This is a genomic window from Micromonospora citrea (assembly GCF_049629545.1).
Classification (GTDB): domain Bacteria; phylum Actinomycetota; class Actinomycetes; order Mycobacteriales; family Micromonosporaceae; genus Micromonospora; species Micromonospora citrea_A.
In genome coordinates, this window is the sequence record NZ_JBNADX010000006.1 from 1 (window position 1) to 57,671 (window position 57,671).

Genomic DNA, 57,671 nt, shown 5'->3' on the forward strand with positions numbered 1-57,671 from the left:
AGGAAGGTGCGCAGCTTGTTGGCGTTGCCGGAGTCGTCGCCGGTGATCAGGTAGTACATCATTCCGGCGTCGGAGACGTCGCCCTTCTTGTTCATGATGTTGTTGACGACGTCGTGCGCGTAGCGCAGCCGCTGGTCGGAGTTGTCGGCCATCCAGGCCCACTTCTCCTCACCGCCACCGGTGCCCAGACCGGCGTTCTGATCCGGGATCCTCTTGTACTTGACCTGCGGGAAGTCGCGGCGGATGTCGGCGAGGTTCCACCGGTTGTCATCGTCGTCGTGATTGTTGTTCCAGTCCGAGTGCGAGATCAGCGTGACGTGCTGACGCGCCGCGCTGTTCGAGCCCTGCAACGCCCGGTACACCACCCCCATCGGGCCGGCGCCGACCAGGCACAGCCGGTTGGTAGCGGTGGACGCGTCGACCGCCGAACGCAGGTGGGTCACCGCGGCGTCCAGATTCGTCTGGCTGTTGCGGAAGATGCCGGCCACGTCGTAGCCGAACCGCCCGCCGACGCCCTCGGTGGCGGTGACCATGTCCCGCTCCCAGCTCGCCGTCGAGCTGCCCAGGTGCGAGTTGTAGTCCCAGTGCACCAGCCGCGACTGCTGCCCCCGCTCGGCGAGCAACGCCAACGCCATCGCCGACGCGCCGATGTCATCGCGGTCGTGGTAGTTGCCGTCCGAACTCCAGGCGATCCGCTCACAACCGAAGTCGAGAGCCGGCGACACGGCCTGCGCAGGCTGCCCGGTCAACGCGACGACAGCGCCGAGCCCGAGAGCGCAGGCCGCAGCCGCGAGACCGGGACGGGAGATCCGTGACATCAGAGGTCCTTCCGGTACGAGGGAGTGGTCACCGCCCGGCCGGGGCCGGGTGCTGTCAGTCCCGGCCGGGCGGCTCACAGACAGACACCCCGGTACGGGGGTGGAGGTTTCAACCGAAATCGGCGGCCCAGCTCGGGCCGGCCGGCCGGCCACGGCGAAGCCGAGCCGCCGATCCGGTCGCGTACCGCTCGAACGTGTCCGGGCGCGCTTCCCAGGCCAGGTAGCTGAACCGGTGGGCCTGCCGGGGTGGTCTCAGGCCGGCCGGCACAGGCAGCGGCCACACGCGGCGTGCTCGCCCGTGCCCGCTCGGCGAGGCACGGTGGTGGCGATCTTCACCCCGGGGCGCTGCTGTTGTGGCACCCCGCTGGCTGCGCGGATGCGCCCCGCGGTCGCCCGGCCGGCAGAGGCGACGACGGCGTCGAGGACCGGCCCCCGGGTCCGAGTTGCGATCGGCGTTCACGTGATGCCGCCCGCAACTGCTCGTCGGTGACGGGGTGTCGGTGAAGGCGTTGGTGCCCTGACCTGGACCTGCGCCCGGCACGAATCAGGAGGATTTGGCTCCCGGCGTGTATACGGCGCCGGTGCGGATGTTCGGGACAGCGGCGCGGATGTGCGCGCGGGCCATCTCCTCCGCCCGGTCGGCGTCGCCGGTCGCCAGCGCCTCGATGATCGCCAGGTGCTCCGGGTGTGTCTCGTGCGGGTCGCGGTAGAGCCCGGGCGCCAGGCTGGTGGTGAGTATGTGGTGCACCTCGGCGGTCCGGGTGAGCAGCGGTTCGCCGGCGAACTCCAGCAGCGCCCGGTGGAAGGCGACGTCGGCCTGGTAGTACGCCTCGGCGGAGCCGGTCGCGGTGAGTTGCTCGTACGCGTCCTGGAACAACACCCGCAGGCGGGCCAGCTCGGCCCGGCTGACCCGATGCGCGGCGAGGCGGCAGGCCAGCCCCTCCAACACGGCGCGGATCTCGAACACCGCGGTCATCCGATCCGCGTCGAAGCCCACCGCGTGCCAGCCGCGCGGGCCCGCGGCGACCAGCCCCTCACCCTCCAAGCGGGCCAGGGCACGGCGGACCGGTGTGCGACTCACCCCGAGCGCGACGGCCACCTCGCTCTGGTTGACCGGTTGCCCCGCGGGAATCTCGCCGTTGAGCAGCATCTCGCGCACCCGCTGGTAGGTGCTCTCCTCCACCGGCAGGTAGCTCGTCTCAGCGCTCACGGCAGCCTCTCGCCCGCAGGTTCCGGCACGCCCGCCGCACGGTCGGCACGGATCCGCACCGCCCGTCCTAGTGCGGCTGACTGGTAACAGGCCTCCACCACCTGCATCGTACGGACATAGTCCGTGGCGGGAGTCTCCGCCTCCGCACCGCCGCGCAGGGCATCGACGAAGTTCTGCTGCGCGGCGATCGCACAGCCGCCCTTCCAGCCTTCCGGCATCCGGTAAGCATGCCGCAGCACCTGACCGTCGCGTCGCAGCACCGTCATCGTGCCGTCGTCGGCCACCTCCAGCGTGGCTTCCGTGCCCTCCACCGACATCGTTCCGTACGCCAGGCTGCGTACCGTCCGCGCGACCGCGGAGCGGTCGGCGTCGTACACGACGATGCCGCCCCGGCTGGTGTGCAGCACGGCGACGACGAGATCCTCGCCGGCCACGGCCGGGTTGACGGTCGCGGTCGTGCACTGCACCTTGTCGATCTCACCGAACAGGAAGCGTGTGGTGTCGATGTAGTGCACGCCGGTCTCGAACAGCACCAGCCGCGGCATGTCGGCGAAGTAGGGCTGGTCCGGGTAGGGGTGTTCCCCCCAGCCGTCCCCCGGCCGCATCCGCATGGTGGTGTGGAACGGCTGTCCGATCACCCCGGCGTCGATGAGCTTCTTCGTCTCCCGGTACCACGGCTGCCAGCGCCAGTTCTCGTTGACCACGAGCGGTATCCCGTGCCGGTGTGCCAGCTCCGCCAGCTCGGCGGCCTCCGCCACCGTCGCGGCCAGCGGTTTCTGGCACAGGACCGGCAGGCCGCGGGTCACCGCGTACCGGATCAGGTCTCCGTGGGTGGCCGGCGGCGTGCAGATGTCCAGGAAGTCGGGCCGCACGGCGTCGATCGCCGCGGCCAGGTCGATCCCGGCCCAGCCCACGCCGGCGTCGCGTGCCACCGCGCTGACGCGCGCCCGGTCGCGGTGGCCGACCAGGCCACGGATCTCCGCCCCCGAGACCCCCCGCCAGGCGGCGAGCTGGATGGGCGCGAAGTAGCCGACACCGACCATCAGGCCCCGCAGCGGTCGTTGCATCGCAGTCACTCCCCCGTTCACTTACCGCCGCCGGATCGCGGCGGCGATGATCGCCTCACCGACCTGGGCGGTTCCGGCGGTGCCACCCAGGTCGGGAGTCAGGACCCGCCCGTCGGCGAGCACGTCGCCGACGGCGTCGTCGATCAGCCGGGCCACCTCGGCCGCGGCCCGGTCGGCATGTCGGTCCGCCAGCCAGTCGAGCATCATCGCGGCCGAGAGCACGGTGGCGATCGGATTGGCGACGCCCTTGCCGGCGATGGTGGGTGCGGAGCCGTGCGCGGGCTGGAACAGCCCGTGCCGGTCACCGATGTCACCGGAGGCGGCCAGGCCGAGCCCGCCCACCGTGGCCGCGGCCAGGTCGGAGATGATGTCGCCGAACATGTTCTCGGCGACCACCACGTCGAACATGTCGGGCTGCTGCACCTGGTACGCGGTCATCGCGTCGACGTAGACGTGGTCGGTGCCGATGTCGGGATGCTCGGCGGCCACCTGGTCGAAGACCTGCCGGAAGAAGGCGTAGGAGCTGAGCACGTTCGCCTTGTCCACGCACGTCACCAGACGTCTGCCGTCGCGGGGCCGGCCGCCTCGCTTGCCGGCCAGCCGGAACGCCTGCTCGCTCACCTTCCGGGTGCCCGTCGCGGTGATCACGATGGTGTCGGTCGCGACCTCGTCGCGCACGTTGCAGCCGCCCGTGCGGGAGGCGTAGAGACCCTCGACGTTCTCCCGGACCACCACGTAGTCGACGGGCGGTGCGGCCGACAGTGGGCTGGTCAGTCCCGGCCACGAGCGGACGGGGCGGATGCCGGCGTACAGGTCCAGGTCGAAGCGGAGCCGGAAGATGACGTCGCCGTTGACCTCCCGCCCGTCGGGGTGGCGGGCCTCGGGCAGGCCGATCGCGCCCATCAGGATCGCGTCGGACCGCACGCAGGCGTCGTACGCCTCGTCGGTGAACGCCACCCCTTCGCGCAGCCACCGGCCGGCGCCGGCGTCCTGGTGTCGCAGGTCGAGTGAGATCCCACCGTGCGCGGCGGTGAGCTGCTGCAGCACGGCGGTGGCGACGGCGGTGATCTCGGGACCGATGCCGTCTCCGGGCAGTACGGCGATGCGGTACTCGGTCATGCGGCAGCCTCCGGTCGGGTCGGGGCGAGGGTGGACGGGGGCAGGGCGAAGACGCTGGTCGCCGTCTCGGCGCAGACCAGGCGACGTTCGGCGGGGGTGAGACCGACGGCATCGAGCTTCGCCAGTTCCACGGGGATGTTCTCGATGTGGTCGCTGCCGAACATGACGCGGTGGGCGCCGAGGCGGCGCACCATCTGCCGGACGCTGAAGGCGGGGCACCACGACGGCTCCAGGTGGACGTTCGCGGTGCTGACCGCCACCTCGATGGCCTCGGCGCAGAAGGCGCCGAACCCGGCGTGACAGAGCACCACCGGCCGTGGACCGTACCGGCGGGCGGGTTCCACCACCCGGTGCGGCAGGGTGTGCGGACCGCCCAGACCGGTGTGGACCATCACCGGCACGTCGTGATCTGCCGCGGCGCGAAACACCTTGTCGCACACCGGGTCGTCGGGAGCCACCGCGAATCCGGCGGTGTGGATCTTCACCGCGACGAAGCCGGCCTGGGCGAGCAGGTGATCAGCGGCACGCCGGTACTCCGCCTCGGGCAGCCGGGGGTCCAGGTTGACGATCCCGTACAGCCGGCCGGGATGACAGTCCACCGCCTCGGTGATCTCGGCGTGCACCCGGTCTGCGGTCGCCCGGTCGCCGGTGGGCTGCGGCATGACGAGGGTGGTGGCGATGCCGTGCCGGTCCATCGCCTGCAGCAGATCGGCGGCGCCGGACGAGTAGCCGGTGGCGGCAGAGCGACCGAAGTGCCCGTGCACGTCGACCAGCGGGCCCCCGCGCACCGCCCCTCCCGAGCTGCATACATCGTATTCATTCGGCGGTGCAGTCATCCGCCCTCTCCTGTCCCCCGGATCCATCGAGCATCTTCACCACAGCGAGCAGGTCGTCCGGGCCACCGACGTTGCCGGGAAAGACCACGTAGGTCAGGCCCGGAAACCGGCTGTCCGCCCCGGCCCGCCAGACCGGCACCCCTGGCAGCACCTGACCCAGCACGTCGGCTCGGCTGATCCCCAGCCCGTCGGCGGCGACGTCGCTGGAGGTGATACCGCCCTTGGCCACCACGAAAGCGGGACGCACCGGTATCCGGCCGACGATCTGGACCAGCCCGGCCGAGACCCGCACGCTGCGGGCGAGGGCCAAGGCAGCGCTCGGGGCGGTCAGGACGGTGCGACTGGTGTGCACCACGGCAGTGCACCCTGCGGCCACCGCGTCACCGGCCAACTCGGCCACCCGGTCGACCTCGGCACCGGCCTGCCGCTCCGACCCCGCCAGCCGCGCGGCGTCGACGTGGATCCCGATCACGCTGAGATCGGCGAGCAACCGGTCGAGTTGGGCGGTGGTGGCGGGTACGTGAGAGCCCACCACCACCAGTCCGCCCGCGTCCGCCGGCCGCCGGAGCCCCAGCTCGGCGACGGTGAGCAGACCCCGCGGCGGCAGTCCGGCGCGGACCCGGACGAACGACGCGGCGGTGCGGTAGAGCAACCGTGCACCCGCGGCCTCGGCGGCGAGCACTCCGGCCACCAGCACCTCGAGGTCGGCCGGGTGTGCCACGTCGCAGGCACAGACGGCGCCATCGCGCAGCCGGCGCAACCGGCCGGCCACCGCCGCGGGGCCTCCCCTACGCAGCTCCCACGCGGTCAGCACCTGCACGTCCTGGGGCGCTATCCGGCCGCCGCTGCGCTCGGCCACCCAGTCCGGCAGGTCGGACGAGGTGAAGCCGAACGTGGCGTCGCGGGCGTACGGTGTCCGTCCGACCGGCATCCAGCCGCCGGCATCGGCAACCCAGTGCCGACCGTCCACGGTGACCCGCCCGGCCTCCAGGAACGCCGGTACCAGCAGCACCCCGTCGAAGCCACCGCCGAGCCCTTCGGCCAGCGCCTGCGTCTCGTCGGGAAAGTGCCCGCGCAGGGTCGAGTCGCCCCGACTGACGACCACCACCCGCCGTCGCGCCAACTCGGCCGCCGCCCGGACCTGCCGGCCGGTCCGGGCGTTGATGTCGGCCGCCCGGACCGGGTCGAGTGACCGGGAGTTCGTCAGCAGGTACAGCGCCGGCGGGCCCGCGGCGAGTTCGGCGGCGATCGTGTCGACGTCCCAACGGGTGAGCACCGGCACCCCGTGCGCCGTCTGCGTGCCGGTGGGATCGTCGTCGAGCACGACGACCGTGCACCGCTGCGCGGCGATCTGCTCCGTCAGCGGCGGCACGAGCGGGGTGGTCCACGGTTTCGGTAGGCCCGCTAGATAGAGCGGTGTCAATGAGCCGTTCATGAGCCGGTCAGCTCCAACTGGACGCCACCGGCGCAGCGGGTGTCCAGGAAGACGGAACGCTTGCCCTGGACGCCCTGGTGAGGGGTCGGCTGGGCAGGTGGGATCCCGACGCCGTCGCCCTGCCAGGCCACGTCGACGGTGTCCACCGCGAAGCCGAGATGGTGCAGACCCGTGCCGTGCCGGTCCAGCCAGTCGTGCAGCGGGTGCGGCCGGACCAGCGGCTGCACCAACTGCAGGTGAACGGCGCCCAGGTCCAGATGGGTGAGCAGGACCGAGCCCTGGTTGACCACTTCGGCGTGCAGGACCACGAAGCCCAGGCGGTCGCGCCACAGCGCCAGCGCCTGCTCCGTGTCGGGTACCACGAGGCCGATGTGGTCGAGCCCGCGAATCCGGTCTCGCATCGTCATCCCTTCACCGCCCCGGCGGTCAGACCGGACAGGTAGTAGTCCATGAGGAAGGAAAAGATGATCACCACGGGCAGCGCGCCCAGCAGCGCGCCGCCCATCAGCTGGCCCCAGGCGAACACGTCGCCCACCTGCAGCGCGTTGACCAGTCCCACGGCGACGGGTTGCTTGTCGGCGGAGCGGACGAAGGTCAGCGCGTACAGGTACTCCTGCCAGCAGAGGGTGAAGGCGAAGAAGAACACCGACACCACCCCGGGCAGCACCAGTGGCAGGTCGATCAGCACCATCGCCCGCAGTCGGCTGGCCCCGTCGATTCGTGCCGCCTCCGCCAGTTCCACCGGCAGGCTCTGGAAGTAGCTGGAGAGCATCCAGGCGATAAAAGGCACCAGGAAGGTCAGGTACACCAGGATCAGCGCGCCGAGCGTGTTGCCCAGGTGCAGCCGGTTGACCACCACGTTCATCGGGATGAACAGCAGCGCAGGCGGGAGCAGGTAGGTCGAGAAGACGATCACGCCGACGAGGGTGCCGCCGCGGTAGCGCAGCCGCCCGAGGCTGTAGGCCGCCGGGACCCCGATGACCAGTGCGATCGCGGAGGCGGACAGAGCCACGATGAGGCTGTTCAGCGTCCAGGTGAGGAACTTGGTCTCGGTGAGCAGGTCCCGGAAGTGCTCCAGGGTGAGTCCGCTGACCGAGAACGGCCGGTCGGCGACCCGGTAGAGGTCGGATCCAGTGCGCAGCGAGGTCAGTGCCATCCAGACGAACGGGAACAGGGTGAAGACGGTGAACAGCGCCATGGTGACGGTGATCAGCAGCCGTCGGGTCACGCGGAGCCGGCGCAGCAGCCCCATCGGCGGCGACGGCGCGGGAAGGGGCGGCCGGGCGGTGGCCCGGCCGGACAGGGTGGCCATGGTCATTTCGCCTTTCGTCGCATCACGGTCAGTTGCAGCGCGATGATCGCGGCGAGCGCGGGAAACACGAAGAACGAGATCGCCGATCCGGCGGCGATGTCCGCTCCCCGGATGCCGGTGCGGAACGCCAGGGTGCTGATCAGGTGGGTGCTGTTGACCGGACCGCCGTTGGTGAGGATCCAGACGATCTGGAAGTCGCCGAGGGTCTGCACGAACGAGAAGAGCGTGACCACCACCAGGATCGGGGTCAGGTGCGGAAGGATGATGTACCGCAGCCGCTGCCATGCGTTCGCGCCGTCGACGACGGCGGCCTCGACGAGTTCCTTCGGCACGGTGGCCAGTCCGGCGAGGATGATGATCCCGAAGAACGGGGCGCCGCGCCAGATGTTGACCGTCTGCACGGCGGCCATCGCCCAGCCCGCCTCGCCCAGCCACGGAATGTTGCCGTCCACCAGGCCGGCCTGCCGGCCGAGGTAGGTCAGCACGCTGAAGTCGGCCTGGAACATCCACATCCAGGCCAGCACGCTCAACGACGACGGCACCACCCAGGGCAGCAGGAAGGCGGCCCGGAAGAACCGCCGGAACCGGCGTACCTCGTTGAGCGCCAACGCCATCACCAGGCCGAGCACCAGCTTCGCCAGCACCGCGGTGACGGTGTAGTTGAACGTGTTCCACATGGTCCGGCCGAAGACCGGGTCGTCGAGCAGGTCCAGGTAGTTGGACAACCCGACGAAGGAGACGGTGTCACTGCCGAGCGCCTTGTCGGTCAGGCTGAACCAGACCGTCAGCAGCAGTGGATAGCCCACCAGCCCGAGGACGACCACGGCCATCGGAAGGACGAGCAGGTAGCCCAGCGGGGTCTCCCGGTCCAGGAAGGACCAGCGCTCCCGAGGGGCCACCGGGCCGACGCCGGCCGGCGGACGTGGTCGCGCCAGCCGATCATGGGTACGCACAGTCATTCCGGTCAGCCCCCGTAGACCTTCTTGAGCTCGTCCTCGGCGACCCGGATCGACTCGTCGACGCCCGCCTTACCACTGATCACCCGGGCGAACATGTTGACGATCGTCTGGTTGTTGTACGCCTGGGCCGACTGCCGCGAGGCCGGACCGGGCCAGCCGGGCATGTGCCCACCGGCGGCCAGACCCTTGAGTCCCTTGAGCTTGGCCTCCGAGTTCCAGGGCATGGTGACGAGGTCGTCGTAGCCCTTGAGCAGCGGCGTGTAGTAGGTCAGGGCGATCTCGGCCAGCTTGCCGAGCTGCCCCTTGTCCATGAGATGGCCGAAGAGGTCCTTGGCGGGTTCGATCCGCTTGCTGTGCGAGAAGATCGCCAGGGAGTTCATCTCGACGAGCTGCTGGTGTCCGGCCGGGCCCTGCGGGTAGCGCGCGTGACTCATGTTCTTGGCGATGTCCGGGGCCTGCTTCTGGGCGGTGTACCAGATGCTGGTGGCGTTCTGGGTGACCGCGATCTTGCCTGCGAGGAAGCTGGTGTTGTTGCCCCCTTCGTCGTACGAGGAGATCTCCGGCGCGCTGGCCGCGGCGAGATCCTGCATCAGCTTGATCGCGGCACGAGTCTCGGCGCTGTTGATGGCGACCGTCCTGCCGTCCTTGTCCACCTCGGCGGCGCCGTACGACCAGAGCAGGGAGTAGGCGACGCTCGCGGAGTCGTTCGGCCCGGCCTGGCTCATGGTCAGCGCGACCCGAGGCAGCTTCGCGTCCCGCAGTCGGGTCGCCACCTCCACCAGCCCGGTCCACGTCGTCGGAAACTCAGTGACGCCCACCTGGGCGAACAGGTCGGTCCGCCAGTTGAGCACATGCGCGGTGTAGGCCCGGGGAATCGCCCGCCACCGACCGTCCACGACACACGCCTCCCGGGCGACGTCGTACCATCCGCCGTCACGTTCGCCGATGGACTCGCACAGGTCGGTGAGGTCGACCAGCCGGTCGGCGTAGATGTGGGCCTGGTTCGCGAACAGCTCACCCAGGTCCTCACCCGAGCGGGACTCGACGACGGCGGCGATCTGCTCGCGCCACTCCTTGGCGAAGGTGAGCTCGACGGTTCCGTCGTGCGTCTGCGCCCAGGCGGCGGCCTGCTTCTGCTGAAGCTCGTGGATGGCGGGGATGAAACTGGCGCGCATCAGCCCGGTCAGGCTGGCACCGCCGAGCGAAGTGCCGCCACCGGTGGTCGAGGTGCCGTCCTCACCGCAGGCGGCGAGCGCGACGGTGAGGCCGGCGCCGAGACCAAGGCCCAGCGCGTGTCGGCGGGACATGCCGGTGCGGCTCAGGTGTGCCATGGCTACTCCAGAAAGGGGAATCGACCCGGTCATCGGTCGGGTCGGCAATGGTGGTGGGGGATGTGCAGTGGCCGGTCGAGCCGGTCGTCGCGGGATTGGTCGCCCCTACGCTCAGGTGCACGGTTGTCGGGGCCGTCGTAGGTTTCGTGCCGCAACGTGGTTGACGATCAGCAGGTCGTCCGCGGCGTGGTGGTCGGCCTGCTGAAGCAGGTCCGGTTCGCGGGAATCACCCGCCCGGGGCGCGACGCGCGCGTCTCGGGGGATGGATCGCCGGCCGGGGGAAGCCGCCGGCGGTGAGCGGGGCGGCCGACCCACACGGGCGAGGCACGCGAGCCGCCCCGCTCACCGTCACTGCAGGAAGTTGCGCAGCTTGGTCGCGTTGCCGGCGTCGTCCCCGGTGATCAGGTAGTAGAACATGCCGGCGTCGGAGACGTCGCCGCTCTTGTTCATGATGTTGTTGACGACGTTGTGGACGTAGCGCAGGCCCGGGTCGGAGGACGTGGACATCCACGACCACCTGGCCTCGCCGCCGTTGGTGCCCAGGCCGGCGTTCTGGTCCTGGATGCGGGTGTAGCGCACCTGCGGGAAGTCACGACGGATGTCGGCGAGGTTGAAGATGTTGTCGTCGTCGTCGTGGTTGTTGTTCCAGTCGGAGTGCGAGATCAACGTGACGTACGGGTGCTGGGCGGGGTTCGAGACGTCCAGCGCGCGGTAGACGACGCCCATCGGCCCGGCTCCGACCAGACAGAGCCGGTTGCTGGCCGTTGAAGCGTCGATCTTGTTCTTGAGATGGTTGACGGCCCGGCCCAGGTCGGTCTGGCTGTTGCGGAAGATGACACCCACGTCGTAGCCGAACTGGGCGGCCGTGCCCTCGGTCGCGGTGACCATGTCCTGCTCCCAGCTCGCGTTCGAGCTGCCCAGATGCGAGTTGTAGTCCCAGTGCACGAGCCGGGACTGCTGCCCCTTCTCGGCGAGCAGGGCGAGTGCCATGGCGGAGGCACCGATGTCGTCCCGGTCGTGATAGTTACCGTCGGAACTGACGGCGATCCGCTCGCACGGGTAGTTGAGCGTGGGTGCCGCCGCTTGCGCGGGTGCTGCTCCGGTACCGAGCAGGGTGAACACCGCCACCGCTGCGGCCGCGACGTGCCAGGTCCTGCCGAGTGCCTTGCCCATCAGTCCTCCCTATGGATCGCCGAGTGCGTGGATACGTTGTATACAGTGAACACGGAGCCCGTCAATGGAAACTTCCCAGTAACAACCAGGCAACATGCCGCCGCCCGAATCCCATGGATCATCGCTCGCGCTTCCCCACGCCGGCGTGCCGGTCATCGAGGTCGACCCGGACCGGGGGCGACGCCCGGCCGAACCGGGGCGGGGTCGGCGCCGACAATGCCGCGGCCCCGCGTCACGCACGGTCGGCGGTCACCCGGGCGGCGCGCCGACGCTCGATCGCTCGACCAGTTCCGGCACCCCGGCCACACCAGTCGCCGCGCGGCGAACGGGCGATACGTCAGGGAAACCGGCTTTGCCGAAGCCCGCAGCCGGCCGCCGTCAACCACCGTGCCCGGCATGCGCGGTCGTGTCCGCGCCGGCCGGCGCCGAGCCGGACGTGGCCCGGGTCTTGTGGATGGTGGTGTCCGACGCGACGGGCGTGACCGCGGGCCGCACATCGGGCTTCTCGCCCTTGTCGCAGGACTTGGCGGCGTTGAGGCAGCCGGCGACCAGTCGGCCCAGGGTGGCCTCGTCCCACGTGTTGATGAAGTCGGCGTGGCCGGAGAAGACACCACCGCTGGACAGGGTGATCCGGTCGGTACGCCGAATGGCCTTGCCGTACTCGAAGTTGACCGAGACCGTGATGCCGGGGACGGCGACCGGGTGAGTGCGGGGACATTCGCCGCGGTTGGCGTAGGCCATGTGGCTCTTGTGGTCGGGGCTGTCGATCCGGACGCCGTCCCAGCATTCCGGGAACTCGATGCGGAACTTGAGGAACTCGTCGTTGGCAGCGCAGTTGGGCGTCTGGACGCTGCGGCGGTCACCGCTACGGACGCAGTCCCAGTTCGCCACGTCGCCGGGCTGCTCGCGGGTCGCGCGGGCGTCGCCGGCGATCATGCGCAGGTTCTGCGGGAACGGCTTGATGGCGCGAGGGTCGAGCTTTCGGGACCGGTAGTAGACGTTGGTTCGGGTCGCCTCGGTGGGCTTGCCGTTCACCAGGACGGTAGGGAACCAGTAGGACCCGGTGTGGCCTTCGCCGTCGCAGGTCGTCTTCGGGTTCCGCTTCAGCTGCTCGTAGGTGGAGCCGGCGTTGACGCCCCGGTTGCCGACGAAGTCGTGCAGGTGCGAGGCACCGGGCTGACCGAAGGCGACGATCGGGTCATCGGCGGCGCGGTGGCTCAGCTCGCAGCGCGTGATGAAGCTGCCCTCGTTGCGCTCGATCCTGCTGTCACGGCGGTCGTTCTCGGCGGCGAAGCCGGTGCTGGTGGCCACGGCCCAGGATCCGGCGAGGCCCACAGCGGCGACCAGGGACAGCGCGATACGGCGGTGTCTGTGCTACAGCATGATTGCTCCTTGGCGGTTCGGTCCACCGGTGGATCCCCATCCGATGGCTGATCACCGATGGACACCCCGAAGCGGTCATCAGGGTTTCACCGCAGGCCGCCGTCAAGGTCCCGTGGTGTCCGCCGGAGCGTCCGGACCGTCCACCTCAATGCCGCTGATCCGGTGGATGCCGCAGTGGTCACAGCGGCAACGCCGACGGGATCGGTCACTACCGCCGCGGCCGTGCCGGATCGGGTACCGCAAAGCAGCAACCTCGGGGCAGCCGCCGCCGCGGCACTGATGGCAATGGCTCCGATCCTGCTGGCGTACCTGGTCCTGCAACGGCACTTCATCAAGGGCATGATCGCCGGCGCCGAGAAGTAGTTCATCCAGATCCGCGACGAATACAGCGATCGCCCTGAAACCACCCTGTCGTCTCCCGAGTGTTCCTCGACGATGCGGTCACGGTCACTCGCATCGGGACCCGACGGGCAACCGCCCCCACCACCGAAGGAGCAAGGTTATGGCTGCAATGACCAGACGACTCGGGGCCCTGACCCTGGGCGTCGCCGTCGTCGGCGGGCTGGCCGTCGCCGGCGTCACCACCGCCGACGCGCAGCAGCAGGAGGCCCTGCCGGTGCCGGCCGCCGCAGCCGTCGCAGCCGGTCAGGTCGGCGTCGCGAACACACCGGCCCTGCCGGCGTCAGCGAAGTCGTCCATCTACGCCGTGCAGGTCGACGGCAAGACGCCGTCGGTGTACCGGTCGGCGCCGAAGCCGCGGACGTGCCTGTCGACCAACTGTGACGGCGGTGACCACGCCCGGGCGGAGAACCGGTCGTTCAGCTGGTCGTCGTTCTGGTTCGCCGACGGCACCAAGCCCGTGGTCACGGTGACCCGCACCGCCGCCGCCGGACCGGTGACCGACATCAAGGTCCGCGGCACCGGCGACTTCACCGTGGTGAGCCGGAACCTCGCCCAGCGAAAGATCGAGATTCGGGTCAACAAGCCGAGGGCGAAGCTGTCGGTCGAGTTCATCGACAACCGCTACGACACGCTCCGGCAGCTGCCGCTGGACGGCATGCTGCTGTTCGCCGACGACACCGAAACCGCCGTCCCCGCACCGTCCCGGACGGCGCCGAACACCTACGTGGTCAGGCCGGGTCAATCGTTCAACCGCACGAAGGCCGCTGCCGCGACGACCGTCTTCTTCACCCGCGGCGTGCACGACCTCGGCTACTGGGCGGTGCCCGACTCGGTGCAGCGAGTCCACCTCGCCAACGGCGCCTACGTCCGTGGCGCGGTCGACTCCGCAACGGTGAGCAAGTCGACCCAGGAGGGCTTCACCCTCACCGGCCGCGGCGTCCTCTCCGGCGAACAGTTCAACTGGCGCGCCGACAAGCGCACCGGCGGTGCCACGTCGTGCAGCTACGACTGCTGGGAGCACACCGTCAAGATGGTGCAGCTCGGCACCAACAAGTTCCGCTTCCACGACGTGACCGTGGTCAACGCTCCGCACTGGGTCGTCACCGGCCACCGGGACAACGAGATCACCGCCAAGCCCGGCGACGACGAGTCGCGGTTCACCGGCACCGTCAGCGACGTCAAGGTCCTCGGCAACTGGGGCTGGAACGGCGACGGCATCCCCGCCATGACCGGCACCACCATCAGCGACTCCTTCGTCTCCGCCTTCGACGACGCCTTCAAGCTGTACAGCTCCAACGCCACCATCAAGAACAACACCTTGTGGCAGATGGACAACGGAGCGGTCTTCCAGCTCGGCTGGTTCGCCAAGACCATCTCCAACATCACCGCCACGAACAACACGCTGCTGCACGCCGAATGGACCGGCACCAACTCCAACTGGGGCCTGCTCAACTACCAGGAGGCCGGCGGCTCCGGCACCATCTCCAACCTCACCATCGACGGCACCCGCATCATGGGCCCCACCACCCGTGTCGTCGCCCTCTCCAACACCTCGGCCACCCAGGCATTCAGGGGTGTCAAGCTCACCGACACCACCGTCGACAAGCTCTACACCGTCGCCGAGATCAACCAGCTCAGGGGCAACGGGGCCAAGGACCTCCCCCGTAACCTCGTCCGGCAGTCGAAGGCCCCCCTCGAACTGACCATCACGAACCTCAAGATCGGCGGCACCACGATCACTGCCGGCAACGCCACGAGCACGGGCGGGTTCGACATCACCGGCAGCCCGAGCCTCACCTTCAACTGATCCACCCGCACGGCAACCGGATCTCCACCCTCGCACCGGCACCCGGGCCGGGTGACCTCAAGTCACCCGGCCCGGGTGGCGTCGTGCCCCGCTCCCTGCGGAATTCACCCGCTCCGGGTGACGGCATCGACCGTGGACGCCGTTAGCTTCGGGGGCATGGCGAGTCCGCGTCCCACTCCCGTGGAGCCACTGCCGCACCTGGCGAACACCGAACTGCGACAGGCTCAGGCGCGCGCGCTACCTCCGGAGCTGGGACCGAACGCGATCGCGCTGGTCAACGGGGCCACCTTCATGTACTCCGACCAGACCGGCGACGTACCGACCACGACCATCGGCGGTCTCGTCCACGCGGACACCCGGCTGCTCAACCGCTGGGAACTGACGCTCAACGGCGCTCGACTGATGACCCTGCGCTCCACCGTGTTGGAGTACTACCTGGGGCAGTTCATCCTGACCCATCCCGCGATGCCGGGTATACCCGCGGACTCCCTGTCCATTCGGCGGCTGCGCCACATCGGGGACGCGATGCACGAACGGGTCGAGATCGAAAGCTTCCTCGGCGAGCCGGTCCGGTGCGAGCTGCGCCTGGCCGTGGGGACGGACTTCGCCGACCTGTTCGAGATCAAGTCGGCCGTCACCGACCGTTCGTCCTGGATCCGGCGGGACCACGAGCGGGACGGGAGCGGGCTGTGCTTCCGCTACGAGCGGGAGGGATTTCGTGCGGAGAGTCGGCTGCGCGTCGATCCGCCAGCGGACCGGATCGAGGGCGACGAACTGGTGTGGGACCTGACGCTGGCATGTCGCCGGCCATGGACCCTGGACGCGGAGTTGCTCCTACCGCGCAGCGTCCACGCCGCCCCGTCCGTCCGCGCCGACATCGACGACGTGTTCCACAAGTCGGCGCACCACTCCCAGACGTTGCCGACGGTCTGCCACAGGCCGAAGGAGTTGGCGGCGAAGGACCGCACGGGTGCGGTCGTCAGATGGCCGTCGTCGAGGTCGTTGCTGGTGGGAAACCGTCCCTGCCAGATGTTCGTCTGCCACTGGCCGGCAGGGTCGAGCAACTCGTCTCCCCACGGGTAGCGGGCGCCGGAGAGCAGCCCGCGCGACGCGTACTCCCATTCGGCCTCGGTGGGCAGTCGACGGCGTCGATGGTGAAGGGCCCGACCCGCACCCGGTGAACGGGCTCTTCGCCGTCACCCCGGTTGCCGTCCCCCCGCGCGTCGCCCATCAGGAACTCGCCACCGGCAAGTGCGACCTGGCTGACCGGATGCCTGCCGAGGCCGCTCCGGACCGGCCCCGGCAGGGTGGGTTCCAGGGAGGTCCACTGCCGGTTCGTCGTCGCATCCGGCGGCCGCTGCGGCGAACAGCAACTCGCCGTGGACCGCTCGGTCTCCGGGGGCCGGCCGGCGGTCATACCGGCGCCTGCCTGACGCGATCGCCGTCGACCGGGCGGGCCGAACCCTCGACCGCGCGCCGTGCGGACCGATTGACCACCAGCTTGTACCAGTCCTCCCGCAGCATCCGCCGAGGATACGGGAAGTGGTGCCTGTGGGATTCGCAGACGATGTCGTCGTCCCACGTCACGGGCTCATCCGTGGAAGGCGCAGACGTGCACCGCCGAGGCCGGGAGGAGGCGCTCGTGTGCCTGTGCCCAGGGCTGGGCCTCAGCCGGAACACCACCTGGCCCTGCGGCGGTGGAGTCGAGGTACGCGGGACATGGTGGCGACGGGTGAGGGCGACGGTACGCCCGGCGAGCGGCTCGACCGGTTCGTCCACGGTCTGCTCGCCCATGCCGAACGGACCGAATTTCGGTGAAACCCGCAGACCGCCTGCGGAGTGTTCCTCGACAGCCCCTCGTCACGCCCTGAACGTGACGGGGGCGCCCGCTAGGGGACGGCGTAAGGACCGAGGCGACCCGGTGACCCGCCTCTGGCGGTTCCACTGAGCCAGCACACCGTCACCTAAGGTGCATTTCTCAACAAATCTCGCGAATAGGTGAACGGTCGCCCTGCCGACTCCGTATCCCTCACCGATCGAGGACCTCGTCGGGCCGCCTGTGCCGGAGCGGTACGACGCACTTCCGGGGTCCTCACCGCACGCCGCAAAGGCTCCGCGACGGGTTCGTCACGCGGGCAAGGCGGTCGACCAAAGGAGAGGTGCATGGCCAGGGGTACGCGGAACACTGCCGTCCTCAAGCTCGGCGGGGTGGGCGCCCTCGCGGCGCTGCTGCTCGGCGCGGGACTGCAGCTGGCATCGGCCGACGAGAGCGGCAGCACGACCCCGGTGTCGGTGGTCTGCCCGACCGTCGACGACAAGCTCGGCGCGGTGCCGGCAGCCGCGCGGGAGGGGGTGGACCGCGAGCTGCAGAACCTGCAGAAGCAGATCGCCAACGTCAACGAGCGACTGGCGCGCGAGCCGAAGGCCGCGCAGAACCAGCTCAACGACATTGCCGGCAAGCGCCGCGCGGTCCTCGACCGGATCAGCCAGAACATCACCCGGGTCGGCGGCACCGCGCCGGCCGGGCTCCAGGGCCTGGCGACCTGCGCGCTGGCCGGCGCGGGCGGCGGGGCCGAGGGCGGGGGCGCCGAGGGTGGTGGTGTGGTCGCCCCGCCGGCCGACGCCCAGACCGTGAACTGCCCGACCGTACGCGACAAGCTGCCGGAGGTGCCGGCCGCCGCGGTCGCCGGCGTGGAGAAGGAACTGGCCAACCTGGACGAGGAGATCGCCCGGCAGAACGAGCGGCTGGCGAAGCTCGCGGTCAAGCCGGAGGGCGGGCCGAACTTCATCCAGAACGCCATCCTCGGCCCGCTGAAGAACAAGCGCGTCGCCGTGCTCAACCGCATCGCCACCAACATCGGCCGGGTCAACGGCAACCGCCCCGACGACCTGGTCAACCTGGCCGAGTGCACCCTCGACTCGCCCGGCGCGCCGAGCGCCGGCAACGGCGAGGCCGGTGCGGGCGGCGCCGAGGGTGACGTGGCCGCCCCGGGCCAGGCGCAGACGGTCAACTGCCCGGACGTGCAGCTGCCGGAGATCCCGGCCGCGGCCGCCGCTCAGGTGCAGGCCGAACTGGCCACCCTGGACAAGCAGATCGACGAGGCCAACGCCCGCCTCGCCCGGCAGGCCGCCGACCCCCAGGGCGGGCCCAACTTCGTCGACAACGCCATCCTCAATCCGCTGAAGAGCAAGCGTGGTGCGGCACTCGACCGGATCGAGATCGCCTTCAACCGGATCGGCGCGCCGCGTCCGAACCTGGACAGCCTCGCCACCTGCACCCTGAACTGACCGACACGACACGACACGTACGGCCCGGCGGAGCACTCCGCCGGGCCGTACCGGTGTCCAGGGCGTACAGACGGGCGACCGCCGCGAGCCGTCAACCGCGCCACCGCCGACGGCGACCTGGGACGCCGCCGTTCAGAGGACGCCGGTGAGCCGGCCCCGCCAGCCAGCGAGCACCTCCCCCGGATCGGTGTCCAGCACCCGCTCCAGCAGGGTCGCGTAGACGTCGCGGAAGTCGGTGCTGAACTTCAGGTCACCGTCGTCGAGGTCGGTCAGGCTCGGCGGCTCGCCGTACTGTCCGCCGCGTACGGCCGTGCCGAGCAGCAGCACGTCGGAGGCGGTGCCGTGGTCGGTACCGTCGGAGGCGTTGGCGCGGACCCGGCGGCCGAACTCCGAGTGGACGGCCACCACCACCCGGCGGCCCGCGTCGGTGCGCGCCATCCGGTCGGCGAACCGGGTCAGCGCCCGGTCGACCTGCCCGAGCAGCACCTGCTGCAACTGCTTCTCGTCGGCGTGCGTGTCGAAGCCGCCGAGCGAGACCGAGAAGACCCGGGTCGAGACCCCGGCCTCGACGCACTGCGCGACCAGGTCGAGCTGCGCGTCGAGCGGGGTGCTCGCCCCGCCGGTCGCGGTGGCGGCCGGCGTCTCCGCGTCGTCGGCCGGCTCCTCGGCGGCGGCCGCGTCGCGTACCTGACGGATCATCGTGTCGACGGAGCGCAGGTCGGCGAAGCAGGCCGCGGCGCGGGCCCGGGCCGGCGACTCGTCCGGCGCGGCGGCGGCGAACGCGGCCAGCGCCGACTCGGGCAGGCCCTTCGCCGACGTACGCCCGGTCACCGGCACCGAGGCGCCCGCGCCACGTTCACCGGCCAGCAGCGGTGGCAGCGCGGGCTCGAAGGAGACCGCGAGGCGGGGGTCGCCGCCGGCCCGGTCGAGCCAGCGGCCCAGCCATCCCGTCGAGCCGGGACGCTCCGGCTGGGCGGTCTGCCAGATGTCCATCGAGCGGAAGTGGCTGCGGTCGGGCTTGGGGTAGCCGACGCCCCGCACCACCGCCAGCCGTCCCTCACCGTGCAGCCGGTGCAGGCCACTCAGGGCGGGATTCAGACCGACCTCGTCGTCGAGCCGCTTCACCTCCTCCGCCGGGTACGCGAGGTCGGGTCGGGCGTCGTGGTAGGCCGGGTCGGCGTACGGGATGACGGTGTTCAGGCCGTCGTTGCCGCCGTACAGCGTGACCAGGACCAGGACGCGGGCCTGCGGGTCGCGCTCGCCCGCGGTGGCGAGCAGGTCGTCGAGGCGGTACGCCGCGGCGCCGGCCGCGAGCGCGGTCGCGCCGACCACGCCGCTGGCCACCAGGAACCGCCGTCGGGTCAGGGTGTCCACGGATCTCTCCTTCTCAGCTGACCGCGTACTCGGGACTGACCAGGCCGGCCACGATCAGCCGGCGCGGCTCGCGGGCCAGCGGGGTCAGGGCCGCCCTGGTCCGCTCGCTCCAGCCGTCGACCACGAGCAGTCGGGCCAGCGCGTCCGGCCGGCCGGCGGGCGGCGCGGCTGCCAGCCGGGCCAGCACGGCGGGCGCGGTCGCGGCGGCGAGCACGTCGGCGGTGCGCAGCCGGGCCTGCAACGACGAGGTGCTCAGCCAGGCGGTGCCGGCCGGCCAGCCGCCGACGCTCGGAGGCCGCAACGGCACCTGGTCCAGGGCGTTCAGCCCGGCCAGCAGCCGCCGCCGCTCGTTGTCCGGCAGCGCCGCCGGTCGGACCCCGAGTTGCCGCGCCGCGCCGACGAGCCACTCGACGGGCTGTTTGACCAGGGTGTCGCGGGTCTGCGCGAAGGCCGGCGCGGTGAAGATCCGGCGCAGCGTGGCCGTCGTGTCGGGGCCGGCGAGGTCCTCCGGCGCGGGCAGGTGCGCGCCGGCGAAGCGGAACCAGAGCCGGCCGGCGACGAACCGTGCGGCCTCCGGTCGTTCGGCCAGCAGCCGGGCGTACGACCCGGCGTCGAAGGGGGCCTGCCGGCCGAGGATCGTCTTCGGGCCGGGGTCGTGCCGTCCGGGCTGGAGGCGGGCGGTGCCGGTGCGCCGGTCGACCACCCAGCCGGTGAGGGCCCGGGCGCCCTCCTTGACGTCGGCCTCGGTGTAACCGCCACCGACGCCGAGGGTGAACAGCTCCATCAGCTCGCGGGCCAGGTTCTCGTTCGGGGCGGTGCGGGTGTTCTTCTGGCCGTCGAGCCAGAGGATCAGGGCCGGGTCCCGGACCATCGCGTCCACCAACGGTGACAGCGGGCCCCGCCCGTGGCGGCGCAGCGTCTGCAACTGCCGCACCATCAGCGGGGCCGACCGGACCTTCTGCACGCTGGTCGCCCAGTGGCCGTGCCAGAAGAAGAGCAGCTTCTCGTCGAGCTGGTGGTCGGCGGCGACCATCCGGGACAGCCACCACCCGGTCAGCGTGCTCACCTGTTCACGGCGTTGCTGGTTGGCCTGCTGTCGCTGCTCCCGGCCGGCGCCCCTGCCGAGCCGCGCGGCGGGGTCGGGGCCCAGGTCCGGGATCGGAGTGGCGGCCGCGCCCGGGTCCGGGCCGTCCGGGCCGAGCAGCCGGTCGAGGGTACGGGCCACGCCGTCGCGCTGCGCCTGGTCCACCTCCTCGGCGGTGGGCCCGAACGTCGCCCGGCGCAGCAGGTGCGCCACCGCTTCGCGCTCCGTCATGTGCACCGACGCTAGTGCGGCAATGTTCGACGACGGTAAGGGCGGGATGTGGATCGCGTCTCGGTCCGCCCTTGCGTCCGGAGCGGCGGGCGGGTATACATTCACCAACCTTAATAGTTAAGTTTGTTAAGAGTTGGAGGTGGGCGCGTTGCGCACACGGACCTACCAGTGGCTCGGCAGCGCCGTCGTGGGGCTGCTGGCCGCGGCGACGGCGCTGGTCGCGGCCCCCGCCGCGCACTCCGCCGTCGCCGACGACGAGGCGTGCCGGCCCGACGGGCTGTACCGCACCCCGGGCGTGGCAGCGCCCTACTGCACCGTCTACGACACCGAGGGCCGGGAGAAGCTGGGCAACGACCACTCCCGGCGGGTCATCGGCTACTTCACCAGCTGGCGCACCGGCCGCAACGGCGCACCGGCCTACCTGGCCCACCAGATCCCGTGGGACAAGGTCACCCACGTCAACTACGCGTTCGCCCACGTCGACGCCGCCAACAAGATCTCCGTCGGTGACCCGAAGGCGGCGAACAACCCGGCCACCAACATGACCTGGCCCGGCGTGGCCGGCGCGGAGATGGACCCGCAGTACGCCTACACCGGACACTTCAACCTGCTCAACAAGTACAAGAAGCGGCACCCGAACGTCCGTACGCTGATCAGCGTCGGCGGATGGGCCGAGACCGGCGGCTACTTCGCCGACGACGGCACCCGCGTCGACGCCGGCGGCTTCTACCGGATGACCACGACCGGCAGCAACACGGTCAACACCGCCGGCATCACCACCTTCGCCGACTCCGTGGTCACCTTCCTGCGCACCTACGGCCTCGACGGCGTCGACATCGACTACGAGTACCCCACCTCGAACAACAAGGCCGGCAACCCGCTGGACTTCGCCCAGGCAGACGCCAAGCGCGCCGGACTCAACGCCTCCTACCAGGTGCTGATGCGCACCCTGCGGGAGAAGCTCGACGCGGCCGCCGCCACGGACGGCAAGCACTACCTGCTCACCGTGGCCGCGCCCGCCTCCGGCTGGCTGCTGCGCGGGATGGAGTCGCACCAGGCGTTGCAGTACCTCGACTACGTCAACATCATGTCGTACGACCTGCACGGCTCCTGGAACCACTTCGTCGGCCCCAACGCCGCCCTGTACGACAACGGCGACGACGCCGAACTGGCCGCCGGCGGGGTGTACGGGGCGTACGGCAACATCGGCTACCTCAACACCGACTGGGCGTACCACTACTTCCGCGGGGCCATGCCCAGCGGGCGGATCAACATCGGCGTGCCCTACTACACGCGCGGCTGGCAGGGCGTCACCGGCGGCACCAACGGGCTGTGGGGCCGCGCCGCCCTGCCCGACCAGACCAAGTGCCCGCCCGGCACCGGCGCCTCGATCGGCTCCACCACCCCGTGCGGCAACGGCGCGGTCGGCATCGACAACCTGTGGCACGACCTGGACGACGCCGGCAAGGAGGTGCCCGCCGGCGCGAACCCGATGTGGCACGCCAAGAACCTGGAGCGCGGCATCACCGGCGACTACCTGTCCGCGTACGGGCTGACCCCGGCCACCGACCCCGCCGACCGGATCGCCGGCAGCTACACCCGCAACTACTCCTCCGCGCTGGTCGCACCGTGGCTGTGGAACGCGCAGAAGAACGTCTTCCTCTCCACCGAGGACGAACAGTCCCTCGCCGCGAAGGCGGACTACGTGGTGGACAAGGGCATCGGCGGGGTGATGATCTGGGAACTCGCCGGTGACTACGGCTACGACACCGCCAAGGGCCAGTACGGCATCGGCGACACCCTGACCAGCCTGCTGCACGACAGGTTCACCACCGCCCCCGCGTACGGCGCGCGGCGCGCCACCACCGCGCTGCCCACCCGGACGATCGCCGTGAACGCGACTATGGGCGGCTTCGCCCTCGGCGACAGCAACTACCCGATCAACCCGGAGCTACGGCTGACCAACAACAGCGGCAGCCCGATCCCAGCCGGGGCGCAACTGGAGTTCGACTACCCGACCACCACCCCGACGCTCACCCAGCAGTCCGGCTGGGCGCTGACCACGGTCTCCACCGGACACACCGGCGGCAACGCGGGCGGGCTCAAGGGTGTGCACCACCGGGTACGCCTCACCGTACCGGCCGCCATCGCCCCCGGGTCGTCCGCCGAGGTGACGCTGAACTACCAACTGCCGATCTCCGGCCCGGCCAACTTCACCCTCGCCTTCGGCGGCCAGACCTACGCCCTGGCCAGCGACTTCACCCGGGGCGGCGTGGCGGTGACGCCGAGCCCGAGCAGCTCCGGCTCTCCGGGCGGCGGCACGTGCACCGCGCCCGCCTGGGCGGCCGGCACCGCCTACTCCGGCGGGGCGCGGGTGTCGTACGCCGGGCACACCTGGAGCGCGAAGTGGTGGACGCAGGGTGAGACGCCCGGCAGCGCCGCCGTCTGGGCCGACGAGGGCGCCTGCGCCGCGCCGTCACCGACCGCCTCGCCGACCACCTCCCCGACCGCCTCGCCGACCGTCTCCCCCACGGTCAGCCCCTCACCGACCGGCGGGGCGTGCACCGCGCCGGCCTGGTCGGCGACGACCGCGTACTCCGGCGGGGCGGTGGTCTCCCACGACAGGCACCGGTGGACGGCGCGCTGGTGGACCCAGGGCGACGTGCCGGGGGCCAACAGCCAGAACGTCTGGACCGACAACGGGCCCTGCTGACCACCTCCGGGCGGGTCGCGGACGGTCCGCGACCCGCCCCGAGCCCTCATCCGCCACCGCGGTACGGACGCCCGGTACGTCTCCGGGCAGGTGCGGGCGCGCGGTGGTGTCGAGAGGGGCCGATCTGCCCTGGCGTGTCGGTGACGACCTGCGGACGCTGGAGGAGCGGGAACGGTTTGCACGCCTGCGCGGTCCCGGCAGTAGATTCGCGAGGTGGACCTCGATGTGTCTGAACCCGTGAACGGAGTGAGCCGGAGTGCCGGCACGCGGGTCTGACGGCCGTGGCGGCATGCGGGAGGTGGCCCAGGCCGCGGGTGTCTCGGTCTCCACGGTCGCGAACGTGCTGAGCCGTCCGTCGATCGTCGCGCCGGAGACCCGGGCCCGAGTGCAGGCCGCGATCGAGGCGGTGGGTTACGTGCCGCACGGGCCGGCCCGGCAGTTGCGTGGACTGCCGAGCCCGGTGGTCGGGAGCGTCACGCTGGACCTGGCGAATCCCTTTTACGCCGAGTTGAACCGGGGGATCGAGGACCGGCTGGCCGAGGCGGACTGCGTCATCCTCGCCTGTAGCACGGATCTTCGGCGGGCGCGGGAGCTGCGGCTGCTCACGTTGCTGCGGGCGCAGGCCGTGCGAGGCATCATCATCTCCCCGATCGACGACGACCCCGAGCCGCTGCTGCGGCTCAGCCGTGACGGCATACCCGTCGTCCTCGTCGACCATCCGCGCGGGGCGGTGGACCTTTGTGCGGTGGCAGTGGACGACGTGCTGGGTGGTCGACTGGCGGGCGAGCATCTGATCGCGCTCGGTCATCGCCGTATCGCCTTTCTGGGTGCCACCGTCGACCCGGGTCCCGTGTTGGCGCGCAGGAAGGGGGTACGGCAGGCGGTGGTGGACGCCGGTCTGAACCCGGCGGAGTCCTTCGTGGACGTCAGACTGCGCCTGCATCCGCCCCCGTTGCTCGACGCCGCGGCGCAGGCGGCCAAGCACCTCATGGACCATGAGATGCCGCCGACAGCGGTGGTGTGTGTCAACGACACCGCCGCGCTGGGCCTGCTGGACGGTCTGCACACGTTGGGCTTGCGTGTGCCGCAGGACATCTCCGTGGTGGGTTACGACGACTTGCCGTTCGCGCGGCGGCTGGCGCCCGCGCTGACCACCGTTCACCAGCCGCCTTACCGACTTGGCCGGGCCGCTGCCGAGCTGTTGCTGGACGAATCCCGACCGGATCACACCCACCGGGAGATGTTGTTCCAGCCGTCATTGGTGGTTCGTTCCTCGACAGGGCCGCCTGCCGGGGGTTCAGCCGGCGGTCGTTGAGGGGGTCGGCCAGTCATCGACGGGCAACTATTGCCGGATCGGGTGTCGGCGGATAGCGTGTGGGCACCGTCCGAGCGCCCGAGCCGGCCTCGTCGCAGCACCGTTTACAAACGTCACAATCGCGTCGCGTACGGCCGTCGGGCTGTGCGCCAGGGCAGGCGCGTCACGCTCCCGGCATCAGCCGGGCCCAACCCTGAGGTAGATCATGAGCAGAAGACTCATCGCGGTCGGCGCTGCCCTGCTCGCCGTCGCCGCGTCGGTCCTGATGTTCGTCCGGCCTGCGGACGCTGCGGTCGGCCTGCACATCAGCGGCCGGAACATCGTCGAGGCAAACGGCACGCCGTTCGTCATGCGCGGTGTCAACCACCCGCACGTCTGGTACACCGGCCAGACGAGGGCGTTCGCCGACATCAAGGCGCTCGGCGCCAACACGGTGCGCGTGGTTCTGGGCAGTGGTGAGCGGTGGGGTCCGTCCACGGACGTCGCCAACGTCATCGCCCTGTGCAAGCAGAACCGGTTGATCTGCGTGCTGGAGGTACACGACACCACCGGTTACGGGGAAGAGGGGGCCGCCGCCTCCCTGGACGAGGCGGTCAACTACTGGATCAGCCAGAAGAGCGCGCTGGTCGGCGAGGAGAGCCGCGTCGTCATCAACATCGGCAACGAGCCGATCGGCAATGTCGACGCCGGCCAGTGGACCGATGCCACCGCCTCGGCCATCCGGAAGATGCGTACGAACGGATTCGAGCATCTGCTCATGGTGGACGGGCCGAACTGGGGCCAGGACTGGCAGTTCGTCATGCGCGACAACGCCCAGACGATCCTGGACGCCGACAGTCGACGCAACACCGTCCTGTCGATCCACATGTACTCCGTCTTCAACAGCGCCGCAGCCATCACCAACTACCTTGACCACTTTCAGAACCGCGGCTGGCCGTTGGTGATCGGCGAGTTCGGCTGGCAGTTCAACTCGGGCGAGGTGGACCACGAGACGCTCCTGGCCGAAGCCCAGGCTCGGGGCCTGGGCTACCTGGCCTGGTCGTGGAGCGGAAACAGCGATCCGATCCTGGACATGGCTCTCGACTTCGACCCCGCGCGACTCACCACCTGGGGCCAGCGGATCTTCAACGGCGCCAACGGCATCAAGGCCACCGCGAAGGAGGCCACCGTCTACGGAGGCGCAGTCCCGACCGGGAGCCCGTCGCCCAGCGGATCCGCCACCCCCACGCCCACGGCAACCCCCACACCCACGCCGCCGCCCACCACCGGAAGGAGTTGCACCGCCACCTACCGGATCGTCGGCCAGTGGCAGGGCGGTTTCCAGGCCGAGGTCCAGGTGAAGGCCGGCGCCACGGCGATCAGCGGGTGGACCGTGACGTGGACCTTCGCCAACGGCCAGACGGTCACCCAGGGCTGGAACGCGACGGTCAGCAGCAGCGGCGCCGCCGTGACCGCCCGCAACGTCGGCTACAACGGCAGCCTGGGCGCCGGAGCGAGCACCGTCTTCGGCTTCCTCGGCTCGTGGAACGGCACGAACGGCGCGCCGACGCCAACCTGCACCGCCACGTGACCTGACGGGAGCGGGTCACACCGTCGGTACGGCCCGCTCCCGCCGCCCTGTCCGACACCGGTACGCCGCGTCGGGCCGGACGATCCGGGCGGGGCTGCCACAGCGGGCACCGACCTTGCGGTGACCCGCGACGCGGCGACCCCGCCCCGGCCGGGGTGTCACGGCATGACGAGGCCGCCGTCGACGGGGATCGTCGCCCCGGTCACGTACGACGAGGCGTCGCTGGCCAGCCAGACCAGCGTGGCGGCGAGTTCCTCGTGCTCACCGAGGCGCCCGGCCGGGGCCAGCGTCTTGACCATCTCGAAGGTGCCCGGCTCCAACTGGTCGCTCATCTCGGAGGCGAAGAAGCCGGGGGCGATGCAGTTGACCCGGATGCCCTTGCGCCCGGTCCACTGGGCGGCCAGGTCGCGGGTCAGGCCGATGACGCCGGCCTTGCTGGAGGCGTACGCGGCCTGCGGGATGCCGCCGGGGCGCAGGCCGATGACGCTGGAGATGTTGACGATGGCGCCGCCGCCGGTGGCCGCCCGGGCGAACGCCTGGGCCATCCAGTAGCTGCCCATCAGGTTGACGTCGACGACGGCGCGGAACTGCTCCGGGGTCTCCCGGGTGGCGGGCACGGCCGTGCCGACCCCGGCGTTGTTGACCAGTACGTCCACCCGCCCGAAGTGCTCGATGGCGGTGGCGATGAGCGCCTCGCAGTCCTCGGGCCGGCTGACGTCGGTGGCGCGGGCGGCGTACCGGCGGCCGGCGGCCTCGACCAGCGCGCCGGTCTGCGGCAGTCGCTCGACGCGGCGGGCGCCGAGCACGACGTCGGCGCCGGCCTCGGCGAGCGCGCGGGCGAACGACACCCCCAGGCCGGAGGAGGCACCGGTCACCACGGCGACCTTCCCGTCGAGCCGGAACCGGTCCATCACGCTCACCCTGGTGCTCCTCACGGTCTTCGTGCCTCTGGACGTCATACCGACCAGCCGGTATGTTCAGCGTCCGGCGACGGTAGCGAGCCGCCGACAGCCGCGTCAATGGGGAGACAGCCATGGACTTCGAACCGACCGCCCGAGCCACCGAGCACCTGAAGCGGCTCCAGGAGTTCATGGACGAGCACGTCTACCCGGCCGAACCGGTCTACGCGGCGCAGCGCGCCGAACTCGCGGCCGCCGGAAGCCGCCACCACCTGCCCGCCGTGGTGCAGGACCTCAAGGCCGAGGCCCGCCGCCGAGGGCTGTGGAACCTCTTCCTGCCCGACGTCTCCGGCCTGACGAACCTGGAGTACGCCCCCCTCGCCGAACTGATGGGCCGCTCGATCGAACTCGCCCCCGAGGCCACCAACTGCGCGGCGCCGGACACCGGCAACATGGAGATCCTGCACATGTTCGGCACCGCCGAGCACAAGGAACGCTGGCTGCGGCCGCTGCTCGACGGCGAGATCCGCTCCGCCTTCGCGATGACCGAGCCGGACGTGGCCTCCAGCGACGCCACCAACATCCGCACCCGCATCGAACGCGACGGCGACTCGTACGTGATCAACGGCCGCAAGTGGTGGACCACCGGCATCGCCGACCCGCGCTGCCAAATCATGATCGTGATGGGCAGGACCGACCCGTCCGCCGAGAAACACCGGCAGCAGTCGATGATCCTGGTACCGGTGGACACCCCCGGCGTGCAGGTGGTGCGCTCGCTGCCCGTCTTCGGCTACCACGACCAGCACGGCCACGGCGAGGTCGTCTTCACCGACGTCCGGGTGCCCGCGTCGCACCTGCTCGGCGAGGAGGGCAGCGGCTTCGCCCTCGCCCAGGCCCGGCTCGGCCCCGGCCGCATCCACCACTGCATGCGCGCCATCGGCCTGGCCGAACGCGCGCTGAGCCTGCTCGTGCAGCGCGCCACCACCCGGGTCGCCTTCGGCCAGGAACTCGCCCGCCAAGGCGTGGTCCAACAGCAGATCGCCGAGTCACGGATGGCCATCGAGCAGGCCCGGCTGCTCACCCTCAAGGCCGCCTGGATGATCGACCGGTACGGCGCGAAGAACGCCCGCACCGAGATCGCCGCCATCAAGGTCATCGCTCCCCGGGTGGCCCTGGAGGTGCTCGACCGGGCTATCCAGGTGCACGGCGGCGCCGGCGTCTCCGACGACTTCCCGCTCGCGGCGATGTACGCCGGGGCCCGTACCCTGCGCATCGCCGACGGGCCGGACGAGGTGCACGTGCGCGACGTGGCCCGGCGCGAGATCCGCCGGCAAATGGAGTCGCGGTGACCGCAGCGGATACCGAGCCGATCAGCCGGCGGCGTACGCCGCGCGGGTCGGCCCGGCGCAACATCGTCGCGGCGGCCACCGAGCTGTTCGCCCGGCGTGGCTACGAGGCGACCAGCGTCCAGGAGATCGTCGCGGCGGCGGCGGTCACCAAGGGCGCCCTCTACCACTGGTTCGGATCGAAGTCGGAGCTGCTCACCAGCATCTACCGGGAGCTGCTCGCGGAGCAGACCGCGCGGCTGCGCGAGATCGCCGACGGCCCCGGGCCGGTCGGGGAACGGCTGCGCGCCGCCGCCGTGGACGTCGTCGCGCACACCGCCGCGCACGTCAACGAGCTGACCGTCTGGGCCCGTTCGGCGCACCTGATCGACGGGGAGCACGCCGACGCCACCCGCCGGGAGCGCCGCCGCTACCACGACCTGTTCCGCGACCTGGTGCTCGAAGGGCAGCGCGCCGGCGCGGTCCGCACCGACGTCTCCGCCACGGTGATCACCCACACCTTCCTCAGCGCCCTGGGCAACACGCACACGTGGTTCCACCCGGACGGGCCGCTGACCTTCACCGAGGTCGGCCACCAGCTCGTCGCGCTCTTCGTCGGCGGCCTGCGGCCACCCGAGCCGGCCGGCTCCCCCACGCCCACCGGCTCGGCCGGTGACCGGTCCCGGTCGAGCGCATGAGCCGGGAGCCGACCGCCGACCCTGTCCGGCCCGAGCTGGGTGAGGTCCTGCGGCGGCAGGCCGGGTTGCGCGACGACGTCCGCGCCGAGGCGACGGCGAAGCGGCACGCGGTGGGCCGGCGCACCGTACGGGAGAATCTCGCGGACCTGGTCGACGACGGCACCTGGCTGGAGTACGGCGGCCTGGCGGTGGCCGCCCAGCGGTCCCGCCGGCTGCTCGCGGACCTCGCCGAGGCGACTCCCGCCGACGGCGTCGTCGTCGGCGTGGGCCGGGTCGCCGGCCGGCGCGTCGGCGCGGTGGCGTACGACTACACCGTCCTCGCCGGCACCCAGGGCGTCACCGGTCACCGCAAGACCGACCGGCTGCTCGACGTCGCCGCGCGCGAGGGGCTGCCGGTCGTCGTCTTCGCCGAGGGTGGTGGTGGCCGACCCAGCGACACCGACCACCCGACCGTGGCGGGCCTGGAGCTGACCACCTTCGCGTCACTGGCCCGGCTGCCGTCGCTGCGGATCGGGATCGCGGCCGGCTGGTGCTTCGCCGGGAACGCGGCGCTGCTGGGCATGTGCGACGTCACCGTCGGGGTCGCCGGCGCCAGCATCGGCATGGGCGGACCGGCCATGGTGGAGGCGGCCGGGCTCGGCGTCGTCGCCCCGCAGGACGTCGGACCGCTCGACGTGCACCTGGCCAGTGGCACCGTCGACCTGCCCGCGACCGACGACGCCGACGCGGTGCGCCTGGCCCGCACCGTGCTCGGCCTGACCGACGGCGAACCCACCGAGGCACGGCACGCCGACCAGCGGCGGCTGCGCGACGTCCTGCCGGAGAACCGGCGTCGCGCCTACGACGTACGGGCCGTGCTGCGGCTGCTGTTCGACCTCGACTCCGTGCTGGAGCTGCGGGAGCGGCACGGCCGGTCCCTGGTGACGGCGCTGGCCCGGCTCGGCGGACGTCCGGTGGGCGTACTCGCCAACAACCCGCTGCACCGGGCCGGGGCCATCGACGCCACCGCCGCCGGCAAGGCCACCCGGTTCCTGCGGCTGTGCGGGCGGATGGACCTGCCCGTGGTCAGCCTCTGCGACACCCCCGGCATCATGGTCGGCCCGGACGCCGAGCGCAGCGGGCTGGTCCGCGCCGTGGGCGACCTGTTCGCCGCCGGCGCGTCGCTGCGCACCCCGCTGGTGACCGTGGTGCTGCGCAAGGCGTACGGGCTCGGCGCCATGGCGATGGCCGGCGGCAGCTTCCACACCACCCGCCTCACCCTCGCCTGGCCGACCGGTGAGGTCGGCGCGATGGGCCTGGAGGGCGCGGTACGCCTGGCGCACCGCCGGGAACTGGCCGCCATCACCGACGACGCCGCGCGCGAACGCCGCCACGACGAGCTGGTCGCCCTCGCCTACGAACGCGGGCGGGCACTGTCGGCCGCGGCGAGCTTCGAACTCGACGACGTCATCGACCCCGCGCAGACCCGGGACCGGCTGCTCGCCGCGCTGTTCTGACCGCCGCGAACCGACTCCGACAGGTTTATGGCCTCCTGCGCGGGACCCGCAGGCCCGCTCGCCCCGCGCCGCGACGCAGGAGTCGACTCGTACATCACGCACCGGACCGAATGGTTGGACGACGGCAGAGGACGGCACTCCGCCGCGCTAGCGAGCGCAGCAGTGTCGCGGGCTGGCGAGGCAGCGGTGCGAGCGAGTCAGGGTCGGGGCACTCCCGAGCGCATGTCGGCTGCGTGTTGCCGGGGGGCTGCGTAGCTCTACGCAGCCCCCCGGGGTCAGGTCACCTCAGACCAGTCCTGGTAGCCCTCTCGCGCGTCAGCCTGCTGTGAGGTGTGAGCTGGCTACACGGGAGGCAGTCAGGTGCCGAAGGGCTGTGCGGACAACAGGATTTGAGTCCATCCACCGGTATCGACGGGATCGTCCCCGTAATACCGGATGTCGGTGCCGTTGCCATCGAAGGGATTCGCGTCGAGGTAGCGGTAGAGCCCTCCGCTGCTGTTGCGGCCGTAGTAGAAGCCTCCGCCCGGAGAGGTTAGTTGAACGAAGGCGCCCCAGCCGGTCCTGAGGGTGTAAGGCGTCCAACTTCCCGCTCCGTGGATCTTGTAAGAGAGCAGCTTCCCCTCGCTGTTGGTGCCGAGGATCCAACCAGGTCCGGTGGTGGCCAGGGTCAGGAGGGTAAAGCCGCCACCGATGGTAGTGCCATTAATGATGTTGCCGGCAGTGGGTTTGACGGCGGTTATCGTGTACCGCAGCAGGGTGCCGGATGCGACGCCAAAAAGTGAGCCGTTACCGTCGTAGGCCAGGCGGTCGTGGGTCCACCCGCTCGCACCGACGAGGACAGGGGTATTGAAAGTCAGAGACGAGTTGTTGGTGATGATGTCCACGCGGTACAGCTGGCTACCCGTCGAGGTGATCAGGAGAGTATTGAAGTTTAGCGTGGCCATGGCTTTCGGCGTGAATCCAAGCTTAGCCGTAGAAATTACCGAGCCGAATCGGTCACCGGTGCCGGACTCAATCTTGGAGTAGGTCAGCCGTCCGTCGCTGAGGACACCGTAAACCGATACCGCCCCCCGTGACGGATCCGCGCTACCGGCGATGATGTCGAAGTTGCTCCAGTCGTTGCTGAATGCGCCACCGGTGCCGGAATTGAAGCCACCGGCACCGTTTCCGGCGTAGAGATGCAGGTTTCGAGTGGTGGCCTGGCGGGCGACGACGTCGGCCTTGCCGTCGCCGGTGAAATCTCCCGGAGAAAAGATCATATCGAAGTTGCGCCAGTCGTTACTGAATGCGCCACCGGTGCCGGATTTGAAGCCGCCCGCGCCATTGCCGGCATAGAGGTGAAGATCGGCGGTGCCAGCGTGGCGGGCGATGATGTCAGCCTTGCCATCGCCGTCGAAGTCTCCTGGAGAGAAGACGACGTTGAAGTTTCCCCAGTTGTTGCTAACCGTGCCGCCGGTGCCGGATTTGAAGCCACGGTTACCGTCGCCTGCGTAGAGGTGCAGGTCTTTGGTAGTGGCATGACGGGCGAGGATGTCAGGCTTCCCGTCGCCACTGAAGTCTCCCGGAGAAAAGATGATGTCGAAGTTGCCCCAGTTGTTGCTAATCATCCCTCCGGTCGCTGATCTAAATCCACCACTTCCATCGCCTGCGTAGAGGTGCAGGTCTTTGGTAGTGGCATGACGGGCGAGGATGTCAGGCTTCCCGTCGCCACTGAAGTCTCCCGGAGAGAAGACGATGTCGAAGTTGCCCCAATTGTTGCCGATGGTGCCGCCGGTGCCGGACACGAAGGAACCGCTGCCGTTACCAGCGTAGAGCCGGAGATCCTTGGTCTGCGCGTGTCGGGCGATGATGTCTGCTTTACGGTCGCCGTCAAAATCACCGCGGACCGGTGGGAGGGTTCCCCCACCGCCGCCACTGTCGCCGCCCCCGGTTTCGCCGTCACCTCCGCCTCCACCGCTAGAGCCGGATCCACAAACATTCGCAGACACGCCGCCGTGTTGCCATTCGTGCCTGCTGTCCGAACTCGTCCACGAGATGCCCACGCTGAAGGGGCCGACGCTGACGCCGTTGATTGCCGTTGATCCCCAACTGTGTCCGTTTTTGACAAAGACCTGGGTCCGGCTGCAACTGTCGGCCAACCTGGTGAACGACATCATGATCTGGCCGCCGTACATGTCAAAATCAACATCGTTGTCGCAGGACGCGCTCAGGGCACGCGTGTGGTCCTGTCGTTGGTATGCGATGCCATACTGGTTGGCATCAGTTGTGCCAGAAGGGCTCGTGATGGAGCCAATGCCGTAGTTGTCCCGCATATCATTGAGTCCTGGATCGCCCCAGAACCAAAGCTGGGAGGAATCCGAGTAGACCTCATACTCCCCGCCGCTGAGGGCCATTCCAATGGCGTCTGGTCCGCCTAGGCTTCTATTGATACAACCTCTCCACGCGTCTGCGGCGTAGTCATGATTGAGCCACGTCCATTCGCCCAGGGCGTAGTAGCGGCCGTTTGTGGGTTCGTACCACAAACTGGTGGACCACCGGACGTCCGAGGCTCCGACGCCGCCGTCGTCATCGAGCGCGACAATTGACGACTTTGACGACGTGGCGTCGGATTTGCTCTCGCTCCTGCCAAGTGGAACGAGGCAGAATTCCTTTACGAACAGCTCGTCAACATCGGCTTCGTCTGCGCCGTTCGCGCGCAGGGAAGCCGAGGCGTCGCCGAGAGACTTTTCGCTAATCACCTTGCGGGCATTGTCGCCCTGTCGGACGCATTCGACAGACGCCGCCTGCGCTGGCGATGCACCGATTGGTACTATGAGCCCCCATAGGAGAAGTGACCCTGCAATGACGCTTGGTAATGTGCGACGCACCCCGTGTCCTCCTGCTTGTTGAGTGGGGCTGACCGTAGCAGACACGAGGGCTGAGTGAAGCACGTAAGGACATACCTGGACAAAAGCATAAAGATTGACGTAAACGACTCTAGATGGCATGACAAGCACGGGAGAGAGGGACTGTCCATGGACAAGAAACACGGGACTAGCTACCCCCTGCGGGGCATCGCGTTCGGCATGGCGCTAATCGGCGTGATTCTATTTATCTGTGCCGGCAATTTGGACTACGGCTTACTTGGCATGAAGTTTCCTCTGAATGCGATGGCCGTTATCTTGATGTCTGGCTCCATTGTTTTCTGGGCGCTACACGCACTGGCTGCCATCCTGCGTGAGTACACCAGATCTTGAAGTACGGATGGGTCGGGTGAGCTGAGCGACGGTGCTGATGGCAACATCAAGAGTTAGGTAGTGCTTGCCGGGATCGCAGGCAACGAAATGCGCCAGGTTCAATCTTGATGGAGCGGGGCTTGTTGTCATGCCGGATGGCTATTGAGTCGTCCGGTGAGACTTGGCGGCGGGGCCTGCTCGGGCGCTGAACAGCTGACGGGCTGGCGCTGTGAGCAGGCGCAGGAGTGTGCCGACTCATTGGTGCGCTCGGATCTCGCGCTGGGGTCAAATCCGTTTCGGCGAGTGGACGCCGGGAGTGCGGTGACGCCAGTGCTTGGCGACTCTTCGCTTACGGAATCAGCTCGGGCGCTCTGATGGGTCTGCTGCACCGGCAGGTGACAGGATAGTCACGCGGCGTGACTGGCCGGTGGGGTCATGATGGTCTCGAATTCCACGGGGATCACCTGGACAGCGACCGTTGTCGTCGGCGGCGGTGGTAGGTCCGTTCGATCCAGGTCACGATCGCGATCCGGAGTTGCTGGCGGCTTGCCCACGATCGCCGGTTGAGGACGTTGTTCTGCAGGAGTCCGAAGAAGGATTCCATGGCGGCGTTGTCGCCGGCGGCGCCGACGCGGCCCATCGATCCGGCCATCCGGTGGCGGTTCAGGGCTCGGACGAATTTCCGGGACCGGAATTGCCCGGGTTCAACCGGTCGGTGTGCAGGATGCAGCCGGCCAGGTCACCGCGTCTGGTGGCGGCGTTGTCCAGTGCGGCGACGGCCAGGCGGGACATCATCCGCGAGTCGATGGAGTAGCCGACGATGCGGTGGGACCAGACGTCCTTGATCGCGCAGAGGTAGAGCTTTCGCCGGTGTGGTGTTCGGTGATGTCGGCCAGCCACAGCCGGTTCGGGCTGCCGGCGGTGAAGTCTCGTTGGACCAGGTCGTCGTGCATCGGCGGTCCGGCCTTGCCGCCCTTGCCGCGACGTCTGCGTTTGCCGAAGGCGGCTCCACCAGCCGTTGCCGGAGCAGATCCGCCACGCAGTGCGGTCGGCCATCGGCTGCCCCGCATCACGAGCCTCGTCAACCAGGAACCGGTAGCCGAACTCCGGATCATCACGGTGGGCGTCGAACAACGCGTACGGCCGGTCGGAGTCGCCGGCTCTCAGTCGCGGGAGGTGAGCGGGCGGGCGGCCAGCACCAGCAGCGCGGCGACCGTCCAGGTGGCCAGCACGGCCAGGTGCGCCCAGGCGAACCCGGCGCCGTCCACCCCGGGTCGGGTCGCCGCCAGCAGCGCCGCGCTCAGGTGCCGCAGCGGGAACAGGTCACCGACGGTCGCCAACCAGCCGGGCAGCGCGGCGTCGCCCACCGGGAAGACGTCGGAGACGAAGCTGAGCGGCAGCAGCGTCCCGAGGGTGATCGCGGTGACCGACCTCGCCGAGCGCAGGGCCGCCACCAGCGCCAGGCCGAGCGCGGCGAAGCAGAGCACCCCGAGCAGCAGCGTGAGCACCGCCGCCGGCAGCCGGCCGGCGTCGAGGCGTACGTCGAGCAGGGCCACCGCGACCGCGCCGAGCAGGACCGCCGTCGCCACCGAGACGATCAGCGCGGAGGCGACCCGGCCGGTGAGGTACCAGCGCTGCGGCAACGGGGTGCCGGCCAGCCGTTTGAGCACCCCGTTCGCGCGGGCGGCCACCACCTGTTCGGGCAGGTTGACCCACCCGGTGACGGCGACGGCGTAGGCGGCCATGCCGGGCAGGAGGTACTGGGCCAGGGTGAGGCCGCGCACCTGACCGTCGCCGAAGACGCTCGGGAAGAGCACGAGCAGCAGCACCGGGAAGACCACCGCGAAGAAGACCGACAGCAGGTCGTGGCGCAGCCCGCTCAGGGCGTACCCGAGCTGACCGGTGACCAGCGCGGCCGGTGACGGGCGGGCGGCGCGCTGCGGCGCGGAGAGCCGGACGTGCGGCGTCGCGGCGACGCCCGGCGCGGCCCGGCCCGCCTGCCGCGCGCCGCGCGGTTGCCAGCCGAAGCGCAGCCGGGCGACCAGCGCGCCGGCCACGGTCCACGCCGCGAGCACGCCGAGGTGTCCGGCAGACAGCCCGGTGCCGGCCCCCGGGGTGAACGTCTCGGCCATGGCCCGGGCGAAGTGCTTCAGCGGCAGCACCGACCCGGCGAGGTCGAGCCAGCGGGGCAGGTCCGCGCCGACGATGAAGACGTCCGAGACGAAGGCCAGCGGGATCAGCAGCCCCTGGGTGAGGGTCTGCGCGGCGAGCACGGTGCGGGTCAGGGCGGCGACGGCCAGCCCGAGCGCCGCGAAGCAGGCGGTGCCGAGGACGAAGGTGAGCAGCAGCGCGGGGGTCTTCGCCCAGACCGGCGCGACGCCGTACCCGGCGACACCGACGGCGGTGAGCAGCACCAGCGACGCCGTCGAGATGACCAGCGCGGCGCCGGTACGGGCGGCGAGCACCGCCCACGCCGGCACCGGCGTGCCGCGCAGGCGCAGCAGGACCCCCTCCTCGCGCAGCGTCGCCAGGTCCACCGCGAGCAGGCAGAACGCCGCCTGCGCCGCGCCGAACACCGCGAACGGGCTGACCAGGTACTGCGCGACCGGCACCCCGTCGCCGGTGTCGGAGTTGCCGACGATGGCCAGCACGACCACCAGGAAGCTCAGCGGGAACACGAGGGCGAAGAAGGTCGACATGGGTCGGCGCAGGTGCCCACGCAGGGCCTGCCCGGTCAACCGCCACATCGGACGACCGGCGCTCACCCGGGCGGCCGGCGCGGGTCGGGTGCGCGGCAGCTCAACGATCATGGCCGGCCTCCCCTTCGACCTCGCCGGCGTCGGGTTCGCCGGTGAGGCTCAGGTAGACGTCCTCCAGGGTGGGCGGAGCGACGCTCAGCCCGGACAGCTCCAGCCGCCGGGCACGGGCCCACTCCGTGAGCCGGTACGTGTCGGCCAGCGGGTCGTGGGTGCGTACCCGCAGCCCGCCGTCGGCGCGGCTGACCGCGCCGGTCAGGGCGGGCAGCTCGGCGGCGGCCACCGCGTCGGGCAGCCGGAACGTGATCAGGCTGGGCAGCCGCGCGGCGTCGCGCAGCTGGTCGGGGCTGCCGACGGTGACCAGCCGGCCGGCGCGCAGGATCGCCACTCGGTCGGCGAGCCGCTCGGCCTCCTCGAGGTAGTGGGTGGTGAGCAGGATCGTCGTGCCCAACTGGCGCAGCCGGGCGATCAGCTCCCAGGCGCGGTGCCGGGCGGCCGGGTCGAAGCCGGTCGTCGGCTCGTCGAGGAAGAGCAGGTCGGGCGCACCGGCGAGGCCGAGGGCCAGATCGAGGCGGCGGCGTTGCCCGCCGGAGAGCGCCTTCACCCGGGTGTCGCGCTTGTCGGCGAGCCCGACCAGCGTGATCAGCTCGTCGGTGTCGTGCCGGCGGGGGTAGAGCGAGGCCTGCAACCGGACGAGTTCGCGGACGCTGAACTCCTCCTCGAACCCGGCGGACTGCAGCACGATGCCGATCCGCTCGCGGTAGGCCCGGCCGCCGGTGGCCGGGTCGAAGCCCAGCACCCGCACCTGCCCGGCGTCGCGGCGGCGGTAGCCCTCGAGGATCTCCACGGTGGTGGTCTTCCCGGCCCCGTTCGGCCCGAGCAGGGCGAAGACCTCGCCCTCGTCGACGGTGAAGCTGACGTCGTCCACCGCCCGTACGCCTCCGTAGCCCCGGGTCAGGTGGCGGACCTCGATCGCCCTCATGCTCTCACCGTGGCATCGGCGCCGGGCGGCGGACAGTGCCGATGGGCCCTCAGGGACGTGCCGGTGGTCGGGACGGGCGCGTCGACGCGGGCCGGCGCGGACGCATGCGCCGGTGCGCGTCGGGTACTTGCCGGGCATGGCGCGGTACACGAAACCCGAGCTCAGGGAGCAGCTCAAGGAAGAGATCAAGGCCTCCGACCGGGGCGGCAGGCCGGGGCAGTGGTCGGCGCGCAAGTCGCAGCTGCTCACCCAGGAGTACAAGCGGCACGGCGGGGGCTTCGAGGGGCCCAAGGACGAGCGGCAGAAGTCCCTGCAACGCTGGGGTGAGGAGGACTGGCAGACCAGTCAGGGCGATACGCGGGCGCGGCGCGGGGGCGAGACCGGTCGTTACCTGCCCAAGCAGGCATGGCAGGAGCTCTCCCCCGAACAGCGGCGCGCCACCGACGCCAAGAAGCGGAGGGAGTCGCGCTCCGGCCGGCAGTACGTCGCCAACACCGGGCCGGCCAGAGGCGCGCGCCGGGACGCCACGGCCGCCGTACGGCTGTCGGAGCTGCCGGTCACCGAGGCGACGAAGCTGGTCGGCGACCTGGACACGCGTCAGCTCAGGGCGGCGCTGAAGCGCGAGCGGGAGGGCAAGGCCCGCAAGACGCTGATCCGGCGGCTGGAGTCGGAGCTCGCCCGGCGCTGACCGATCCCCCGGGGCACGAAGGCCCTAGACAAACGAACTTCGCTTCGTGAATAATGAATCGTAGTTCGAGGGGGAGTACCCGCCACCGGACGCGCGGCCGTCAGTACGGACCCACCCGGGTCCCGGCCGCGCGGGCCGCCGCACCGGCGGTCCGGGGAGACCTTCGACCCGCACGCCGGCGCCGCGCGCCGGCCCGGTCGAAGGGAACGAGATGTCCTCGATGTCCGTACCGTGGTGGGCCTGGCTGGCCCTGACCGCCGCGATCGCCGCGATGCTGGCGATCGATCTGTTCCTGCACCGCGACAACCACGTCATCGGCTTCCGTGAGGCCGCCGCCTGGTCGGCGATCTGGATCGCCGCCGGCCTGGCCTTCGGCGTCCTGCTCTGGCTGTGGCAGGGCGACGAGGCCGCCGGCGCCTACTACGCCGGCTACCTCATCGAGAAGGCGCTCTCCGTCGACAACGTATTCGTCTTCGCGCTCGTCTTCAGCTACTTCGCGGTGCCCGCCGCCTACCAGCACAAGGTGCTCTTCTGGGGCGTCATCGGCGCCCTGGTCTTCCGGCTGGTGTTCATCTTCGTCGGCGCGGAACTCCTCGAAACGTTCTTCTGGACCGCCTACGTCTTCGGCGTCTTCCTCGTCTGGACCGGCTGGAAGATGGCGTTCAAGCACGACGCGGAGATGCACCCGGACCGCAACATCATCGTCCGCCTCGTCCGCCGGGTCGTCCCCACCGACGCCCGCTACCACGGCGACAGGTTCTTCACCCGCCTCGACGGCAGACGTGTCGCGACCCTGCTGTTCGTCGTGCTCATCGCCGTCGAGGCCACCGACCTGATCTTCGCCGTCGACTCCGTCGCCGCGATCCTCGCGATCACCACCAGCACCTTCATCGTCTGGACCGCCAACGCCTTCGCCGTGCTCGGCCTGCGCAGCCTCTACTTCTGCCTCGCCGGGCTGCTGCGCCGCTTCGTGCACCTGCACTACGGACTGGCGTTCCTGCTCGCCTTCGCCGGCGTGAAACTCATCCTCTCCGAGACCCCGGTGGGCAAGTTGCCCATCCCGCTCACCCTCGGCGTCATCGTCGCCACCCTGGCCGTCTCGATCGGGTGGAGCCTCGCCGCCACCCGCGGCACCCCGGCGCACACCGACGCCCGCACCCCCGCCGACACCTGACCGGATCGCCGACGCCTCCCTGACGAGGCCCGGCTCATCGAGTCCTCACGCATGGTTACCCGTCGATCCGACGCGTGCCCCCACAGACACCCGGGGGCACCGCGTCGACGCGCCTCAAAGGAAGAGATAAGGAAAACGTATTCCCGCTCTCAGGGGCACCTACGAGAGACCGCGCTACGGTGATCGCCGTCCACATCGGAAGCGGCGGCGGGAGCCGGGCACGCGGTTCCCGCCATGCCACTGAGAGTAATGAGGAGTCCCCTTTGCGGGTCACCAGAAAGGCCAGACGCACCGCGCTGCTCGCGACGGTGGGTCTGGTCGCGACCACCGCAGCGGTCGCGGTCGGCATGAGTACGTCGGCGTTCGCCGGAACCCTGCTGTCGGACACCTTCGAGGACGGCGACCACGACGGCTGGTCGAAGTCCGGCGGCGACTGGTCGGTCGTCTCCGACGGCTCGAAGGCGCTGCGTCAGGCGGACCACGGCAGCGAACTGGCCCGGCTCTTCGCCGGCGACAAGGACTGGGCGGACTACCGGGTCCAGGCCCGGGTCAAGCCGACCTCGCTCGGCGCGAGCGGCGCGGTGGGCATCGCCGCCCGGGCCAGCAGCGCCACCAAGATGTACCGGCTGGTCCTGACGGGCGCGGGCCGGGCGGAACTGCAGGCGGTCAACGGCAGCCAGGTGACCGTGCTCGGCGCGGCCCCCGCCGCCGCGACGACCGGCGGATGGCGGACGCTCGCGATCGAGGTCGACGGCGGCACCGTCAGCGGCTACGTCGACGGCGCCCGGATCGGCTCGGGCAGCGGCAAGCTGCCCGGCACCGGTCGGGCGGGACTGCTCACCACACGGGCCGCCGGCACCTTCGACGACGTGCTGGTCGCCACGCCCGGTTCGGGCACGCCGACCGGCGCGCCGCCGGCCACCACCGCAGCGCCGACCTCCGCCGCGCCGACCAGCAAGCCGCCGGCCACCACCGCCGCCCCGACCTCCGCCGCGCCGACCAGCAAGCCGCCGGCCAGCAGCAGCCCGCCGGCCGCCACGGCCACGCCGGTGGCGGCCTGGCCGACCCCGAGCGGCAGCCAGAAGGTGGACGCCACCATTGCCGTCCCCGCCAACGGCCTGGACGGCGGGATGAAGCGGTACTTCGGCATCGGCAGCGGCGGACAGTCGGAGAGCCAGGACCCGATGTTCAAGCTCGCCGCCGGGGCCACTTTGCGCAACGTCGTCATCGGCGCACCGGCCGGCGACGGGGTGCACTGCGAGGGCCGATGCACGCTGATCAACGTGTGGTGGGAGGACGTGGGCGAGGACGCCGCCACCTTCCGCGGCGGCGGCCCGTTCCTCGTGGACGGTGGTGGGGCGCGCTCCGGCGCCGACAAGGTCTTCCAGCACAACGGCTCCGGCACCGTGACGATCCGCAACTTCCGCATCGAGTCGTCCGGCAAGCTCTACCGGGCCTGCGGCAACTGCAGCGACTCGTTCGAGCGGCACGTCGTGCTGGACAACATCGTCGCCACCTCGACCAAGATCCTGGCCGGCATCAACACCAACTTCGGTGACACCGCCACGCTGACCCGGATCACGATCCTCGACGACGCGAAACGGTCCACCCGGCCGTGCGTGAAGTTCAAGGGGGTCAAGAAGGGCAGCGAGCCGACCGAGATCGGGTCCGGACCGGACGGCGTCAACTGCCTCTACCAGGAATCCGACATCACCTACCGATGACGGTCGCCGAGGGGGCGGCGCGCCTGCCCGCCCCCTCGGCTCCGTCCGGCGACGACCGCTCACCCGCCAACGGTGGGCACGTCGGCGCGCGTACACCGGTTCACCGCCGCGTCACGGACCTGTCCGCTCGCACGAGCCCGGCCGGGTACGCAGCACGCTGGCGACGATCGAGGCGGTGACCGTGACGGCGATGACGCCGAGGGTCAGTGGGACGGGCAACCGGCCGACCGGCGTCTCGGCGAGGATCAGCTTCACCCCGGCGAACGCGAGCAGGACGGCGAGCCCGTAGTGCAGGTGCACGAACCGGCGCAGCAGGCCGGCCAGGCAGAAGTAGAGGCTGCGCAGGCCGAGGATGGCGAAGGCGTTCGCGGCCCAGACGGTGAACGGGCTGGTGGTGATGGCGAGGATCGCCGCCACGGAGTCGACGGCGAAGACCAGGTCGGTGGCCTCGATCGCGATCAGCACCACCAGCAGCAGGGTGGCCGTGCGCCGGCCGTCGAGCCGGATCACGAACCGACCGTCGTGGTAGCGGGGGTCGGTCGGGATCACCCGCCGTACCAGCCGGACGACCGGGTTGCGGCCGGGGTCGGTCGGCTGGCCGTGCCGGAAGGCCATCTTCCAGCCCGTCCAGATGAGGAAGGTCCCGAAGAGGTACGCCGTCCAGGAGAAGGTCTCCAGCAGCTCCGCCCCGACGAAGATGAACACCAGGCGCAGCAGCAGCGCACCGATCACCCCCCAGAAGAGCACCTTGTGCTGGTACGCGGCGGGCACCCCGAAGTAGGTGAAGATCAGCGCGAAGACGAAGACGTTGTCGATCGAGAGCGCCTTCTCGATCAAGTATCCGGCGTAGTAGGCACCGGCGACCTCACCCCCGAGCCACCACCACAGGACGAGGCCGACCAGCAGGCCGGCGCCGATCCAGACCCCGGACCAGAGCACCGCCTCGCGCATCCCGATGACGTGGTCGTCGCGGTGCAGGAACAGGTCGACGGCGAGCATCACGGCCACCACCGCCACCAGCACCGCCCACGCCACCGTCACCCTCCCCCGACCCGTCGGACCTCCGGCCGTAGGGACGGTGGCGCCGTGCCGGGCCCCGGACGGCTGCTGCTCACCGCAGGTCAGTGGCCGCGGTAGAGGGCGTCGATGTCGGCGGCGTACCGCACGGCGACGACGGTGCGCCGGATCTTCAGGGTGGGGGTGAGTTCCCCGGCCTGCTCGGTGAAATCGTCGGGCAGGATGCGGAACGTCTTGATCTGCTCCGCCGTGGACACCGCCCGGTTGGCGTGGTCGATCGCGACCTGCACCTCGTCGCGCAGTTGCGGGCTGTCCCGCAGGTCGGCCACCGAGGCGTCGGGCCGGTGGTGCGCAACACGCCAGCGCGACCAGGCCTTCGCGTCGATGGTGACCAGCGCGGCCGGGTAGGGGCGGCCGTCGCCGACGACCATGCACTGGCTGATCAGCGGATGGGCGCGCACGGCCTCCTCGATCGGGGCGGGGACGACGTTCTTACCCGCCGCGGTCACGATGATCTCCTTCTTGCGGCCGGTGACGCGCAGCCAGCCCCCCTCGTCCCAGCTGCCCAGGTCACCGGTGTGGAACCAGCCGTCGACGGTGAACGCCTCCCGGGTGGCGTCCGGGTCGTTCCAGTAGCCGGGGAAGACCACGTCGCCGCGGGCCAGGATCTCCCCGTCGTCGGCGATGCGGATCTCCACGCCGGGCAGGGGAAGCCCCACGGTGCCGATCCGCTGGACCGTCGGCAGGTTCGCCGTCAACGCCGGTGACGTCTCCGTCAGTCCGTACCCCTCCAGCACGGTGATCCCGGCGCCCCGGTAGAAGTGCCCCAGGCGTTCGGCGAGCGGCGCGCCGCCGACGATCGCCGTCCGGCACCGTCCGCCCAACGCCGCCCGGATCTTCCGGTACGCCAGCAGGTCGCACACCGCACGGGCGAGCCGGATCGGCACACCGGGGCGGCCGGGGGTGTCGAGCGCGCGGCTGTAGCGCACCGCCACCCACTCGGCCAGGGCGAACAACCGGCCGCGGTGCGCGTCGATCGCGGTGTCCCGCGCCCGGTTGTACATCTTCTCGAAGACCCGCGGCACCGCCAGGATGAACGTCGGCCGGTGGGTGCGCAGCTGTTGCAGGACGCCGCTCATGTCACCGCTGTGCACCATCGTGGCGCGGGTCTGCACCGTGCCCACCTGGATCAGCCGGGCGAACGCGTGCGCCAGCGGCAGGAACAGCACCGTCGACGCTCCCGGGTACAGGATCTGCGGCAGCACGCCGACCGCGGCGGTGACGTCGCAGTGGATGTTGCGATGGGTCAGCACGCATCCCTTGGGTCGTCCCGTCGTACCGCTGGTGTAGACGATCGTCGCCACGTCGCCGCCGCTCACCCGCGCGCGGCGGGCGTCGACCTGCGCGTCGTCGACGTCGCGACCACGCCCGGCGAGGGCGATCAGGTCACCGGCGTCGATCTGCCAGACCTCGCGCAGCCCCGGCAGGCCCGACCGCAGGGCCTCGACGGTCTCGGCCTGGCCCGGTTGCTCCACTACGCAGCCCACCGCGCCGGAGTCCGCCAGGATCCAACCGACCTGCTCGGCGCTGGCGGTGTCGTAGATCGGCACGGTCACCGCGCCGATCGCCCAGAGGGCGTAGTCGACGAGGGTCCACTCGTAGCGGGTGCGGCTGAGCAGGGCGACCCGGTCGCCGTGGCCCACCCCGGCGGCGAGGAACCCGCGGGCCAGGATCAGCACGTCGTCGCGGAACTGCTCGCACGTCACCGGCAGCGCGCCGCTCGCCGGCCGTCGCGCGGGCCACGCCCGGGACACCGGCGTCGGGCGGACGAACTGCACCGCCCCGGGGTCCTCCCGGGCGTTGACCCACACCTGCTCGGCCAATCCGGGTGTCACGGCCCCGACGGGTGCGGGTGCCGCTGCCACGTCCTGCATGGTCCTCCCCCTCGCCGGCCGGCGGGCGCAGGCGGGGACCGCCGGATACGGGTCTGCCCCCATCGTGGCGACCTGACGCGTCCCTGCTGCCGGAAATGACGAAAGTGCCCCGACGAGGGCCGTCGAGCGGTAGGGCCGCAACGGGCACGACCGGGATCGCCACCGGCGACCGGACCGACCCTGGCCGTCAGATTCCTTCAGCCCAACGAGTGGGAGTGAAGGGTATCGACATCGACGGGCATCTCGATATAACCTGCCGCCATCGCAGTACGTCGATCCCTTCGCCTCACCTCGATGAAGGAGCATCATGGCCACTCCGCGCCCCGTCCGCCTGCGCCGCCGAGGAGTGCTCGGCATCCCCGCGCTGGTGACCGCCGCCACGCTGACCGTCGCCGTCACACCCGCCCCGGCCGGCGCCGCACCGAAGGTCGAGTGCCTCGCCGACCTGCTCGGAGCGTCCTGATGGCCACCATCCCCTGGCTGGTGGACGTACTGCGGGGCGCGGGCGTGCAGGTCGTCGTGGAGGGTGACTGGCTCAACCGGATGCGCCCCGGCTCGTTCGACCCCATCGGCGTGCTGTGGCACCACACCGCGGCCACCTCCAGCGCCACCAACCCGCACCCGGCCCTGAACATCTGCATCAACGGTCGCTCCGACCTGCCCGGTCCGCTCTGCCAGGCCCTCGTCGACTACCACGGGGTCTTCCACGTCATCTCCGCCGGCCGGTGCAACCACGCCGGGACCAGCGGCGGCAGCGGGCCGATCCCGGCCGGCGACGGCAACACCCTCATGATCGGGTGGGAGATCGACTACAACGGCGTCAACCAGGAGATGACCACCGCCCAGTACAACGCGTCGATCGCCGCCACCGCCGCCGTGCTCACCCGCCTCGGCAGGGACGCCAGCCACGCCCGGGGCCATCGGGAGACGAGCACCACCGGCAAGATCGACCCGTCCTTCATCGACCTGAACGTGATGCGCGCCGACGTGGCCGCGAAGATGTCCGGCGGCGGCACCACCTGGAGCGCGGTGGTCGACAACGCCACCGCCGGCCGGTTCGCCGCCAGCGGCAACTGGGGCGTCTCGTCCTTCTCCGGCCAGCGCTACGGCGCCGACTACCGCTACGCCAACCCGGTCGCCGCCAGCGACGCCGCCTGGTACAAATTCAACGTCCCGGCCACCGCCGGCTACCGGGTCGACGCCTGGTGGCCGGCGAACTCCGGCTACAACAGCGCCACCCCGTACATCGTGGCCACCACCACCGGCAACCGCACCGTCTACGCCGACCAGCGGGTCAACGGCGGGCAGTGGCGCACCCTGGGCACGTTCACCCTGCCGGCGGGGGACGCCAACCGGGTGGCGGTGAGCCGGTGGAGTTCCGGCAGCGGTCTCATCATCGCCGACGCCGTGCGCCTCACCCGGGTCTGACCGGCCGCTGCGACCAGACCGCGACGACCGCCCGGACGTCACCGCGCGACGAGTGGTCGGCCGCTCCGGCGGCCCGCACGCACCGACGAAAGGGCGGCACCGTCCGAGCCGCCACCCGACGATTCACCTCGTCATCCCGGCCGTGGACCGGAACTCTCCTCGGCACGGCGGTTGTCACGCAACTGACACAGATCCGCGTCGCCATCGCCAACCGGGGCCCGGATCCTGGATGCCGAATCGGAGCCCGACCGGGTCCCACCGACGAGGAGCCCTCGTGTACATGCCGTGGTCACACCCCGACGGGAACTGGGCCGCGAACGTCGACCGGCCCGAGCCGGACAGCGACGACCTGCGCATCGAGGCACTGGTCGCGCAGCGGCTGAGCATTGACTGGACGACCCGGCGACAGCAGATCACCGTCTCGGTGCAGAACCGGGTCGCCATCCTCGCCGGCCTGGTGTACGGCGATGAGGCACGCCGGGTCGCGGCGGAACTGGCCTGGGACGTGCCGGGCGTCGTCGACGTCTGCAACATGCTCCGGATCGCCGAGCGACGCCGCCGACGGTGACCGGAGGCCCGCCGTCGGCCCGGCTTGCGCGGGCGAGGCGGCGGCCCGCGCGGCGCCTGCGGTTCGGCACCGTCGGCCGCCCTGACGTCCGACGACGCCCTACGAGGGCAGCCCGTGCCCGTCAGTACCGGTCGTCCAGGATCCGCTTCATCTGGGTGATCTCCTCCTCCTGGGACTTCACGAACTGGCCGCACAGTTCCACGATCTCCGGGTCGGTGATGTCCGGCTCCTGGCAGACCAGCACGGCCCGGGAATGGTGCGGAATCATCGACTTCAGGAATGCCTTGTTGCTTACCAGCGGTTCGGTGCGGACCGCGGCGAATCCGCCGAGGAACAGGGCGGCGAATCCGATGTACAGCACGAGGTTCAGGCGCTTGTTCGTGAACATGCCGTGCATGACGACCATCATGATGATCCCCATCGCCGCGACCATGATCAACGACATGTAGAAGTTGCTGAGGTTGAGGTAGAAGTCACCGAAGCGGCGAATCTGCGACAGGGTGAGGACGAACATCACGGCCAGGCTCACACTCATGACCACACCGAACCGCACAAGATCTTCATCGGTCCCTCCATTCCACGACGACGTCGCACAGGCTGGCCGGTCGGACAACCAGCAGGGCAGGAGCACAATCTTTCCCGGTCCTGCCAGCTGCGGCAGCAGTTACCCGCTCAGTCGGCTTGCGAGCCCGGACCCGATCCGTCAGCCGCGCTGACATCGGTGAGGCTGCTGCCGTCCCCGAGCTTGTCCTGACCGATCACACTCAGGCTGCCGTCGGTCTCCAGGACCACGGCGGCCAGCCGGCTCAGGTCCCCGTACCCCTGGCTGCGGGCCGCCTGCCGGATCTCGCTCTCACTGATCCGCATGGCGCGCACGACGTCCCGCCGCAGCTCGCCCCGGTGGAGCAACAGCGTCGGCGCCGACTTGACCAGCCGCTGCGACGCCGGCCACCGTACGGTGAGCAACGCGACGAGGAACTGAAGTCCGACCAGCAGGGCCAACGCCAGCAGCCCCTCGGCGAGGGAGACGTCGCGGGACAGCAGGATGGTCGCCAGCGTCGAACCCAGGGCGACGGTCACCACGAGATCGAAGGCGTTCAGCTTCGACAGGGTCCGTTTGCCGGAGAACCGCAGGAGTGCGATCAGGGCCGGGTACGTCAGAGCCGCGACGATCGCCAGGCGGATCAGATCGACGGGATTGTCCAGAAACATCGTCTCCTCCTACCCGCGGCAGCCCGAACCGTGCGCCGTCCCGGCCCCTGTCGCCGCCCTCACGGCGTCGACCACGAGGTTGTCGGTTGCAGGACCGCCTCCCGCAGGGCATCGGTGCGCAGCCGGGTCACCTCCTGGTACTCCGGGTCGGCGACCATCCGACTGAACGCCTCCCGGCTCGGATAGCGGACCAGAAGCACCGAGTCCCAGGACTGACCGTCCTCGGCGACGAGCGCCGGTCCGCCGTCACCGGCGTAGAGCACCTCGCCCCCGTACCGGGGCAGGAAGACGTCACGAAGGGCGGCGGCGTACCGGGCGTAGGACTCCCGGCCGCCGGGCGCGAAGCGCAACAGGTTGAGCATGACGACCGGCCCCTGCGGGTCGGCGCTCAGGAACTCCTGAGGGCGGCGCCCCGAGGGTCGACAGCCATTCGCACTCCTCGTCTCGACGATCCTGTCGCCGAACCTACCGGTGTGCGCACGCCTGCGCCGCCGCCGTTGATCCCGACCGGCTCGGTGGACCCGGCCGCCGGGCCGTTTTCCCTGATCCGTCGAGGGGTACGTCGTTGAGGTCCGCGACCCGAGCGGCGTGCGGACCCGTTGACGGACGCCGCGACCAGACACCGAGGAGGTGCAGGACGTGCGGCTGCTGGCAGGACGCTACCGGCTGGTGGAGCCGGTGGGCCGAGGCGGCATGGCGGTCGTCTGGCGCGCCGAGGACGAACTGCTGCACCGCACCGTCGCGGTGAAGCTGCTGGCTCCGCAGCTGGCCAGCGACCGACGCTCCCGCGAGCTGATCCGCGCCGAGGCGTTCGCCGCCGCACAACTCAACCACCCCCACATCGCCAACGTGTACGACTACGGCGAGGCGCGACTGCGCGGCTACCGGCGGGTCCCGTACCTGGTGATGGAGTTCGTCCGCGGCGAGACGCTCGCCGCCAGGCTGCACGCCGGCGGGGCGATGGACTGGCGTGACGCGGTGCGGGTCTGCGCGGACGTGGCGGCAGCCCTCACCGCCGCGCACGCCGCGGACCTGGTGCACCGGGACGTCAAGCCCGGCAACGTGCTGCTGTCCCCGGCCGGCGTGAAGCTCGTGGACCTCGGGATCGCCCTGGGCGTCGGTCAGCGCACCGTCGGCGAGCACGGCGAGGTACTGGGCACCCCCCGGTACATGGCCCCCGAGCAGGCACGCGGCGACGCGGCCGTACCCGCCAGCGACGTGTACGCACTCGGCCTGCTGCTGCACGAATGCCTCGTGGGCGTGCCGCTACGGCAGGGCGACAGCAGGGCCGAGCTACTCGCCTCGGATCACGCCGCGCCGGTGACCGCCGTACCGGGCCTGCCGGAGGCCGTCGCCGGGCTCTGCGCCCGGTGCCTGGCGTCGGATCCCGCGGACCGACCCACCAGCGGCCAGGTCTGGAAGCTGCTGTCGGAGGCGGTGGGGGCACGGCCGGCGATCGCGGTCCGACCGGCGATCGGCACAGACGCCACGTCCGGTCTCGTCCCGGCCACCCGCGCTGCCGTTCCGTCGGTTCGGAGCACGGGGACGGGCACGGACCGCGCCGCGCGACCGGCGGCGAGTGGTCGGGCACCGCGGCGGCGCGGCACCGCCCGGCGCAGCCTGCTGCTGGCGGCCGTACCGTCCACGGCACTGGCGGCCGCACTCGCGGCACAACTGCCCGGGCTCACCTCCGCGGACGACGCCGCGGAGGGTGCGGGAGCCGGATCGGACGGGTCCGCTTCAGGATGCACGGCGAGGTACACCTCCCACCGAGGGTCCAACGGCACGTTTGCCGCCGAGCTGACCGTCACGCATGCCGGCGCAGTCGGGTCCGGAGATCGAACGCTGTCGTTCGCGCTGCCCGTCGGCCAGCGGCTCACCGGCGGCACCGAGGGCGTTCGCCTGCGCCAAGAGGCGCGCACCGTCACGATCCGGGTCGACGGTCCCGCAGGCCCCGACAACACGACGACGGTCAGGTTGTGGGGCACCTACGACGACTCCACCCGCGGTGAGCCGACCCGCTTCGCCGTGGACGGCGTACCGTGCCGCCGGGCGTCCACGTCCATCACCTCCACGACCGTCGCCACACCGTCCGTCGGGCCCAGCAGGGCGGCTCCCGGCGGAGGCGGTGGGCGGGACGGCGAAAACACCGGGAGCGGTCGGCGCGACCAAACGGCGACCGGCGGTAGCACCACCCCCGCGAGCCCGGGCCGGGCACCCACCACCGTGCCGTCGACCGGCGCCCCGACCTCACCGGGTGTCCCGGGCGACTCGCCCCGGCCCTCCCCGACCACCGGCGCCCCCTCCCCGCCACAGACGTCCTCCCCGCCGCAGCCCTCGTCCCCGCCGCAGCCCTCGTCCCCGCCTCAGCCCTCGTCCCCGCCGCAGCCCTCGTCCTCGCCGGACGTCCCTGGTCCGGTCGAGTCGACGGAACCGGCCGACCAGGCCACCCCGACGGCGTCCACCGGTGCGAGCCCGGCCGGCACGACCCGGCCGAGCCCGGACTCACCGCCCGGGAACGACGCATGACCGGCGGTCCGGCCATCCCGCCGGAGCGGGACCGGACGTCGGGCCGACGCTCGCGGGGGTGGGAGCGGCGCTGCGGGCGCCGCCCTGCCCGGCCACCGGCACCCTGTCGCCTCCGGCCGGTCCGTCCCACCGGCGACGCGGCAGGTGTACGCCGGCACGGCGCGGGGATTACGCGCAGGTGAGCAGGACGCAGACCCGATCCTCTCGCCTGGCGTCGGTACGAAGCAGCTTCTGGCTGATCCCGGCGGTGTTCGCCGTGAGCGCGGTGCTGCTGGCCGTCGGGCTGTCGGTGCTGGAGTTGCGGCTGGTACTGCCGATCGGTGGCATCCTGCCCAGCGGCCCGGCGGGCGCCCGGTCGCTGCTCTCCTCGATCATCACGGCGATGATCTCGTTCACCGCCCTGGTCTTCTCCATCACGGTGGTCGCCCTGCAACTGGCCAGCAGCCAGTACTCGCCCCGGGTGCTGCGCACCTTCCTGCAGGACCGGGTCATCCAGATCACGCTGGGCACCTTCGTGGCGACGTTCCTGTTCGCCATGGTGGTGCTCGCCGCCCTGCCCGACCGGGCGGCGGGACGGCTGCCCGAGTTGTCGCTCGCCGCGTCGATGGCGCTGGTGCTGTGCAGCACCGCCGTCTTCATCTACTACCTGCACCACATCACCACCGTGATGCGGGTGTCGCACATCATCGCGTCGATCGGCGTCCAGACCCGCCGCTGCCTGGACGCCGACCGGTCGAGCGACGACGACGGCGAGCCGGAACACCCGGGCCGGATCTGCCAGGTGATCGGTGCGCTCGGGCCGGGAATGATCGACGACGTCGATCTCGACCTCCTGGCCGAGATCGCCCGACGTCACCGCTGCGCCATCTCGGTGGTGCCGGGTCCGGGGGACTTCGTCGCCGAGGGCACCCCGCTGCTGCACGTCCACCCGGTCGACGACCGGCCGCCGACGCCGCTGGACCCGAACGACACCGTGCAGGCGGTCAGCATCAGCGTCGAACGCACCCCCGGCCAGGACATCGGATTCGGTCTGCGGCAGCTCGCCGACATCGCCGAGCGGGCCCTGTCACCGGGCATCAACGACGTCACCACCGCCCAACGGGCCGTGCAGGAGATGCACGACCTGCTCCGCCGGCTGGCGGTCCGACCACGGCGGCCCCGGGCCGTCCGCGACGACGACGGCACCGTCCGCGCCATGGCCCGCCGGCAGAGCTTCGACAGTCTCCTCGCCGTCGCGGTGGACGACGTCGCGTACGCCGGCCGGGACCAGCCGAGGATCACCCAGGCCCTCGTCGAGATGCTGCGGGACCTCACGACGGTGGCCCTGCCCGAGCACCTGCCGGCAGTGCGTCGACGGCTGGCGGAGATGACGCCGTGACGAACCCGGGCGCGACGGCCACCCGGTCCGCGGGCTAGCGACCGACGGGGGCGACGCTCGGGGCGGACGGCACCGGGGCCTCCGTGGGCGGGGTGTCGTCGACCACGGTACGGTCGAGGCTGACCTGCGCCCGGCCGGTGCCACCGACACGGATGTCGTCGTACGCCTGGAGCCTGTGGTCGGGGCCGAGGTAGAGCACCGACAGGGCCAGCGGCATGGGCTCCTCACCCTCGAGCCCGCGCAGCCCCGCGCCGCCGGTGGAGCCCTGCACCGCGAGCCGGGTGGCCAACTCCCCGGCGGGCGGCAGCACGGTCACCTCCCGGCGGTGCGTGTGCCCGGCCAGGACGAGCGGCGCGACACCGGTGAGCGGCGCCGCGGACGCCGGGTCGTGCACCAGTGCGACGTCCACCGGCACGTCCAGCGACCGGATCGTCGTGGCGAGCCGCTCCCCCGTGCCCTCGACCGTCGTCGCCGGCTCCTCCCAGGGCCCCGCCTCCGACTCCTGCTTGTCGGGGGTGAAGCGGGGGTCACCGACACCCGCGATCGTCACACCGCGGACCACCGCGACCGAGTCGTCCAAGACGATCGCGTTCGGCTGGCTCGCCACCGCCGCCGCGGTACGGGGTGAGTCGTGGTTGCCCCGGATGTAGACGTAAGGCACCTTCAACTGGCCGATCATCGAGACGTACGACGTCTCGGGCTCGCTGCCCCAGTCGGTGATGTCCCCGGTGTCGATCACGAGGTCGATGTCGTACTGCTCGACCAGGGTCTTGATCACCGGCCAGGCGGCGGGGTTGAGATGCAGGTCCGACACGTGCAGCACGCGGGTGGTGTCCGGCGCGGCCTCGTAGATCGGCAGGCTCGACACGGTGGCGTAGAGCTTGCCGACGTTGCCGACCAGCCGCTGCAGTTGCTCCGCGTAACGGGTGTAGTCGTCGGCGATGCGCTGCGCGTCACCGATCAGCGCCGGGGCGTTGACCAGCAGGCCCTCGTAGCGGGGCTCGGCCAACGCCTGTGGCCGTACCGTCAGGGCCGCGGTGCCGAGGGTGCCGCCGGTGACCAGCAGGGCGAGCCCGCCCGACCAGGCGACCCGGCGCACCGAGCGGAAGGTCAGGGCCGCGAGCAGCATCGACGCGAGGACCGAGACGCCGAGCGTCCGGAGCCCGAGGCGGACCAGGGCGTCGCGGATGTCCTGCGGCGCGGTGTCGCCCGCCCGGGTGAGACCGGAGGGGTCGTTGATCAGGGCTTCGGTCCGTCGCTGGTCCAGCGATTCGAGGCGGACGGTGAGCCGTGCGGGACCATCGTGGCTGTCGAGGTACAGCGAGCCGAGCGGTGGGACGGCGACCTCGGTGCCACCGTCCATCGACGGGGACAGCTGGAACGCGACCCGCAGCGGCCCGACGTCGCCGGTTCCCCGCGCGGCGAGGAGCGTGCCGATCATGACGCCGACAGCGGTGACGACCAGCACCGCCGCCCCGCTCAGGACCCGACGGGGCCAGGGCGACCGTACGAGCCGGGCCGGCCGGGCGGCCCACCGCGCGAGGCGGTCGGCGACGGCGCGTCGGTACGGCGAGGCTCCGGAGGCAGGGGTCACGGGCCGGGGTCCGATCTGTGGGATGGTGTGGGACGAGGGTGGTCAGGGTGCGGCGTCGGCCGGGCGTCGTCGATGCCGTCGAGCACTCCCCGCACACCGGGGGACGGCGTCGTGCACCGGACCGGAGGTTTCGACGTCCAGCTCTGCGCGCAGCCGGATACGGACGACGACGGGACCGGCGTGGACGATCGTCAGGCTCACCCGCCACCCCCGTCCCACCGATACCTGCATACGTGCAATGAGTTTCCCGGGCGCCAGGCTATCCCGTGCCGGGCACACCGGCCAGGCGTCCACGGCGGCGGCGAACAGTGGCGCCACGGCCGGCAACCCCGATGAGCACGGCGTGCGTGCCGGCGGCGTCGATCAACGAGCGGAGGGGGCCGCACGGCTCTGCTGGTCCGGCTCGTCCGCTGCCCCCGTCACCCGTGGACCGAGTTGCTCGCGCAGGGCGGCGATCTCCGCGCGGAGGACCGCGATGTCGTCGACCGTCGCCGGGGCCGGTCGCCCCGTGTCGGAGACCCGTTCCACGATCCACGTCGCCAGCGAACCGGTGACGAAACCGATCAGTCCGATGCCGCCGATCATCAGGGCCAGGGCGACGAACCGGCCGGCGACGGTGACCGGGTAGTGGTCCCCGTAGCCGACCGTGGTGATGGTGACCGCCGACCACCAGAGCGCGTCGCCGTAGGAGGAGATGTTCGCGTCGGCGGAGAAGCGCTCGGCGTCGAGCACGGCCAGCGCGGACACCAGCACCAGGAGCAGGGTGGTGGCACCGACGTAGACGGCGAGCCGGCCCCGGGCCCAGGTCTCCGTCCTGCGGTTGAGGGTCAGCACGACGGTGACCAGGCGCAGGGCGCGCAGTGGGCGGAGGACGGGCAGCACCAGCACGGCGATGTCGAACAGATGGTCCCGGAGGAACCGTCGCCGGCGCGTGGCCAGCTTCAGGCGCGCCAGAAGGTCGACCCAGAACAGCAGCCAGATGACGACCGTCGTCACCTCACAGGCGAGTCGCCACGGCCCGGGCAGGTCGGGTCGGAGGATCGGCGCCGCGTACACGGCCAGGAAGAGGATCGACAGGATCGTCAGGGGAAGCGCCGTCAGGCGTTCCCACCTCGCCGCCCGGTCCACGGGCCGGGTCTCGTCCACGGTCTGGATGAAGGGTTCCACCTGAACGCCTTTGCATGTATCCGTGCAATCATTTTCGGATGGGACTGTACGTGGACGACGGCACCCCGTCGACTCCCGGCCACGACGATCTGCTCGACGGGCTGTCCGCGCTGAGCCGTACGCTCGTGGGGATCACCGCCCGGACGCTGGCCGCGCTGGACGCGGAGGTCACCCTGTCGCAGTACCGGACGCTGGTCGTCCTGGCCTCGCACGGCCCGATGCGCACGGTGGACCTGGCCGCCCGGCTGGGCGTCCACCCGTCGACGGCGACCAGGACCTGCGACCGCCTGGTACGCCGGGAACTCGTCGCCCGCCACCACCGCCCGACCGACCGGCGGGTCGCCTGGTTGACGCCGACCGAGACGGGCAAGACGCTGGTGGGTGACGTCCTACGGCGTCGGACCGATGAGATCCGACGTCTCCTGCGGATCGCCGACGGGAGCCGGCCGCGTACCCCCGCCGAGTTGATCGAGGCGCTGGTGGTCGCCGCCGGGGAGCCCACGGAGGAACAGTGGTGGCAGCGATGGGAGCAGTGCACGGCCCACCCCTGACGCCTCACCCGCACCTCGCCCGGGTGAGCCGCCGGGCAACCACGGTCCCGCCGGTCACCGGCCCTCACGCCGGTCGACCGCCGCCACCGGCTCCACCGCCGACGCCAGCCGGTCGAGCCGGGCGCGGACCTGTTCCGCCTCACCGTGACCGATCGCGACCAGGATGTCGTGGGCGCCCCGCCACGCCGCCCGGGCCGCCGGCTCGTCGCCCCCGTCGAGGTACGCCTCACCGAGGTGGATGAGCACCGACGCCTCCCAGTACCGGTGCCCCAGCTCCCGGTAGATGGCCAGCGACCGCTGGTGACAGGCGACCGCCTCGTCGTGGTCGCCGAGATGCCGCCGGGCGTAACCGAGGCTGTCCCAGGCCGCCGCCTGTCCCGCCCGGTCGCCCACCGCGCCGAGCACCGCGAGGGCCTCGGCGCAGTGCCGCAGGGTGTGTTCGTGCTCGCCGAGGCGAGCGTGGCACCAGCCCACCCCGTTGAGCGCCCGCCCCTCCCCCGGCCGGTCGCCGGCCCGGCGGAACAGCTCCAGTGCCCGCCGGGCGTGGTCGAGCGCCTCGCGCGGGTGGTCCTGCTGCTCGGCCAGCAGCGACAGGTTCAGTTCGACGACGGCCTGGCCGGGCAGCTCGCCCATCTCCTGGTAGATCCGCTGCGCCTGCGCGTAGTGGTCGTGCGCCTCGTCGGGGCGTGCCAACCGGACACCGGCGCGGGCCAGGCAGCGGTGGGCGTCCGCCTGCCGGCCCGGATCGCCGGTGGTCCGCGCGGCGGACAGGGCGAGCTGCTGGGCGCGCTGCCAGTCCGCCCAGTAGGCGCGGGTGTCGAAGAACGAACTCAACGTCCAGGCGAGCAGCCAGGTGCGCTCGGGCAGGCCGGCCCGGTCCGCCTCGGCGACCATCGCGACGAGCCCGGCCCGTTCCCGGGTGAACCAGGCGAGGGCGGCCTCCGCGCTGTCGATGGCCTCGACGGTCACCTCCGGCGACGGCGGTGGCAGGGCGGGCGGCTTGCGCACCGGGTTCAGTAGCCGCTCTGCCCGGCAGGCGGTGTGCAGGTAGTGGTCGAGCAGCCGGCGCAGCGCGGCGGCCCGGTCGGCCGGATCACCCTCGTCGAGGCGCTCGACGGCGTACTCGCGGAGCAGGTCGTGGAACTGGAACCGTCCGGGCCGGTGCTCGGCGAGCAGGTTCACCGAGACGAGGTCGGCCAGCACCTGCCGGGCCCGTGCCGGCGGCAGGCCGGCGAGGCTGGCCACCGCCGGCAGACTCACATCGGGGCCGGGGTGGGCGGCCAGCAGGCTGAACAGCCGGGTGGCCGGCTCGTCGAGCAGGTGGTGCGACCACGACAGCGTCGAGCGGACGTCGACGGTGCGGTCCGGGGCCAGGGCGTCCAGCCGTCGGGTGCGGCGCAGGTCGGCGGCGAGGCGCGGCAGCGGGACGTCCGGCTCGATCGCGGCGCGGGCGGCGACGACGGCCAACGCCAGCGGCAGCCCGACGCAGGACGTGACGATCTCGTCCACCGCCTCCGCCGCCGCCCGGGTCCGGGTCGTGCCCAGCCGCCCGGAGAGCAGTTCACGGGCCTCGGGCGGCGACATCAGCGCCAGCGGCAGCGGTTCGGCGGCCTCCTTGGTGACCAGCCCGTACATCTGGTCGCGGCTGGTCACCACGGTCAGCGCGCCCGCCGAGCCGGGCAACAGCGGCCGGACCTGCTCGGCGTCGCGGGCGTTGTCCAGGACGAGCAGGACCCGCCGGCCGGCCAGCAGGCTGCGGTAGAGGCCGACCTGCGCCTGGACCGTCCGGGGCAGCCGGTGCGGTGGCACGCCCAGCGCGTCGAGCAGGCCGCGCAGCGCCTCGGCCGGACCGGTCCGGGTCCGCTCGGGTCCGAAACCCCGCAGGTCGACGTAGAGCTGCCCGTCGGGGAAGCGGTCGGCGACGCGGTGCGCCCAGTGCACGGCCAAGGCCGTCTTGCCCACCCCGGCGGGACCGGTCACCACGACGGTCACCGGCACCTCGGCCGCAGTGGCCCGGTGCAGCAGGGCGCCGAGGCGGTCGAGGTGCCGGGCCCGCCCGGCGAACGCGGGGATGTCGGCCGGCAGCTGCCGGGGCACCGCGCGCTCGGGCACCGGCTCCGGGGCGGGCGGCGAGCCGGCCGTCACCGCGCCGCCGTCCGGGCCCGCCGCCCGTCCGCCACCCCGATCGAGTACGACGTGGCGCAGCTCGCGCAGCGCCGGGCCGGGCTCGATGCCGAGTTCGGACCCGAGGCGACGGCGGGCGCTGTCGTAGGCGGCGAGCGCGGCGGCCACGTCGCCCCCCGCGTGGTGCGCCCGCATCAGCAGCTCGTACGTGGGCTCCCGCAACGGGTCACGGACGAGCAACTCCCGCGCCAGGTCCACGGCCCGGTCGGCCCGGCCCGACCGCAGCATCGCCTCGGCCTGGCAGTGCACCACCCGCAGGTGTTCCTGTTCCACCCCGAGCACCCAGGCGTCGAGCAGCTCACCGGTCGGCACGTCCGCCAGCGGCCGGCCCCGCCACAGGTCGATCGCCTGCCGGCACTGCCGCCCTGCCTCGGTCGCGTCGCCGTCGTCGAGCAACGCCCGGCCGCGTCGCGCCAGGTCCCGGAACTGCCGCAGGTCGTACGCCTGATCGTCGAGGGTGAGCAGGTATCCCCCGCCGGCCTTGCGGACCTGGGGAGCGTCGTCGTGCGCGGCCAGCAGCCGACGCAGGTTCGCCACGTACATCCGGGCGTTGGCCAGGGCGGAGCGCGGTGGCCGCTCGCCCCACAGCTCCGCGATCAACTCCTCGATCGACACCACGGTGCCCGCCCGGGCGATCAGCAACGCCAGGGTGGTCCGCTGCTTGGGGGAACCGACGGCGAGGCGGCTGTCCGGCTCGCCGAGCTCCAACGGCCCGAGCACCGCTA

46 protein-coding genes and 2 pseudogenes (1 of these 48 running past the window's edge) are annotated in these 57,671 nt (G+C 71.2%); 20 read left to right on the forward strand and 28 right to left on the reverse strand.

Annotation, left to right across the window (positions count from 1 at the left end; all coding sequences use genetic code 11):
- The 12 genes from ACPFP2_RS09340 to ACPFP2_RS09395 all read right to left on the reverse strand — a co-directional run.
- A partial coding sequence (locus tag ACPFP2_RS09340; protein ID WP_424088036.1) for a hypothetical protein occupies window positions 1–818 on the reverse strand: 818 nt, incomplete at its 3' end.
- Between the two features lie 544 nt (window positions 819–1,362).
- Window positions 1,363–2,028: a GntR family transcriptional regulator gene (locus ACPFP2_RS09345; RefSeq protein ID WP_424088038.1), complete on the reverse strand. Its 666-nt coding sequence runs from the start codon at window positions 2,026–2,028 to the stop codon at window positions 1,363–1,365.
- The gene (locus ACPFP2_RS09350) at window positions 2,025–3,095 is read right to left on the reverse strand and encodes a Gfo/Idh/MocA family protein (protein ID WP_424088040.1); all 1,071 of its coding nucleotides are present in this window, start codon (window positions 3,093–3,095) and stop codon (window positions 2,025–2,027) included. The genes ACPFP2_RS09345 and ACPFP2_RS09350 overlap by 4 nt, the downstream gene beginning before the upstream one ends.
- A 21-nt stretch (window positions 3,096–3,116) precedes the next feature.
- A complete protein-coding gene (locus ACPFP2_RS09355) occupies window positions 3,117–4,214 on the reverse strand; it encodes an isocitrate/isopropylmalate dehydrogenase family protein (protein ID WP_424088042.1) in 1,098 nt (365 codons plus the stop codon).
- Window positions 4,211–5,002, reverse strand: coding sequence for an amidohydrolase family protein (locus ACPFP2_RS09360; protein ID WP_424088044.1), 792 nt, complete (start codon window positions 5,000–5,002; stop codon window positions 4,211–4,213). The genes ACPFP2_RS09355 and ACPFP2_RS09360 overlap by 4 nt, the downstream gene beginning before the upstream one ends.
- Window positions 5,003–5,030: 28 nt before the next feature.
- Window positions 5,031–6,422 (reverse strand): four-carbon acid sugar kinase family protein, encoded by a 1,392-nt coding sequence (locus ACPFP2_RS09365; protein ID WP_424088046.1) that lies wholly within the window; start codon window positions 6,420–6,422, stop codon window positions 5,031–5,033.
- A gap of 59 nt (window positions 6,423–6,481) precedes the next feature.
- Window positions 6,482–6,886, reverse strand: coding sequence for a VOC family protein (locus ACPFP2_RS09370; RefSeq protein WP_424088048.1), 405 nt, complete (start codon window positions 6,884–6,886; stop codon window positions 6,482–6,484).
- A gap of 2 nt (window positions 6,887–6,888) precedes the next feature.
- Window positions 6,889–7,797 carry a carbohydrate ABC transporter permease gene (locus ACPFP2_RS09375; RefSeq protein ID WP_424088050.1) on the reverse strand — a complete coding sequence of 303 codons (909 nt, stop codon included), beginning with the start codon at window positions 7,795–7,797 and terminating at the stop codon, window positions 6,889–6,891.
- Between the two features lie 2 nt (window positions 7,798–7,799).
- Complete coding sequence (locus tag ACPFP2_RS09380) at window positions 7,800–8,756, reverse strand: carbohydrate ABC transporter permease (RefSeq protein ID WP_424088052.1); 957 nt, start codon at window positions 8,754–8,756, stop codon at window positions 7,800–7,802.
- A gap of 5 nt (window positions 8,757–8,761) precedes the next feature.
- Complete coding sequence (locus ACPFP2_RS09385) at window positions 8,762–10,087, reverse strand: ABC transporter substrate-binding protein (protein WP_424088054.1); 1,326 nt, start codon at window positions 10,085–10,087, stop codon at window positions 8,762–8,764.
- A gap of 348 nt (window positions 10,088–10,435) precedes the next feature.
- On the reverse strand, window positions 10,436–11,260 hold the full coding sequence (locus tag ACPFP2_RS09390; RefSeq protein WP_424088056.1) for a hypothetical protein: 825 nt from the start codon (window positions 11,258–11,260) through the stop codon (window positions 10,436–10,438).
- 378 nt (window positions 11,261–11,638) lie between these two features.
- On the reverse strand, window positions 11,639–12,571 hold the full coding sequence (locus ACPFP2_RS09395) for a DUF1996 domain-containing protein (RefSeq protein ID WP_424088058.1): 933 nt from the start codon (window positions 12,569–12,571) through the stop codon (window positions 11,639–11,641).
- A gap of 294 nt (window positions 12,572–12,865) precedes the next feature.
- On the opposite strand from ACPFP2_RS09395, the gene ACPFP2_RS09400 reads away from it, so the two are divergent.
- The 3 genes and pseudogenes from ACPFP2_RS09400 to ACPFP2_RS09410 all read left to right on the forward strand — a co-directional run.
- Window positions 12,866–13,006 (forward strand): hypothetical protein, encoded by a 141-nt coding sequence (locus ACPFP2_RS09400; RefSeq protein WP_424088060.1) that lies wholly within the window; start codon window positions 12,866–12,868, stop codon window positions 13,004–13,006.
- 148 nt (window positions 13,007–13,154) lie between these two features.
- A complete protein-coding gene (locus tag ACPFP2_RS09405; protein ID WP_424088062.1) occupies window positions 13,155–14,852 on the forward strand; it encodes a hypothetical protein in 1,698 nt (565 codons plus the stop codon).
- Window positions 14,853–15,008: 156 nt separating this feature from the next.
- A pseudogene (locus tag ACPFP2_RS09410) lies at window positions 15,009–15,662 on the forward strand (glycogen debranching N-terminal domain-containing protein); the annotation flags it as partial.
- Here the strand turns inward: ACPFP2_RS09410 and ACPFP2_RS09415 are convergent.
- On the reverse strand, window positions 15,551–15,991 hold the full coding sequence (locus tag ACPFP2_RS09415) for an SUMF1/EgtB/PvdO family nonheme iron enzyme (RefSeq protein ID WP_424088234.1): 441 nt from the start codon (window positions 15,989–15,991) through the stop codon (window positions 15,551–15,553). The pseudogene ACPFP2_RS09410 and the gene ACPFP2_RS09415 overlap by 112 nt on opposite strands.
- A gap of 1,024 nt (window positions 15,992–17,015) precedes the next feature.
- Between ACPFP2_RS09415 and ACPFP2_RS09420 the strand changes: the two genes are divergently transcribed.
- Complete coding sequence (locus ACPFP2_RS09420) at window positions 17,016–18,140, forward strand: hypothetical protein (protein ID WP_424088064.1); 1,125 nt, start codon at window positions 17,016–17,018, stop codon at window positions 18,138–18,140.
- Between the two features lie 132 nt (window positions 18,141–18,272).
- Here the strand turns inward: ACPFP2_RS09420 and ACPFP2_RS09425 are convergent, their stop codons facing one another.
- Window positions 18,273–19,514: a DUF1501 domain-containing protein gene (locus tag ACPFP2_RS09425; protein ID WP_424088066.1), complete on the reverse strand. Its 1,242-nt coding sequence runs from the start codon at window positions 19,512–19,514 to the stop codon at window positions 18,273–18,275.
- Window positions 19,515–19,527: 13 nt separating this feature from the next.
- Complete coding sequence (locus ACPFP2_RS09430; RefSeq protein WP_424088068.1) at window positions 19,528–20,829, reverse strand: DUF1800 domain-containing protein; 1,302 nt, start codon at window positions 20,827–20,829, stop codon at window positions 19,528–19,530.
- 148 nt (window positions 20,830–20,977) lie between these two features.
- Here ACPFP2_RS09430 and ACPFP2_RS09435 point away from each other — a divergent pair, with 148 nt between their 5' ends.
- From ACPFP2_RS09435 to ACPFP2_RS09445, 3 genes are all read left to right on the forward strand, one after another.
- Complete coding sequence (locus tag ACPFP2_RS09435) at window positions 20,978–23,542, forward strand: glycosyl hydrolase family 18 protein (RefSeq protein WP_424088070.1); 2,565 nt, start codon at window positions 20,978–20,980, stop codon at window positions 23,540–23,542.
- Window positions 23,543–23,831: 289 nt separating this feature from the next.
- Window positions 23,832–24,857, forward strand: a complete 1,026-nt coding sequence (locus ACPFP2_RS09440) for a LacI family DNA-binding transcriptional regulator (protein WP_424088072.1) — start codon at window positions 23,832–23,834, stop codon at window positions 24,855–24,857.
- Between the two features lie 205 nt (window positions 24,858–25,062).
- A complete protein-coding gene (locus ACPFP2_RS09445; protein WP_424088074.1) occupies window positions 25,063–26,427 on the forward strand; it encodes a cellulase family glycosylhydrolase in 1,365 nt (454 codons plus the stop codon).
- Between the two features lie 158 nt (window positions 26,428–26,585).
- Here ACPFP2_RS09445 and ACPFP2_RS09450 read toward each other — a convergent pair whose 3' ends face one another.
- Entirely contained in the window at window positions 26,586–27,338 is a 753-nt protein-coding gene (locus ACPFP2_RS09450; protein WP_424088236.1) for an SDR family NAD(P)-dependent oxidoreductase, read from the reverse strand.
- A 122-nt stretch (window positions 27,339–27,460) separates the two neighbouring features.
- On the opposite strand from ACPFP2_RS09450, the gene ACPFP2_RS09455 reads away from it, so the two are divergent.
- Genes ACPFP2_RS09455 through ACPFP2_RS09465 form a run of 3 tightly spaced genes read left to right on the forward strand, consistent with a single transcriptional unit; the run spans window position 27,461 to window position 30,845 of the window.
- Complete coding sequence (locus ACPFP2_RS09455) at window positions 27,461–28,675, forward strand: acyl-CoA dehydrogenase family protein (protein WP_424088076.1); 1,215 nt, start codon at window positions 27,461–27,463, stop codon at window positions 28,673–28,675.
- A complete protein-coding gene (locus tag ACPFP2_RS09460; RefSeq protein WP_424088077.1) occupies window positions 28,672–29,349 on the forward strand; it encodes a TetR/AcrR family transcriptional regulator in 678 nt (225 codons plus the stop codon). Before ACPFP2_RS09455 ends, ACPFP2_RS09460 begins: the two co-directional genes overlap by 4 nt.
- Window positions 29,346–30,845, forward strand: coding sequence for an acyl-CoA carboxylase subunit beta (locus ACPFP2_RS09465; RefSeq protein ID WP_424088079.1), 1,500 nt, complete (start codon window positions 29,346–29,348; stop codon window positions 30,843–30,845). The genes ACPFP2_RS09460 and ACPFP2_RS09465 overlap by 4 nt, the downstream gene beginning before the upstream one ends.
- Window positions 30,846–31,201: 356 nt before the next feature.
- Here ACPFP2_RS09465 and ACPFP2_RS09470 read toward each other — a convergent pair whose 3' ends face one another.
- Window positions 31,202–33,583, reverse strand: a complete 2,382-nt coding sequence (locus ACPFP2_RS09470; RefSeq protein ID WP_424088081.1) for an FG-GAP repeat domain-containing protein — start codon at window positions 33,581–33,583, stop codon at window positions 31,202–31,204.
- A gap of 276 nt (window positions 33,584–33,859) precedes the next feature.
- Here ACPFP2_RS09470 and ACPFP2_RS09475 point away from each other — a divergent pair, with 276 nt between their 5' ends.
- Entirely contained in the window at window positions 33,860–34,081 is a 222-nt protein-coding gene (locus ACPFP2_RS09475) for a hypothetical protein (protein WP_424088083.1), read from the forward strand.
- Between the two features lie 386 nt (window positions 34,082–34,467).
- On the opposite strand, the pseudogene ACPFP2_RS09480 reads toward ACPFP2_RS09475, so the two are convergent.
- From ACPFP2_RS09480 to ACPFP2_RS09490, 3 genes and pseudogenes are all read right to left on the reverse strand, one after another.
- Window positions 34,468–35,194, reverse strand: a pseudogene (locus ACPFP2_RS09480) (IS3 family transposase); the annotation flags it as partial.
- Between the two features lie 29 nt (window positions 35,195–35,223).
- Window positions 35,224–36,870 carry an ABC transporter permease gene (locus tag ACPFP2_RS09485; RefSeq protein WP_424088085.1) on the reverse strand — a complete coding sequence of 549 codons (1,647 nt, stop codon included), beginning with the start codon at window positions 36,868–36,870 and terminating at the stop codon, window positions 35,224–35,226.
- Complete coding sequence (locus tag ACPFP2_RS09490; protein ID WP_424088087.1) at window positions 36,860–37,798, reverse strand: ABC transporter ATP-binding protein; 939 nt, start codon at window positions 37,796–37,798, stop codon at window positions 36,860–36,862. The genes ACPFP2_RS09485 and ACPFP2_RS09490 overlap by 11 nt, the downstream gene beginning before the upstream one ends.
- Window positions 37,799–37,934: 136 nt before the next feature.
- Between ACPFP2_RS09490 and ACPFP2_RS09495 the strand changes: the two genes are divergently transcribed.
- The 3 genes from ACPFP2_RS09495 to ACPFP2_RS09505 all read left to right on the forward strand — a co-directional run bounded on the left by ACPFP2_RS09495 (window position 37,935) and on the right by ACPFP2_RS09505 (window position 41,384).
- The gene (locus ACPFP2_RS09495) at window positions 37,935–38,486 is read left to right on the forward strand and encodes a DUF5872 domain-containing protein (protein ID WP_424088089.1); all 552 of its coding nucleotides are present in this window, start codon (window positions 37,935–37,937) and stop codon (window positions 38,484–38,486) included.
- 220 nt (window positions 38,487–38,706) lie between these two features.
- Window positions 38,707–39,660: a TerC family protein gene (locus tag ACPFP2_RS09500; RefSeq protein WP_424088091.1), complete on the forward strand. Its 954-nt coding sequence runs from the start codon at window positions 38,707–38,709 to the stop codon at window positions 39,658–39,660.
- 263 nt (window positions 39,661–39,923) lie between these two features.
- Window positions 39,924–41,384, forward strand: a complete 1,461-nt coding sequence (locus tag ACPFP2_RS09505) for a pectate lyase (RefSeq protein ID WP_424088093.1) — start codon at window positions 39,924–39,926, stop codon at window positions 41,382–41,384.
- A gap of 111 nt (window positions 41,385–41,495) precedes the next feature.
- Here the strand turns inward: ACPFP2_RS09505 and ACPFP2_RS09510 are convergent, their stop codons facing one another.
- Together ACPFP2_RS09510 and ACPFP2_RS09515 are read right to left on the reverse strand one after the other, a co-directional pair.
- Complete coding sequence (locus ACPFP2_RS09510) at window positions 41,496–42,419, reverse strand: TerC family protein (RefSeq protein WP_424088095.1); 924 nt, start codon at window positions 42,417–42,419, stop codon at window positions 41,496–41,498.
- Window positions 42,420–42,505: 86 nt separating this feature from the next.
- Window positions 42,506–44,335 carry an AMP-dependent synthetase/ligase gene (locus ACPFP2_RS09515; RefSeq protein WP_424088097.1) on the reverse strand — a complete coding sequence of 610 codons (1,830 nt, stop codon included), beginning with the start codon at window positions 44,333–44,335 and terminating at the stop codon, window positions 42,506–42,508.
- Between the two features lie 307 nt (window positions 44,336–44,642).
- Between ACPFP2_RS09515 and ACPFP2_RS09520 the strand changes: the two genes are divergently transcribed.
- The 3 genes from ACPFP2_RS09520 to ACPFP2_RS09530 all read left to right on the forward strand — a co-directional run bounded on the left by ACPFP2_RS09520 (window position 44,643) and on the right by ACPFP2_RS09530 (window position 46,331).
- Entirely contained in the window at window positions 44,643–44,798 is a 156-nt protein-coding gene (locus tag ACPFP2_RS09520; protein WP_424088099.1) for a hypothetical protein, read from the forward strand.
- Complete coding sequence (locus ACPFP2_RS09525; RefSeq protein WP_424088101.1) at window positions 44,798–45,763, forward strand: N-acetylmuramoyl-L-alanine amidase; 966 nt, start codon at window positions 44,798–44,800, stop codon at window positions 45,761–45,763. The genes ACPFP2_RS09520 and ACPFP2_RS09525 overlap by 1 nt, the downstream gene beginning before the upstream one ends.
- A gap of 274 nt (window positions 45,764–46,037) precedes the next feature.
- Window positions 46,038–46,331 carry a BON domain-containing protein gene (locus ACPFP2_RS09530; RefSeq protein ID WP_424088103.1) on the forward strand — a complete coding sequence of 98 codons (294 nt, stop codon included), beginning with the start codon at window positions 46,038–46,040 and terminating at the stop codon, window positions 46,329–46,331.
- A gap of 121 nt (window positions 46,332–46,452) precedes the next feature.
- Here ACPFP2_RS09530 and ACPFP2_RS09535 read toward each other — a convergent pair whose 3' ends face one another.
- The 3 genes from ACPFP2_RS09535 to ACPFP2_RS09545 form a co-directional block, all read right to left on the reverse strand.
- A complete protein-coding gene (locus ACPFP2_RS09535; RefSeq protein ID WP_424088105.1) occupies window positions 46,453–46,866 on the reverse strand; it encodes a DUF305 domain-containing protein in 414 nt (137 codons plus the stop codon).
- 137 nt (window positions 46,867–47,003) lie between these two features.
- Window positions 47,004–47,543: a DUF421 domain-containing protein gene (locus ACPFP2_RS09540; protein ID WP_424088106.1), complete on the reverse strand. Its 540-nt coding sequence runs from the start codon at window positions 47,541–47,543 to the stop codon at window positions 47,004–47,006.
- Window positions 47,544–47,602: 59 nt separating this feature from the next.
- Window positions 47,603–47,905 carry a DUF1330 domain-containing protein gene (locus ACPFP2_RS09545; RefSeq protein ID WP_424088108.1) on the reverse strand — a complete coding sequence of 101 codons (303 nt, stop codon included), beginning with the start codon at window positions 47,903–47,905 and terminating at the stop codon, window positions 47,603–47,605.
- 277 nt (window positions 47,906–48,182) lie between these two features.
- Here ACPFP2_RS09545 and ACPFP2_RS09550 point away from each other — a divergent pair, with 277 nt between their 5' ends.
- Both ACPFP2_RS09550 and ACPFP2_RS09555 read left to right on the forward strand, forming a co-directional pair.
- Window positions 48,183–50,072 (forward strand): protein kinase domain-containing protein, encoded by a 1,890-nt coding sequence (locus tag ACPFP2_RS09550; protein WP_424088109.1) that lies wholly within the window; start codon window positions 48,183–48,185, stop codon window positions 50,070–50,072.
- Window positions 50,073–50,250: 178 nt separating this feature from the next.
- The gene (locus ACPFP2_RS09555; protein ID WP_424088110.1) at window positions 50,251–51,450 is read left to right on the forward strand and encodes a DUF2254 domain-containing protein; all 1,200 of its coding nucleotides are present in this window, start codon (window positions 50,251–50,253) and stop codon (window positions 51,448–51,450) included.
- Window positions 51,451–51,484: 34 nt separating this feature from the next.
- Here ACPFP2_RS09555 and ACPFP2_RS09560 read toward each other — a convergent pair whose 3' ends face one another.
- A complete protein-coding gene (locus tag ACPFP2_RS09560) occupies window positions 51,485–53,044 on the reverse strand; it encodes a metallophosphoesterase family protein (protein ID WP_424088112.1) in 1,560 nt (519 codons plus the stop codon).
- Window positions 53,045–53,407: 363 nt separating this feature from the next.
- The gene (locus ACPFP2_RS09565; RefSeq protein WP_424088114.1) at window positions 53,408–54,211 is read right to left on the reverse strand and encodes a potassium channel family protein; all 804 of its coding nucleotides are present in this window, start codon (window positions 54,209–54,211) and stop codon (window positions 53,408–53,410) included.
- 38 nt (window positions 54,212–54,249) lie between these two features.
- Between ACPFP2_RS09565 and ACPFP2_RS09570 the strand changes: the two genes are divergently transcribed.
- Window positions 54,250–54,762 (forward strand): MarR family winged helix-turn-helix transcriptional regulator, encoded by a 513-nt coding sequence (locus ACPFP2_RS09570; protein WP_424088116.1) that lies wholly within the window; start codon window positions 54,250–54,252, stop codon window positions 54,760–54,762.
- Between the two features lie 54 nt (window positions 54,763–54,816).
- On the opposite strand, the gene ACPFP2_RS09575 is transcribed toward ACPFP2_RS09570, so the two are convergent.
- Window positions 54,817–57,671: the 3' portion of an AfsR/SARP family transcriptional regulator gene (locus ACPFP2_RS09575; RefSeq protein WP_424088117.1), read on the reverse strand. Its footprint extends 10 nt past the window's final position; only the last 2,855 of its 2,865 coding nucleotides appear in the window; the start codon falls outside the window, past its right edge — the gene reads right to left on this strand; the stop codon is at window positions 54,817–54,819.

Excerpts from the sequence above, each read along its gene's own strand:
- ACPFP2_RS09350 (WP_424088040.1), bottom strand. The coding sequence starts at position 3,095 with ATGCAACGACCGCTGCGGGGCCTGATGGTCGGTGTCGGCTACTTCGCG.
- ACPFP2_RS09355 (WP_424088042.1), bottom strand. The coding sequence starts at position 4,214 with ATGACCGAGTACCGCATCGCCGTACTGCCCGGAGACGGCATCGGTCCC.
- ACPFP2_RS09370 (WP_424088048.1), bottom strand. The coding sequence starts at position 6,886 with ATGCGAGACCGGATTCGCGGGCTCGACCACATCGGCCTCGTGGTACCC.
- ACPFP2_RS09375 (WP_424088050.1), bottom strand. The coding sequence starts at position 7,797 with ATGGCCACCCTGTCCGGCCGGGCCACCGCCCGGCCGCCCCTTCCCGCG.
- ACPFP2_RS09380 (WP_424088052.1), bottom strand. The coding sequence starts at position 8,756 with ATGACTGTGCGTACCCATGATCGGCTGGCGCGACCACGTCCGCCGGCC.
- ACPFP2_RS09385 (WP_424088054.1), bottom strand. The coding sequence starts at position 10,087 with ATGGCACACCTGAGCCGCACCGGCATGTCCCGCCGACACGCGCTGGGC.
- ACPFP2_RS09390 (WP_424088056.1), bottom strand. The coding sequence starts at position 11,260 with ATGGGCAAGGCACTCGGCAGGACCTGGCACGTCGCGGCCGCAGCGGTG.
- ACPFP2_RS09405 (WP_424088062.1), top strand. The coding sequence starts at position 13,155 with ATGACCAGACGACTCGGGGCCCTGACCCTGGGCGTCGCCGTCGTCGGC.
- ACPFP2_RS09420 (WP_424088064.1), top strand. The coding sequence starts at position 17,016 with ATGGCCAGGGGTACGCGGAACACTGCCGTCCTCAAGCTCGGCGGGGTG.
- ACPFP2_RS09430 (WP_424088068.1), bottom strand. The coding sequence starts at position 20,829 with ATGACGGAGCGCGAAGCGGTGGCGCACCTGCTGCGCCGGGCGACGTTC.
- ACPFP2_RS09440 (WP_424088072.1), top strand. The coding sequence starts at position 23,832 with ATGCGGGAGGTGGCCCAGGCCGCGGGTGTCTCGGTCTCCACGGTCGCG.
- ACPFP2_RS09445 (WP_424088074.1), top strand. The coding sequence starts at position 25,063 with ATGAGCAGAAGACTCATCGCGGTCGGCGCTGCCCTGCTCGCCGTCGCC.
- ACPFP2_RS09450 (WP_424088236.1), bottom strand. The coding sequence starts at position 27,338 with ATGGACCGGTTCCGGCTCGACGGGAAGGTCGCCGTGGTGACCGGTGCC.
- ACPFP2_RS09455 (WP_424088076.1), top strand. The coding sequence starts at position 27,461 with ATGGACTTCGAACCGACCGCCCGAGCCACCGAGCACCTGAAGCGGCTC.
- ACPFP2_RS09465 (WP_424088079.1), top strand. The coding sequence starts at position 29,346 with ATGAGCCGGGAGCCGACCGCCGACCCTGTCCGGCCCGAGCTGGGTGAG.
- ACPFP2_RS09475 (WP_424088083.1), top strand. The coding sequence starts at position 33,860 with ATGGACAAGAAACACGGGACTAGCTACCCCCTGCGGGGCATCGCGTTC.
- ACPFP2_RS09485 (WP_424088085.1), bottom strand. The coding sequence starts at position 36,870 with ATGATCGTTGAGCTGCCGCGCACCCGACCCGCGCCGGCCGCCCGGGTG.
- ACPFP2_RS09490 (WP_424088087.1), bottom strand. The coding sequence starts at position 37,798 with ATGAGGGCGATCGAGGTCCGCCACCTGACCCGGGGCTACGGAGGCGTA.
- ACPFP2_RS09495 (WP_424088089.1), top strand. The coding sequence starts at position 37,935 with ATGGCGCGGTACACGAAACCCGAGCTCAGGGAGCAGCTCAAGGAAGAG.
- ACPFP2_RS09500 (WP_424088091.1), top strand. The coding sequence starts at position 38,707 with ATGTCCGTACCGTGGTGGGCCTGGCTGGCCCTGACCGCCGCGATCGCC.
- ACPFP2_RS09515 (WP_424088097.1), bottom strand. The coding sequence starts at position 44,335 with ATGCAGGACGTGGCAGCGGCACCCGCACCCGTCGGGGCCGTGACACCC.
- ACPFP2_RS09520 (WP_424088099.1), top strand. The coding sequence starts at position 44,643 with ATGGCCACTCCGCGCCCCGTCCGCCTGCGCCGCCGAGGAGTGCTCGGC.
- ACPFP2_RS09525 (WP_424088101.1), top strand. The coding sequence starts at position 44,798 with ATGGCCACCATCCCCTGGCTGGTGGACGTACTGCGGGGCGCGGGCGTG.
- ACPFP2_RS09535 (WP_424088105.1), bottom strand. The coding sequence starts at position 46,866 with ATGAGTGTGAGCCTGGCCGTGATGTTCGTCCTCACCCTGTCGCAGATT.
- ACPFP2_RS09540 (WP_424088106.1), bottom strand. The coding sequence starts at position 47,543 with ATGTTTCTGGACAATCCCGTCGATCTGATCCGCCTGGCGATCGTCGCG.
- ACPFP2_RS09545 (WP_424088108.1), bottom strand. The coding sequence starts at position 47,905 with ATGCTCAACCTGTTGCGCTTCGCGCCCGGCGGCCGGGAGTCCTACGCC.
- ACPFP2_RS09570 (WP_424088116.1), top strand. The coding sequence starts at position 54,250 with ATGGGACTGTACGTGGACGACGGCACCCCGTCGACTCCCGGCCACGAC.